The organism is Streptomyces boninensis (assembly GCF_048572725.1).
Lineage (GTDB): Bacteria > Actinomycetota > Actinomycetes > Streptomycetales > Streptomycetaceae > Streptomyces > Streptomyces boninensis.
This window is the reverse complement of sequence record NZ_CP183837.1, coordinates 4,782,212-4,836,925: the sequence shown is the minus strand read 5'-3', so window position 1 is coordinate 4,836,925 and position 54,714 is coordinate 4,782,212. Positions and strand designations below refer to the sequence as shown.

Annotated in this window: 56 protein-coding genes and 1 tRNA gene (2 of these 57 only partly in view); 33 read left to right on the top strand and 24 right to left on the bottom strand. The window is 71.7% G+C overall.

What is annotated here, in order from left to right; all coding sequences use genetic code 11:
• The 11 genes from ACNNMR_RS21935 to ACNNMR_RS21885 all read left to right on the top strand — a co-directional run.
• Nucleotides 1-13: the 3' end of a hypothetical protein gene (locus tag ACNNMR_RS21935; protein WP_419996364.1), read on the top strand. The gene continues 491 nt to the left of window position 1, outside the view; only the last 13 of its 504 coding nucleotides appear in the window; its start codon lies beyond the left edge, outside the window; its stop codon occupies nt 11-13.
• An 85-nt stretch (nt 14-98) separates the two neighbouring features.
• A complete protein-coding gene (locus tag ACNNMR_RS21930; RefSeq protein WP_419996363.1) occupies nt 99-2,336 on the top strand; it encodes a cell division protein FtsK in 2,238 nt (745 codons plus the stop codon).
• A gap of 150 nt (nt 2,337-2,486) precedes the next feature.
• Nucleotides 2,487-2,792: a hypothetical protein gene (locus ACNNMR_RS21925; protein ID WP_419996362.1), complete on the top strand. Its 306-nt coding sequence runs from the start codon at nt 2,487-2,489 to the stop codon at nt 2,790-2,792.
• Nucleotides 2,783-2,977 (top strand): hypothetical protein, encoded by a 195-nt coding sequence (locus ACNNMR_RS21920; protein WP_419996361.1) that lies wholly within the window; start codon nt 2,783-2,785, stop codon nt 2,975-2,977. The genes ACNNMR_RS21925 and ACNNMR_RS21920 overlap by 10 nt, the downstream gene beginning before the upstream one ends.
• 17 nt (nt 2,978-2,994) lie before the next feature.
• Entirely contained in the window at nt 2,995-3,450 is a 456-nt protein-coding gene (locus ACNNMR_RS21915; protein ID WP_419996360.1) for a hypothetical protein, read from the top strand.
• 15 nt (nt 3,451-3,465) lie between these two features.
• Nucleotides 3,466-3,690, top strand: coding sequence for a hypothetical protein (locus tag ACNNMR_RS21910; protein ID WP_419996359.1), 225 nt, complete (start codon nt 3,466-3,468; stop codon nt 3,688-3,690).
• Between the two features lie 3 nt (nt 3,691-3,693).
• Nucleotides 3,694-4,215, top strand: a complete 522-nt coding sequence (locus ACNNMR_RS21905) for a hypothetical protein (protein WP_419996358.1) — start codon at nt 3,694-3,696, stop codon at nt 4,213-4,215.
• An 86-nt stretch (nt 4,216-4,301) separates the two neighbouring features.
• Nucleotides 4,302-5,198, top strand: a complete 897-nt coding sequence (locus ACNNMR_RS21900; RefSeq protein ID WP_419996357.1) for a bifunctional DNA primase/polymerase — start codon at nt 4,302-4,304, stop codon at nt 5,196-5,198.
• Nucleotides 5,195-6,217, top strand: coding sequence for an AAA family ATPase (locus ACNNMR_RS21895; RefSeq protein ID WP_419996356.1), 1,023 nt, complete (start codon nt 5,195-5,197; stop codon nt 6,215-6,217). Before ACNNMR_RS21900 ends, ACNNMR_RS21895 begins: the two co-directional genes overlap by 4 nt.
• A 64-nt stretch (nt 6,218-6,281) precedes the next feature.
• On the top strand, nt 6,282-6,527 hold the full coding sequence (locus ACNNMR_RS21890) for an excisionase family DNA-binding protein (RefSeq protein ID WP_419996355.1): 246 nt from the start codon (nt 6,282-6,284) through the stop codon (nt 6,525-6,527).
• Between the two features lie 10 nt (nt 6,528-6,537).
• Nucleotides 6,538-7,851: a tyrosine-type recombinase/integrase gene (locus tag ACNNMR_RS21885; RefSeq protein WP_419996354.1), complete on the top strand. Its 1,314-nt coding sequence runs from the start codon at nt 6,538-6,540 to the stop codon at nt 7,849-7,851.
• A gap of 75 nt (nt 7,852-7,926) precedes the next feature.
• On the opposite strand, the gene ACNNMR_RS21880 is transcribed toward ACNNMR_RS21885, so the two are convergent.
• The 3 genes from ACNNMR_RS21880 to ACNNMR_RS21870 all read right to left on the bottom strand — a co-directional run bounded on the left by ACNNMR_RS21880 (nt 7,927) and on the right by ACNNMR_RS21870 (nt 9,098).
• A tRNA-Ser gene (locus tag ACNNMR_RS21880) sits at nt 7,927-8,013 on the bottom strand.
• A gap of 10 nt (nt 8,014-8,023) precedes the next feature.
• Entirely contained in the window at nt 8,024-8,479 is a 456-nt protein-coding gene (gene tadA, locus ACNNMR_RS21875; protein ID WP_419996353.1) for a tRNA adenosine(34) deaminase TadA, read from the bottom strand.
• A gap of 73 nt (nt 8,480-8,552) precedes the next feature.
• Entirely contained in the window at nt 8,553-9,098 is a 546-nt protein-coding gene (locus ACNNMR_RS21870) for a hypothetical protein (protein ID WP_419996352.1), read from the bottom strand.
• A gap of 237 nt (nt 9,099-9,335) precedes the next feature.
• On the opposite strand from ACNNMR_RS21870, the gene upp reads away from it, so the two are divergent.
• Nucleotides 9,336-9,971, top strand: coding sequence for a uracil phosphoribosyltransferase (gene upp, locus ACNNMR_RS21865; protein ID WP_419996351.1), 636 nt, complete (start codon nt 9,336-9,338; stop codon nt 9,969-9,971).
• A gap of 10 nt (nt 9,972-9,981) precedes the next feature.
• On the opposite strand, the gene ACNNMR_RS21860 is transcribed toward upp, so the two are convergent.
• A complete protein-coding gene (locus ACNNMR_RS21860; RefSeq protein ID WP_419996350.1) occupies nt 9,982-10,605 on the bottom strand; it encodes a LytR C-terminal domain-containing protein in 624 nt (207 codons plus the stop codon).
• Between the two features lie 90 nt (nt 10,606-10,695).
• The gene (locus tag ACNNMR_RS21855; protein WP_003955420.1) at nt 10,696-10,992 is read right to left on the bottom strand and encodes a type II toxin-antitoxin system VapB family antitoxin; all 297 of its coding nucleotides are present in this window, start codon (nt 10,990-10,992) and stop codon (nt 10,696-10,698) included.
• A 94-nt stretch (nt 10,993-11,086) separates the two neighbouring features.
• On the opposite strand from ACNNMR_RS21855, the gene ACNNMR_RS21850 reads away from it, so the two are divergent.
• On the top strand, nt 11,087-12,676 hold the full coding sequence (locus tag ACNNMR_RS21850) for a helicase HerA-like domain-containing protein (RefSeq protein ID WP_419996349.1): 1,590 nt from the start codon (nt 11,087-11,089) through the stop codon (nt 12,674-12,676).
• Nucleotides 12,677-12,742: 66 nt separating this feature from the next.
• On the opposite strand, the gene ACNNMR_RS21845 is transcribed toward ACNNMR_RS21850, so the two are convergent.
• Both ACNNMR_RS21845 and ACNNMR_RS21840 read right to left on the bottom strand, forming a co-directional pair.
• Nucleotides 12,743-14,278 carry a M28 family metallopeptidase gene (locus tag ACNNMR_RS21845; RefSeq protein WP_419996348.1) on the bottom strand — a complete coding sequence of 512 codons (1,536 nt, stop codon included), beginning with the start codon at nt 14,276-14,278 and terminating at the stop codon, nt 12,743-12,745.
• A gap of 111 nt (nt 14,279-14,389) precedes the next feature.
• Nucleotides 14,390-14,983: an HhH-GPD-type base excision DNA repair protein gene (locus ACNNMR_RS21840; RefSeq protein WP_419996347.1), complete on the bottom strand. Its 594-nt coding sequence runs from the start codon at nt 14,981-14,983 to the stop codon at nt 14,390-14,392.
• 140 nt (nt 14,984-15,123) lie between these two features.
• On the opposite strand from ACNNMR_RS21840, the gene ACNNMR_RS21835 reads away from it, so the two are divergent.
• From ACNNMR_RS21835 to ACNNMR_RS21825, 3 genes are all read left to right on the top strand, one after another.
• A complete protein-coding gene (locus tag ACNNMR_RS21835) occupies nt 15,124-15,672 on the top strand; it encodes a SixA phosphatase family protein (protein ID WP_419996346.1) in 549 nt (182 codons plus the stop codon).
• Between the two features lie 84 nt (nt 15,673-15,756).
• Complete coding sequence (locus ACNNMR_RS21830) at nt 15,757-16,002, top strand: hypothetical protein (RefSeq protein WP_419996345.1); 246 nt, start codon at nt 15,757-15,759, stop codon at nt 16,000-16,002.
• 55 nt (nt 16,003-16,057) lie between these two features.
• On the top strand, nt 16,058-17,392 hold the full coding sequence (locus ACNNMR_RS21825) for a radical SAM protein (RefSeq protein WP_419996344.1): 1,335 nt from the start codon (nt 16,058-16,060) through the stop codon (nt 17,390-17,392).
• Nucleotides 17,393-17,396: 4 nt separating this feature from the next.
• On the opposite strand, the gene ACNNMR_RS21820 is transcribed toward ACNNMR_RS21825, so the two are convergent.
• Nucleotides 17,397-18,389 carry an aldo/keto reductase gene (locus ACNNMR_RS21820; protein ID WP_419996343.1) on the bottom strand — a complete coding sequence of 331 codons (993 nt, stop codon included), beginning with the start codon at nt 18,387-18,389 and terminating at the stop codon, nt 17,397-17,399.
• Nucleotides 18,390-18,451: 62 nt separating this feature from the next.
• Between ACNNMR_RS21820 and ACNNMR_RS21815 the strand changes: the two genes are divergently transcribed.
• Nucleotides 18,452-19,327, top strand: a complete 876-nt coding sequence (locus ACNNMR_RS21815; RefSeq protein ID WP_419996342.1) for a LysR family transcriptional regulator — start codon at nt 18,452-18,454, stop codon at nt 19,325-19,327.
• On the opposite strand, the gene ACNNMR_RS21810 is transcribed toward ACNNMR_RS21815, so the two are convergent.
• A complete protein-coding gene (locus tag ACNNMR_RS21810) occupies nt 19,324-19,917 on the bottom strand; it encodes an NADPH-dependent FMN reductase (RefSeq protein WP_419996341.1) in 594 nt (197 codons plus the stop codon). The two genes, ACNNMR_RS21815 and ACNNMR_RS21810, sit on opposite strands and share 4 nt — an antisense overlap.
• Before the next feature lie 103 nt (nt 19,918-20,020).
• On the opposite strand from ACNNMR_RS21810, the gene ACNNMR_RS21805 reads away from it, so the two are divergent.
• The gene (locus ACNNMR_RS21805) at nt 20,021-20,878 is read left to right on the top strand and encodes a helix-turn-helix domain-containing protein (RefSeq protein ID WP_419996340.1); all 858 of its coding nucleotides are present in this window, start codon (nt 20,021-20,023) and stop codon (nt 20,876-20,878) included.
• Between the two features lie 81 nt (nt 20,879-20,959).
• Here ACNNMR_RS21805 and ACNNMR_RS21800 read toward each other — a convergent pair whose 3' ends face one another.
• Nucleotides 20,960-22,075 (bottom strand): AI-2E family transporter, encoded by a 1,116-nt coding sequence (locus ACNNMR_RS21800; RefSeq protein ID WP_420000433.1) that lies wholly within the window; start codon nt 22,073-22,075, stop codon nt 20,960-20,962.
• Nucleotides 22,076-22,313: 238 nt separating this feature from the next.
• On the opposite strand from ACNNMR_RS21800, the gene ACNNMR_RS21795 reads away from it, so the two are divergent.
• A complete protein-coding gene (locus ACNNMR_RS21795) occupies nt 22,314-24,470 on the top strand; it encodes an ATP-binding protein (RefSeq protein ID WP_419996339.1) in 2,157 nt (718 codons plus the stop codon).
• A gap of 47 nt (nt 24,471-24,517) precedes the next feature.
• Entirely contained in the window at nt 24,518-25,921 is a 1,404-nt protein-coding gene (lpdA, locus tag ACNNMR_RS21790) for a dihydrolipoyl dehydrogenase (RefSeq protein WP_419996338.1), read from the top strand.
• 68 nt (nt 25,922-25,989) lie between these two features.
• On the opposite strand, the gene ACNNMR_RS21785 is transcribed toward lpdA, so the two are convergent.
• From ACNNMR_RS21785 to ACNNMR_RS21760, 6 genes are read right to left on the bottom strand one after another with little or no spacing between them, the layout of a single operon-like run.
• Entirely contained in the window at nt 25,990-26,166 is a 177-nt protein-coding gene (locus ACNNMR_RS21785; protein ID WP_419996337.1) for a hypothetical protein, read from the bottom strand.
• Nucleotides 26,167-26,184: 18 nt separating this feature from the next.
• Nucleotides 26,185-26,673 (bottom strand): VOC family protein, encoded by a 489-nt coding sequence (locus ACNNMR_RS21780; protein WP_419996336.1) that lies wholly within the window; start codon nt 26,671-26,673, stop codon nt 26,185-26,187.
• A gap of 33 nt (nt 26,674-26,706) precedes the next feature.
• On the bottom strand, nt 26,707-28,113 hold the full coding sequence (locus ACNNMR_RS21775; protein WP_419996335.1) for a GH1 family beta-glucosidase: 1,407 nt from the start codon (nt 28,111-28,113) through the stop codon (nt 26,707-26,709).
• Nucleotides 28,110-28,973, bottom strand: a complete 864-nt coding sequence (locus tag ACNNMR_RS21770; RefSeq protein ID WP_419996334.1) for a carbohydrate ABC transporter permease — start codon at nt 28,971-28,973, stop codon at nt 28,110-28,112. The genes ACNNMR_RS21775 and ACNNMR_RS21770 overlap by 4 nt, the downstream gene beginning before the upstream one ends.
• Nucleotides 28,966-29,970, bottom strand: a complete 1,005-nt coding sequence (locus ACNNMR_RS21765; protein ID WP_419996333.1) for a carbohydrate ABC transporter permease — start codon at nt 29,968-29,970, stop codon at nt 28,966-28,968. Before ACNNMR_RS21765 ends, ACNNMR_RS21770 begins: the two co-directional genes overlap by 8 nt.
• A gap of 7 nt (nt 29,971-29,977) precedes the next feature.
• Nucleotides 29,978-31,312, bottom strand: a complete 1,335-nt coding sequence (locus tag ACNNMR_RS21760) for an ABC transporter substrate-binding protein (RefSeq protein WP_419996332.1) — start codon at nt 31,310-31,312, stop codon at nt 29,978-29,980.
• Between the two features lie 140 nt (nt 31,313-31,452).
• Here ACNNMR_RS21760 and ACNNMR_RS21755 point away from each other — a divergent pair, with 140 nt between their 5' ends.
• From ACNNMR_RS21755 to ACNNMR_RS21730, 6 genes are all read left to right on the top strand, one after another.
• Nucleotides 31,453-32,679, top strand: a complete 1,227-nt coding sequence (locus tag ACNNMR_RS21755; protein WP_419996331.1) for an ROK family protein — start codon at nt 31,453-31,455, stop codon at nt 32,677-32,679.
• A 64-nt stretch (nt 32,680-32,743) separates the two neighbouring features.
• A complete protein-coding gene (locus tag ACNNMR_RS21750; protein WP_419996330.1) occupies nt 32,744-34,315 on the top strand; it encodes a substrate-binding domain-containing protein in 1,572 nt (523 codons plus the stop codon).
• Nucleotides 34,316-34,368: 53 nt separating this feature from the next.
• Nucleotides 34,369-35,703: an aspartate aminotransferase family protein gene (locus tag ACNNMR_RS21745; RefSeq protein ID WP_419996329.1), complete on the top strand. Its 1,335-nt coding sequence runs from the start codon at nt 34,369-34,371 to the stop codon at nt 35,701-35,703.
• 37 nt (nt 35,704-35,740) lie between these two features.
• On the top strand, nt 35,741-36,307 hold the full coding sequence (locus tag ACNNMR_RS21740) for a YdeI/OmpD-associated family protein (RefSeq protein WP_419996328.1): 567 nt from the start codon (nt 35,741-35,743) through the stop codon (nt 36,305-36,307).
• 43 nt (nt 36,308-36,350) lie between these two features.
• Entirely contained in the window at nt 36,351-37,181 is an 831-nt protein-coding gene (locus ACNNMR_RS21735) for an aldo/keto reductase (protein ID WP_419996327.1), read from the top strand.
• Nucleotides 37,182-37,387: 206 nt separating this feature from the next.
• Nucleotides 37,388-38,593, top strand: a complete 1,206-nt coding sequence (locus ACNNMR_RS21730; protein ID WP_419996326.1) for an MFS transporter — start codon at nt 37,388-37,390, stop codon at nt 38,591-38,593.
• Here the strand turns inward: ACNNMR_RS21730 and ACNNMR_RS21725 are convergent.
• The 4 genes from ACNNMR_RS21725 to ACNNMR_RS21710 all read right to left on the bottom strand — a co-directional run bounded on the left by ACNNMR_RS21725 (nt 38,590) and on the right by ACNNMR_RS21710 (nt 41,123).
• Nucleotides 38,590-39,213 (bottom strand): disulfide bond formation protein B, encoded by a 624-nt coding sequence (locus ACNNMR_RS21725; protein ID WP_419996325.1) that lies wholly within the window; start codon nt 39,211-39,213, stop codon nt 38,590-38,592. The two genes, ACNNMR_RS21730 and ACNNMR_RS21725, sit on opposite strands and share 4 nt — an antisense overlap.
• A complete protein-coding gene (locus tag ACNNMR_RS21720; protein WP_419996324.1) occupies nt 39,213-39,377 on the bottom strand; it encodes a DUF5993 family protein in 165 nt (54 codons plus the stop codon). The genes ACNNMR_RS21725 and ACNNMR_RS21720 overlap by 1 nt, the downstream gene beginning before the upstream one ends.
• Nucleotides 39,378-39,462: 85 nt before the next feature.
• On the bottom strand, nt 39,463-40,182 hold the full coding sequence (locus ACNNMR_RS21715; RefSeq protein ID WP_419996323.1) for an ArsR/SmtB family transcription factor: 720 nt from the start codon (nt 40,180-40,182) through the stop codon (nt 39,463-39,465).
• Between the two features lie 83 nt (nt 40,183-40,265).
• Nucleotides 40,266-41,123 (bottom strand): helix-turn-helix domain-containing protein, encoded by an 858-nt coding sequence (locus tag ACNNMR_RS21710; RefSeq protein ID WP_419996322.1) that lies wholly within the window; start codon nt 41,121-41,123, stop codon nt 40,266-40,268.
• A gap of 198 nt (nt 41,124-41,321) precedes the next feature.
• On the opposite strand from ACNNMR_RS21710, the gene ACNNMR_RS21705 reads away from it, so the two are divergent.
• Nucleotides 41,322-42,284 carry a hypothetical protein gene (locus tag ACNNMR_RS21705; protein WP_419996321.1) on the top strand — a complete coding sequence of 321 codons (963 nt, stop codon included), beginning with the start codon at nt 41,322-41,324 and terminating at the stop codon, nt 42,282-42,284.
• Here the strand turns inward: ACNNMR_RS21705 and ACNNMR_RS21700 are convergent.
• Entirely contained in the window at nt 42,254-43,261 is a 1,008-nt protein-coding gene (locus ACNNMR_RS21700) for a helix-turn-helix domain-containing protein (protein ID WP_419996320.1), read from the bottom strand. The genes ACNNMR_RS21705 and ACNNMR_RS21700 overlap by 31 nt on opposite strands.
• 134 nt (nt 43,262-43,395) lie before the next feature.
• On the opposite strand from ACNNMR_RS21700, the gene ACNNMR_RS21695 reads away from it, so the two are divergent.
• Nucleotides 43,396-46,314: an amidohydrolase family protein gene (locus tag ACNNMR_RS21695; RefSeq protein WP_419996319.1), complete on the top strand. Its 2,919-nt coding sequence runs from the start codon at nt 43,396-43,398 to the stop codon at nt 46,312-46,314.
• Nucleotides 46,315-46,338: 24 nt separating this feature from the next.
• Here the strand turns inward: ACNNMR_RS21695 and ACNNMR_RS21690 are convergent, their stop codons facing one another.
• Nucleotides 46,339-47,394 carry an FAD-dependent monooxygenase gene (locus ACNNMR_RS21690; RefSeq protein WP_419996318.1) on the bottom strand — a complete coding sequence of 352 codons (1,056 nt, stop codon included), beginning with the start codon at nt 47,392-47,394 and terminating at the stop codon, nt 46,339-46,341.
• Between the two features lie 286 nt (nt 47,395-47,680).
• On the opposite strand from ACNNMR_RS21690, the gene ACNNMR_RS21685 reads away from it, so the two are divergent.
• From ACNNMR_RS21685 to ACNNMR_RS21675, 3 genes are all read left to right on the top strand, one after another.
• Complete coding sequence (locus tag ACNNMR_RS21685; protein ID WP_419996317.1) at nt 47,681-48,148, top strand: hypothetical protein; 468 nt, start codon at nt 47,681-47,683, stop codon at nt 48,146-48,148.
• Between the two features lie 399 nt (nt 48,149-48,547).
• Nucleotides 48,548-49,630 carry a PLP-dependent cysteine synthase family protein gene (locus tag ACNNMR_RS21680; protein ID WP_419996316.1) on the top strand — a complete coding sequence of 361 codons (1,083 nt, stop codon included), beginning with the start codon at nt 48,548-48,550 and terminating at the stop codon, nt 49,628-49,630.
• Nucleotides 49,627-50,922 (top strand): MFS transporter, encoded by a 1,296-nt coding sequence (locus ACNNMR_RS21675; RefSeq protein WP_419996315.1) that lies wholly within the window; start codon nt 49,627-49,629, stop codon nt 50,920-50,922. The genes ACNNMR_RS21680 and ACNNMR_RS21675 overlap by 4 nt, the downstream gene beginning before the upstream one ends.
• Nucleotides 50,923-50,942: 20 nt before the next feature.
• Here ACNNMR_RS21675 and ACNNMR_RS21670 read toward each other — a convergent pair whose 3' ends face one another.
• Nucleotides 50,943-51,602 carry an SCO2322 family protein gene (locus ACNNMR_RS21670; protein ID WP_419996314.1) on the bottom strand — a complete coding sequence of 220 codons (660 nt, stop codon included), beginning with the start codon at nt 51,600-51,602 and terminating at the stop codon, nt 50,943-50,945.
• On the bottom strand, nt 51,599-52,963 hold the full coding sequence (locus ACNNMR_RS21665; protein ID WP_419996313.1) for a cobyrinate a,c-diamide synthase: 1,365 nt from the start codon (nt 52,961-52,963) through the stop codon (nt 51,599-51,601). The genes ACNNMR_RS21670 and ACNNMR_RS21665 overlap by 4 nt, the downstream gene beginning before the upstream one ends.
• 103 nt (nt 52,964-53,066) lie before the next feature.
• Here ACNNMR_RS21665 and ACNNMR_RS21660 point away from each other — a divergent pair, with 103 nt between their 5' ends.
• Together ACNNMR_RS21660 and ACNNMR_RS21655 are read left to right on the top strand one after the other, a co-directional pair.
• Nucleotides 53,067-54,314, top strand: a complete 1,248-nt coding sequence (locus ACNNMR_RS21660; protein ID WP_419996312.1) for a hypothetical protein — start codon at nt 53,067-53,069, stop codon at nt 54,312-54,314.
• A gap of 51 nt (nt 54,315-54,365) precedes the next feature.
• Nucleotides 54,366-54,714, top strand: partial view of a DUF7144 family membrane protein gene (locus ACNNMR_RS21655; protein WP_419996311.1) — the 5' portion only. 176 nt of this gene lie beyond the right edge of the window; 349 of the gene's 525 nt are visible here — the first part of the coding sequence; its start codon is at nt 54,366-54,368; its stop codon lies off the right edge, out of view.

The following is a 54,714-nucleotide window of genomic DNA, read 5'->3' as shown; positions in this document are numbered from 1 at the left end:
CGTGCCGTTCTGAACATCTGACTGCCGGGGGTCTGGCCGCTGGGCCGACCAAGCACGCGGCCAGACCCTGTATCCCTCCTCACAGAAGGACACCAGAAGTGAACCACGACGACGACAACGAGCTGTTCAACCGGCTCGAAGCAGACATGGCCGCGAACGGCGCGGTCGTAGATTTCGAGAAGGCCCGTGCCGCCCGCGAGTCGGCTCCCGACACAGGACCCGACTCCGAGCCGACCGAGTCGGGCGCCCCGACCCCGACCGAGGCACCCGACCGCTCCGCCCCCGAGTCGGATGACGCGTCGGGCGACTCCAAGGCACGGGTGATGGTGGACCAGTCGGGTATGGCGGTCGGCCCGGGCTATCTGGGTCGGTTGGTCGGGGCGAAGCGGCGGGCGATGGTCCCGCCGTGGCTGACCTCGCTTGCGGAGCTGAAGACGGCTACCACGTGGGTGGCGCGGCATTACGCGCACGCCACCGGCTACCACGCGCTGCGCTCCCCGGTCTACGCCGGTCGGCTCGCCATGCAGGCCCCGGCCGGGGCGGCGAAGTTCGTTGGCGGCTCGCTGCGCTGGGTGAGCGACCGCGAGGGGGAGCCGGTCCGGCTCGCCGCCGTGCGGCGCGAGGATGCCGCGGAGTATCTGAAGCTCTCCCGGCAGCGCGACGCCCGGGTCCGGGCCCGCGCACTGGTCGGGGTGCTGGCGCTGTTCGTCGGCGTCGGGGCGGCGCTGGCCATCTATGTACTCGCCCCCGGGTGGCTGCAAGCCGTCTCGATCAGCGCGGTAACGATGGCGCTCGGGTTCGCCGGCCGTAAGGCCGACGATCCGGTCATCCACCGTGCGGTGGAGCTGTCCAAGACCACGAAGCTGACCAGCAACATCGTGCTCCGCGCGCTCGGTTCGCTCGGCATTCCGGCGATCAACCAGGCGCAGGCCAGGGGCCGGGACGGGTTCGAGTTCACCGCCCCGATCACCCGCGACGGGCCCGGCTGGCGATGCGAGGGCAACCTGCCCTTCGGCGTCACCGTCACCGACATCATCGAGCGCCGCGAACGCCTCGCGTCGGGTGTGCGCCGGCCGCTGGGCTGCGTGTGGCCCGAAGCGGTCCCGGATGAGCACACCGGGCACCTGGTTTTGTGGGTCGGCGATCAGGACATGTCCAAGGCCAAGCAACCCGCCTGGCCGCTGAAGAAGACCGGCACCGTGGATCTGTTCAAGCCGGTCGCCTACGGCACCGACCAGCGCGGGCGCTGGGTCGCGGTCACGCTCATGTACATCGCAGGTGTGATCGGCGCGATCCCGCGCATGGGCAAGACGTTCCTGCTCCGGCTGCTGCTGCTCATTGCGGCGCTCGATCCGCGGGCGGAGCTGCACACCTACGACATGAAGGGCACTGGCGACCTGGATCCGGTCGGCAACGCCGTCTCGCACCGCCACGCCGCGGGCGATGACGATGAGGCCATCGGCTACGTGCTCGCCGACTTCCGTGCTCTGCGTGAGGAACTGCGGCGTCGCACGAAGGCGATCCGTGCGCTGCCGCGGGACATCTGCCCGGAGTCGAAGGTGACCAGCCAGTTGGCGGACAAGCGGTCTTTGGGGCTGCATCCGATCGTGGTCGGGGTGGATGAGTGCCAGGTCCTCTTCGAGCACCCCGAGCATGCCAAGGAGTTCGAGGAGATCGCCACCGACCTGGTCAAGCGCGGCCCGGCGACCGGGATCGTGCTGCTGCTCGCGACGCAGCGGCCGGACGCGAAGGCGCTGCCGACCGGGATCTCCGCGAACGCCTCGGCGCGCTGGTGCCTGAAGGTCATGGGTCAGCTGGAGAACGACATGGTGCTGGGCACCTCCGCGTACAAGCGCGGGGTGCGGGCCACGATGTTCTCCTGGAAGGACAAGGGCATCCACTACTTCGTGGGTGAAGGCTCCGACGCGCGGATTGTGCGCAGCGTCTACCTGGACGCGAAGGACGCGGATGCCATCGCGCTGCGGGCCCGCAAGGCCCGCGAGCAGGCGGGCACCCTGTCCGGCCACGCCCTCGGAGAAGAGCCGGAGCCGCTGGCCCCGGCCTACGATCTGCTGGCGGACATCCTCGCGGTGGTTCCGGCCAAGGAGCTCAAGGTGTGGTCGGAGACGGTGGTCGCGAGGCTGGCGGAGCTGCGGCCGGAGGCCTACGACGGCTGGGACCCCGACGCCCTTGCCGCCGCGCTCAAGCCGCACCGGATCGCCACCGTCCAGGTGGGCCGCCGCGTGAACGGCAAGGTGGTGAACCGGCGAGGCATTGAGCGCTCCCACATCACCGCCGTGATTGCGGAGCGTGATGGAAACCGGGACGCGGGCTGACTGTCCGGGGGCGCTAACGCTAGCGGCAACCCCCGCTAACGTTAGCGCCCCCGCTAGCGCCCTAAACCGCATCTGATCAGGCCGCTAGCGGATAGCGGCCCACCTGCGCAAACCCACTCCACACCCCAAACCCAACCCTGGGAGGCTCCCATGGGCACCGCTATCGCCTGCCTACTAGTCATCACATTCTGTTACGCCGCCGTGTGCACGGTCAGCCCGTTCGGCCGCTGCCGCAAGTGCCGCGGCTGGGGCCACAAGCTCAAGACCGGCCGCTTCACCGGGCGGCTCAAGCGCGGCAAGGACTGCCGCCGCTGCAAGGCCACCGGCTACCGCATACGCACCGGCCGACACCTGTACAACCTCGCCGCCCGCCTCCACCACGCCAACCGAGCCGTGACCGACGACCGTGCCCGCACGGCCGTCAACGCAGCCAAGGAGGCCCGGACATGGAACTGACCCTGTCCGTGTGGCTCGTGGCCGGCATCGGCGTCGCCGTGATGCTCAAGCTGCGCTCCACCACCGCCACAGCCGCCGTACTCGCCGCGCTCTTCGGCTTCTACCTCGCCGACACCAGCGCGGCACCCGACATCAACGAGCTCGTTCAGTCCGTCGCTCAGGCCGTCAAGGGCTTCGGCGACTAACCACAGGAGATCCCGAGATGACCCACCACGTTCCGGACCGCCGCCGCGCACCGGCCGCGGTCCACCACCCGATACCGTTACCGACCGAGCAGCCGCACGCCGCGCCGCTGGTGCCCCGGCCGGACAGCATCCCCGAGGTAACCCAGGTGCAGCTGCCCGATGGCCGCGTCGTCACCGGCTACACCCTCACCCCACCGCAGCCCCTCACCCCCACACCGCAGCCCGCGGCAGTCAGCCCGCTGGCCAAGAACCTCGCGCTGGCCGGGCTCGGCTTCGCCGCCGTCTGCGGCGGCCTGATCCTGCTCACCAGCTTCATCACCGCACTCGCCAACCTGGTGATGAACTTGATCATCCTGGTCGCCGTCGTCGCCGGCCTGTACGTCGCCGTGCAGATCTTCGGCGGTGGCGGGGGCGGCGGGACCACGGTCAACACGCGCAAGGCCGTGTTCAAGAACAACCGGTTCTACGGCTGAGCGGGGGCATCACCGATGCCCAAACCGCTCCCGGTCGAATACGTCGTCACCCGCCCGGCCAAGCCGTCCTGGTGGCGACTGCACCGCCATGAAGTCCTCTTCGTGCTCGGCATCGCCGTCGGCTTCTGGCTCTGCCACGGCTGCGGCGCCACCGCCCAGAGCCCGCACCCGCAACACACCCCAAGCCCCACCCCGGAGCACCGCAGCGTGCAACCGCTGCCCGAACCCAAGGAGAACTGACCCGTGTTCGAGATCCGCATCATCTGCGACCCGCCCGACACCGAGCAGGTCACCAAGGCCCTGTCCGCCGCGTTCGCCATCGGACCAGTCCGCCAGTACGCAACCCGCGACGGCCGGCGCGCTCGGCTGTACGTCACGGCGGAGTACGGCCCCCGCTCGGAGGACTTCCCAAGCCCGGCCATCGCGTACGCCGAGGCGCCCAGCATCATCAGCGAAATTGGCTGGGTTGCCCGCACGGTGGCCGATAGGCCGCTTGGCGGCAGTCTCGGGCGCGGCTTCTGGCTGCGTAAGGCCGCCGTACTCGACCGCATTGCACTGGCCGATGCGGAGGACCAGTACCGTCCGGACGCTCCTGTGATCGCCGCTGAGGCAGCTGAGCGGCTCATGGAAATCGACCGGGAAGCGGGGCTTGGGCCCGGAGCGACGAGCAACGGCGGCCCGTACTGGGTGGATCACCCGGAGGCCATCGCGCACCCACGGGGCTACGTCCGTCAGGAGTACGCCCTGTGGAGCGCCACCCACTAGAGACGCCCGAGGCGGCCGCCTCTCACCACAAGACCGCGGCCGCCCCGGCTCCCCGTCCCTTCTCAAGAACTAGGAGTACTCCAAGCATGCCTGAAGCCGAACGGAGTGGACAGCTCAGGGCAGCGCTCGACGCTGCGTCGCGGGGCTGGCACGTCTTCCCCCTGATCCCCGGTGAAAAGCGCCCCGCGGTCCGTGACTGGTCCGAGCGCGCCACCACCGATCAGGAGCGCGTCCGTAGGTGCTGGACGCACGCCCCGTACAACGTCGGCATCGCTACGGGGCCGTCTCGACTGGTCGTCATTGACCTCGATATGCCGAAGAGCGCGGACGAGGTTCCGCCGGCCAAGTGGGCGGAACCGGGAGTCACGAGCGGCGCCGATGTCCTCGCGGTTCTGTGCGAGAAGCACGGCCAGCCCTTCCCGGACGACACGTACACCGTGAGCACGTGGAGCGGCGGAACCCATCTCTATTTCGAGGCCCCGGAAAGTGAGCCCCTGCGCAACACCACGGGGGACAGCGCCAATGGCCTCGGCTGGAAGGTGGATACCCGGGGCGCCGGCGGGCTCATCGTGGCCGCGGGCAGCGTCTTCGGTGGGCGGCCGTACGAGACCGTACGAGAGGCCCCCGTGGCGGCGCTGCCTGAATGGCTCGCCGAACTCCTGCGGCCGGCGCCCTTGCCCCCGCAGAGGCCCGTAACGGTGGCTCTCGCGGCCGACCGGCGCGGCAAGTGGCTGGCGGCGGCGGTGAATGGGGAGCTGAAGCGCGTCACGGCTTCTGGTCCGCACGAGCACAACAACGCGCTCTATCTCGCGGCGGTAGCCCTCGGGCAGCTCGTTGCCGGGGGAGAGCTGACCTCTGAGGACGTCACGGCATGGCTCGCCGATGCCGCACAGAGGGTGGGACAAGCGGACCGCGAGGCCCAGAAGACCATCGCTTCAGGTCTTCGGGCTGGCGCCAATCGACCGAGGACGGTAGCGGCATGACCGGCACTGACCCGCTCGGACCACAGCACCTGCATTCCGTCCCGACGGACCTTCCGCCGCAGCCGGATAAGGCCGCACAGATCCGTCAGCGCACGGCTTGGAGCGCATCGGAACTCATGGCGACGGAGTTCCCGGAGCCGAAATGGGCCGTGCCGGGCCTGCTCTCCGAGGGCGTCAATTTGCTCGCCGGCCCTCCGAAGGTGGGGAAGTCGTGGATGTCGCTCGGGCTCGGGCTCTCAGTGGCGTCCGGGGGCAAGGCACTCGACGCCGTAGACGTCGTGGGCGGCCCCGTGCTCTACCTCGCGCTGGAAGACACCCCCCGCCGTCTTCAGACCCGAATGCGGAAGCTGCTCGGAGGGCAGCAGGCTCCGCCCGGCCTAATGCTCGCGACGCAGTGCCCGCCACTCCCACAGGGCGGGAACGAGGCCATCGCGAACTGGCTGGACCGCAATCCCGACGCGCGCATGGTCGTCATCGACGTGTTCGCCAAGATGCGCGGTGCCTCCCCGGTGGGTGCCTCTGCGTACGACGCCGATTACGCAGCCGTGGGTCACGCCAAGCGCCTCGCGGACCACTACGGCGTGGCGTTCGTGCTGGTCCACCACGTCCGCAAGGCGGGATCGGACGACTTCCTCACTGAGGTCTCCGGCACCAACGGACTCGCGGGCGCAGCTGACGCGACGCTCGTACTCAAGCGCTCCCGCGGCAAAGCCGATGGGGTGCTTCACGTCACCGGCCGCGACGTGGATGAGGCCGAGTACGCGCTTCAGTTCCACGCTGGCGCGGGCGCTTGGCAGCTACTCGAAGGACCCGCGGGTGACCACACCATCGGGGACACCCGCGCTGCGATCCTCCGGCACGTGCGGGAGCACCCCGGGGCCAAGCCGAAGGACATCGCAGAGGCGACAGGGCTGGAATCGAGCCTGGTCCGGCAGACGTGCTCGCGCATGGTCACGGACGCCCAGCTCGTCCGCGACGCGAGCGGCTATCTCGCCCCGGATCTCGGGGGTGCTGCATGAGCTGTCACAGCTGTCGCAGTGTCACACCTGTCATGCCTGTCGCGCCGATGGAGAGGACGGAGAAGTGAGCGACGAATTCGACGCTGTCGAAAGCCAGCTGCCGACCGACCCCACGTTGGCGCTGCTCACCGTAGAGGAAGCCGCTCGCCGCCTCGGAGTCGGTCGCACTGTGTGCTTCCGGCTCATTGCCTCGGGTGACCTCGAATCGGTCACCCTCGGACGCTCGCGCAGGGTGCCCGCTGAGGCCGTCCCCGAGTACGTCGACCGCCTGCGCCAAACCCAACGGTCCGCCGCCAGCCCGGCCGCATGAGGAGGCATCCATGAGCGACGAGAGCAACAACGAGAGCACCCCGCAGAAGGACAGCAAGCCGAAGCGCACCCGTCAGCCCAACGGCCGATCCTCGATCTACCAAGGCAAGGACGGGAAGTGGCACGGCCGCGTCACCGTGGGCGTGCGCGACGACGGCACGCCGGACCGCCGGCATGTCGAGCGGAAGACTCAGTCCGAGGTCGTGAGCGCAGTCCAGGAGCTGGAAAAGCAGCGTGATGCCGGGACCGTGCGCAAGCCGGGGAAGCCCTGGACCGTCCGGGCGTGGCTGACGCACTGGATTGACCACATCGCCCCGCTCGCGGTCAACGAGAACACGATGGTGGGCTACGGCGTCGCCGTACGGAAGCACCTCATTCCCGGCCTCGGAGCGCACCGGCTGGACCGCTTGAAGCCCGAGCACATCGAGGTCTTCTACGCGAAGATGCAGGCCGCCGGCAGCAAGCCCGCGACCGCTCACCAGGCGCACCGCACCCTGCGTACAGCGCTCAACGAGGCGGTTCGCCGCGGTCACCTTGGCCAGAACCCCGTACGGCTCGCCAAGGCCCCCAGGGTTCGAGAGCAGGAGGTGCAGCCCTACACAGTTGAGGAGGTCCGCCGCATCCTGCGGGCCGCAGACCGGCGCCGGAACTCTGCGCGGTGGGCTATCGCGCTCTCGCTCGGTCTGCGGCAGGGCGAAGCTCTCGGACTGAAGTGGTCCGATGCGGACCTTGAGAACGGCGTCTTGTGGGTGCGACGCAGCCGCCGGCGCCCGCAGTACGCGCATGGCTGCGGCGACACCTGCGGACGGAAGGCGGGGTTCTGCCCGCAGAGGCAGCGAACGAACCCGGAGACCGGCGAGACCAAGAGCCGGGCGGGGCGGCGGGCTGTGGGCCTTCCTCCACAGCTTGTGGACCTGCTCGGTAAGCACAAGGCGACGCAGGAAGCCGAGCGAATCGAGGCGGGCGACCGATGGCACGAGGAAGGGTGGCTCTTCGCGACCCCGGTCGGCCTCGGCTGCCCGCCGCGGACGGACTACACCGAGTGGAAGGAGCTTCTTCGAGACGCGAAGGTGCGAGACGGCCGCCTGCATGACGCTCGCCACACCGCCGCTACCGTCCTGCTGATCCTTGGCGTCCCCGAGAGGGCCGTAATGGGGCTCATGGGCTGGTCCTCGACGGCCATGGCCGCGCGGTATCAGCACATGGTCGATACGGTGCGGACCGGCATCGCTGCGCAGGTGGACGGGCTCATCTGGGAGCCGGGGACGGAAGGCCCGGACGACGATGATGACGGGCTCGCGGGCGCGCTCGTACCGGCGAACTGAGACGGAAACTGAGACGGAAGATCACAAAGGGCGGACCCTCGCGGGTCCGCCCTTTGGTGTTTCTGCACTTCAAAGCGGTAGCGGTGGGATTTGAACCCACGGTTGGCTTGCACCAACACTCGCTTTCGAGGCGAGCTCCTTCGGCCGCTCGGACACGCTACCGAGAGGAAGCCTAACCCACGGGGCCCGGTGCTCTGAAATCGGATTCCCGGAAGAACGTGGTCAGCAGGCCGCCGCATTCTTCCGCCAGCACCCCGTGGATCACCTCGGGGCGGTGGTTGAGGCGGCGGTCGCGGACGACGTCCCACAGGGAGCCCGCCGCGCCCGCCTTCTCGTCGGTCGCGCCGTACACCACCCGGTCGAGGCGCGCGAGCACGGCAGCGCCCGCGCACATGGTGCACGGCTCCAGCGTCACGACCAGCGTGCAGCCGGTCAGCCGCCATTCGCCGAGGTGCTTCGCGGCCTCCCGTACGGCCAGCACCTCGGCATGCGCGGTCGGGTCCCCGGTGGCCTCGCGCTCATTGCGGCCGCTGCCGAGGACGGTGCCGTCGGGGCCGAGGACGACGGCGCCGACCGGGACATCGCCGGTCGCGGTCGCCGCCTCGGCCTCCGCCAGGGCCCGGCGCATGGCCGGGACCCAGCGGTCGCGCAGGGGGTCGGGCGGGGCGGTCAGCGGACGGCCTCCAGGATGTCGGCGCCCATCAGCGGACCGCCTCCAGTACGTCGGCGGCGCCCAGGACGTCCGCGATCGCGCCGAGGGCGTCCGCGTCCGACAGGGACAGCAGCTCCTTTTCCGATACGCCGAGGTCGTCGAGGAGCTGCGGGTCGCCGACCGGTCCCGGCGGGACCGCGGAGCCGCCGGACCCCGTGCTCTCGTCGTCGCCGTCGTCGTCCTCCTCGGGCTCGCCGTCCTCCGTGCCGTCGAGGTCGGTCAGCTGGTCAAGGTCCTCGGCTTCCTCCGGGTCCCGGCCGAGCAGGTCGTCGGTGAGCAGGATCTCCCCGTACGAGCTGCGGGCGGCCGCGGCGGCGTCCGAGACGAAGATGCGGGGGTCTTCCTCGCCGTCGACCCGGACGACGCCGAACCAGGCGTCCTCCTGCTCGATGAAGACCAGCACCGTCTCTTCGTCATCGCTCGACGACTCGCGGGCCAGGTCGGCCAGGTCGTCCAGCGTCTCCACGTCATCGAGCTCTGTGTCGCTCGCTTCCCACCCGTCTTCGGTGCGCGCGAGCAGTGCGGCGAAGTACACCGTGACTCTCCCACTGGTCCTAGGTGTGCTGGGCCGGGCGGCGCGAGAAAGCTGCTGCTTCTCTCCCCCGGGTCCCCCCGGGAGCCCGCCCTTATCCGCATCGTGGCAGAAACTTTTGTGCTGCGCGGGGTCTTCCGCGCTGCGTCGTCCACGGAAATCCCGCTGACCAACCCCGCGGCCCCCTCCCGGCGGTACGCGGACCTCTCCATCACCAGGCGCAGGCGCTAGGGTCGGGGCATGCGCGTACACGTCGTCGACCACCCGCTGGTGGCGCACAAACTCACCACGCTGCGCGACGAGCGCACCGACTCGCCGACCTTCCGCCGGCTCGCCGACGAGCTGGTCACGCTGCTGGCGTACGAGGCGACGCGGGACGTGCGCACCGAGCAGGTGGACATCGTCACGCCGGTGACGCCCACGACGGGCGTGCGGCTCGCGCGGCCGCGGCCCATCGTCGTACCGATCCTGCGGGCCGGGCTCGGGATGCTCGAGGGCATGGTGCGGCTGCTGCCGACGGCCGAGGTCGGCTTCCTCGGGCTGATCAGGGACGAGGAGACGCTGCAGCCCAGCACGTACGCGAACCGGCTCCCGGACGACCTCTCCGGGCGGCAGGTCTACGTGCTCGACCCGATGCTGGCGACCGGCGGCACCCTGATCGTGTCGATCAAGGAGCTGATCAAGCGGGGTGCAGACGATGTCACCGCGCTGTGCCTGCTGGCGGCGCCGGAGGGCATCGAGGCGATGGAGAAGGAGCTGGCGGGCTCGCCGGTGACGGTCGTCACGGCTTCGGTGGACGAGCGGCTCAACGAGCACGGGTACATCGTGCCGGGGCTCGGGGATGCCGGGGACCGGATGTACGGGGTCGCGGACTAGCCGCTGCCGCTCAGCAGGTCCGCGTCGGCTTCGGGGCCGGCGGCTTGGTCAGCGCCTTCAGGGCCGCTGTCGCCTGCTTCTCCTTGGCCAGGGTGACGAACTCCTGGCCGAGGATCAGATCCACTTCGCCGCCCTTGCGGTCGTCCGTCTTCGGCTGTGCGCCGGCCAGCTGCGTGCCGAGCACCGCCAGGGAGCTGTCCGCGGCGGTCTTGGAGCCGAGCAGGATCCCGGGGCCGTCGACCTTCTTGTCGTACTTCTTCGGGGCGTTGCCCACCTCGCCGATGTCGAAGCCGCGCTTCTTCAGCGCCTTCGCCGTCTTGTCGGCAAGACCGGATCGGGTGGTGGCGTTCAGGACGTTGACCTTGATGGTGTCCGGCTTCGGCAGCGGCTTGGGCTTCGGCAGCTTGGCCGCGGAGGCCGAGGCGCAGTTCTGCTTCGCCGCGGTGTCCTTGGAGCCGTCGCCGGAGAAGGCGGAGACGAGCTGCACGGACCCCCAGGCGAGCAGCGCGAGCAGGGCGGCGGAGGCGGTCAGGAGCAGCACCCGGTGCTTGGTGCGGCTGCGCCGCATCTGCGGGTACTTGGTGCCCTTGATCTTGTATTTCCCGCCCATGCCGGGGGGCGTGAGCATGCTCATACGCGCAGGGTAGTGCGGTTACGGTGCCATGCCTACTAAACGATCAATGGCGGGTGAAGACGCCGCCTGAACGGGGTAACCGGCGGACGCTCAGCCGAGCTCCAGCACCCTGGCATGCAGCACCTGGCGCTGCTGCAGCGCCGCGCGCACCGCGCGGTGCAGCCCGTCTTCCAGGTAGAGGTCGCCCTGCCACTTCACGACATGCGCGAAGAGGTCGCCGTAGAAGGTCGAGTCCTCCGCGAGGAGGGTCTCCAGGTCGAGCTGCCCCTTGGTGGTGACGAGCTGGTCCAGCCGCACCGGGCGTGGGGCGACGTCCGCCCACTGCCGGGTGCTCTCCCGGCCGTGGTCGGGGTACGGCCGGCCGTTTCCGATGCGCTTGAAGATCACACGGAAAGCCTACCGGGGACAGCGGCCGGGGCGCAGCCGTGCTGCACGGATGCAATGCTGGCAAACCAGGGCATTGCGGGTGGTGGAGGCTGGGATGACCGAGGAAGTGACGACCCCCGCGGCGGCGAGCGAGCTTCCCGGGCAGGTCGCCGCCGTCGCCGGCGGGTACGCCTTCGAGGGGCCTGCGCTGGAGCTGGGCGCGGCGCTGTGGGAGGGGACGGCGTATCCGGCCGCCCCGGTCCGGATTCCACTCGGCATGATGAATCGCCACGGCCTCGTCGCGGGCGCCACCGGCACGGGCAAGACCGTCACCCTGCAGCTCCTCGCCGAGCAGCTCTCGGCGGGCGGCGTGCCCGTCTTCCTCGCCGACATCAAGGGCGACGTGTCCGGCGTCGCCGCGGCCGGGGACGCGAACGACAAGATCTCGCAGCGGATGGCCGAGATCGGGCAGGAGTGGGAGCCGGCGGCCTTCCCGGCGGAGTTCTACAGCCTGGGCGGCGCCGGCAGCGGCATCCCGCTGCGCGCCACCATCACCGACTTCGGCCCGCTGCTGCTCGCCAAGGTGCTCGGCCTGAACCAGACCCAGGAGCAGTCGCTCGCGCTGATCTTCCATTACGCCGACGGCAAGGGCCTCGAACTCGTCGACCTCAAGGACCTGCGGGCGGTGCTCGCCTACCTCACCACCGACGAGGGGAAGGCGGAGCTCAAGGAGCTCGGCGGCATCTCGTCCGCCACCATGGGCGTGCTGCAGCGCACCGTCACCGCCTTCGAGGCGCAGGGCGCGGATCTCTTCTTCGGCGAGCCCGCCTTCGACACCAGCGAGCTGCTGCGGACGAACGCCGACGGCCGCGGGGTCATGTCCGTACTGGAGCTGCCGTCCGTACGGGAGCAGCCGCAGGTCTTCTCCACCTTCCTGATGTGGCTGCTGGCCGAGCTCTTCCAGACGCTGCCGGAGGTGGGGGACGCCGAGCGGCCGAAGCTGGTGTTCTTCTTCGACGAGGCGCATCTGCTCTTCAAGGACGCGTCGAAGGCCTTCCTGGAGTCGATCGTGCAGACGGTGCGGCTGATCCGGTCCAAGGGCGTCGGGGTCTTCTTCGTGACGCAGACGCCGAAGGACGTACCCGAGGACGTCCTCGCCCAGCTGGCGAATCGCGTACAGCACGCGCTGCGCGCCCACACCCCCACCGACCAGCGAAATCTCAAGGCCGCCGTGAAGACCTTCCCCACTTCCGACTACGACCTCGAAGAGGTGCTCACCACCCTCGGTACCGGCGAGGCGGTGGTGACCGTGATGAGCGAGAGCGGGGCGCCGACGCCGGTGGCGGCGACGCGGCTGCGGGCGCCGCGGTCGCGGATGGGGCCGCTGGGCGACGACGCCGTGGACGCGGCGGCCCGGGCCTCGCTGCTGTACGGGCGGTACGCGGAGGCGGTGGACCGGGAGTCCGCGTACGAGGTGCTGGAGGCCGCGAAGTCGGCGCACGCGGCCGAGGAGGCGCAGGCGCAGGCCGCGGCCGAGGCGCAGGCCGCCGAGGCCAAGGCCGCCAAGCAGGCGAAGGCGGCGGCGCCGGAGGGGATCGTGGACCAGGTGGTGGGCAGCGGGATCTTCAAGTCCCTGGCCAGGTCCATGGGGACGCAGCTGGGGCGGGAGATCAGCCGGACGCTGTTCGGCACCCGGCGGCGCTGACGCCCGCCCCGGAAACGGCGGTACGGGCCCGGAGACCTGGCCCGGGCCCGTACCGCGCTTTGGTGCTTACTCGGTGGCGTGGTCGCCGTGCAGGCCGCCGCCGCCCGTGTCGCCGCCCGCGGTCGGGGCGGAGGTGACCGGCGCGGTCAGCGCGCTGAGGTCGAGGGCGTAGGTGCCGACGGCGTTGGCGATGACGTCGATGTTGGCGTCGAAGGCCTTCATCGAGACGTTGTCGATGTCGTCGCACGCGGCGTGGTAGCACGGGTCGTACGCGACACCCGCCGTGCCGCCGAACTTCGCCGCCTGCGCAGGCGTCTTGACGCCCTCGGCGCCGGTGAAGGTGCCGCCGGCGGGGATGCCGACCGCGATGAACGGGCCGTAGTCGGAGCGGCCGGTGAAGTCGGTGCCCTCGTGCGGCAGGCCGCGCTTGTCCATGAAGTCGGTGATCTGCTTCTCCAGTTGGGCCGAGCCCTCGGGGCCCGGGCCCGCGCCGGTGGCGTCGGAGTCGTCGCCGTCGTAGACGAAGAGGCCGTAGTTCGGTGAGGCGATCATGTCGAAGTTGAGGTAGAGCTTGATCTGCTGCTTCTGCGCGTCGGTCAGCCGGCCGACGTAGTCGGTGGAGCCGACCAGGCCGAGTTCCTCGGCGCCCCAGAAGGCGAAGCGGACCTTGTGCTTGACCTTGGCCTTCGACTTGGCGAGGGAATCCGCGGCCTCGAGGAGGCCTGCCGATCCCGATCCGTTGTCGTTGATGCCGGGGCCGTCCTGGACGCTGTCGAGGTGGGCGCCGAGCATGACGGTCTTGTCGGCGTCGCCGCCGCGGGTCTCCGCGAGCACGTTGGTGGTCTCACGCTCTTCCGCGAGCTGCTGAATGTCCAGCTTGACCTCGACGGGACCGGCCGCGACCTGAGCGGCGAGGGCCTCGCCGGCGGCCAGGGTGATCCCGCCGGTGGGGATCCTGCCGGCCGCCGGGTCGCCGAGGGTGCCCAGGAGGTCGCCGGCCACGTTGTTGTAGATGACCGCGCCCACGGCGCCGGCCTCGGCGGCCGCGGCCTGCTTCTCGGCGAAGGTGCAGCCGCCGCGTTTGATCAGCGCGACCTTGCCGGTGAAGGCGCCGGCCGCGTAGTCGGAGGCGGTGCAGCCGGTGGTGCCGTCGGCGTCCACGGGCGGGGCGGCGAGGGCCGCCGTGACGCCGCCCTCGGGGGTGGACTTGGTGTACGTCATCGCCCTGATCCCGACGTCGCCGGGCGTCGGGGAGACGACCGAGAGCTTCTCGGTGAGCGTCTCGACATAGGTGAACTTGAACGTGTCGTAACTGACCTTGTACCCGGCCCGCTTGAGCGTCTTGTAGACGTATGCGGCGGACCTGTCGTACCCGTCGGTGCCTGCGGCGCGGTTGTCGCCGCTGGCGTCGGCGATCGCCTGGAGCGCCCGCAGATGACGGTGCGCGTCCTTGGCGTCGGAGTCGCGGACGAGCTTCTTGGCAAGGCGCGCGGCCGGGTCCCCGTCGTCGGGGGCGGCGGTCGCGGGCGCGGCACTGGCTATGGCCAGCGGGGTGGCGAGAGCGGCTGCGGCCAGCACAGCGATGACTCTTCGATGGCTCACGTGGGATCCCTTCCCGGGCGCGATCGGCGGAACGGAAAGCGAAGTGCGTGAGCGCAAGTTAGCGGCAGCGGTGCGTTTGGGGAATGGGGCGGATGGTGCCGGGATGTGCCCTTAATTCACCTGTTTCTGCGCGGCCTTGGCCTTCTGCTTGGCTTCCTGCTTGAAGGCGCGCACCTTGGTGAGCGACTCGGGCCCGGTGATGTCCGCTACGGAGCGGTGCGAGCCCTGCTCGCCGTATGCCCCGGCCGCCTCCCGCCAGCCGTCGGGGGTCACGCCGAGCTGCTTGCCGAGCAGCGCGAGAAAGATCTGCGCCTTCTGCTTCCCGAAGCCGGGAAGGTCATTGAGCCGCTTGAGCAGCTCCTTGCCGGTGGCCGCGTCCTTCCAGACCGCCTCGGCGTCCCCGTCGTAATGCTCGACCAGATACGCGCACAGCTGCTGGATCCGCTTCGCCATCGAGCCCGGGTAGCGGTGCACGGCGGGCTTCTCACTCAGCAGCGCCGCGAACTCCTCCGGGTCGCGCGCGGCAATCTCATGCGCGTCGAGGTCGTCCGCCCGCATCCGCTGAGCGATCGTGTACGGCCCGGAGAACGCCCACTCCATCGGAACCTGCTGATCCAGCAGCATGCCGACAAGCGCGGCAAGCGGGCTGCGCCCGAGGAGGGCGTCGGCGTCGGGGTTCTGGGCGAGGCGAAGTTGCTTGCGCATGGCCGCAGCATATTTGCTCCCACCCACCCACCCGTTGCTGTCACACCCCGAGCCGCGGGCCGTGCCGCCGCAGGTGGCGCGATTCCCACGCTCGGCCCTCATGGCGTTGCACCGAGTGGCGGTCGGCCTACGCTGAGAGCGTGAGCGACGACGACGCCCGGCGTCTTGTGGTGCTGCGGCACGCCAAATCCGCGTGGCCGGAAGGGGTGGCCGACCACGACCGCCCGCTGGCGGACCGGGGCGTGCGGGACGCGCCCGAGGTGGGGGCGTGGCTGCATGCGGCCGGGCTCGCGCCCGATCTGGTGCTGTGCTCCGATGCCGTGCGCACCCGTGAGACCTGGGAACTCGCCGCCGAGCAGCTCGGCGGCATCGCGGCGGTCCCGCAGTATGACGAGCGGCTGTACGCGGCCACCGCGGACGAGCTGCTCGGGGTCGTACGGGAAGCCGCCCCCGGCACCCGCACCGTGCTGCTGGTCGGGCACAACCCCGGCGTGCAGGACCTGGTGCTGACGCTGGCCGGGGCGGGCGACGGCGGCGACGACGGCGGTACGGGTACGACCGGCCAGGTCCGGGACAAATTCCCCACCTCCGCCATCGCCGTGCTCCGCACCGACGCCCTCTGGGCGGACCTCGCCCCCCGCACCGCCCAGCTCACCGACTTCGCCGTGCCGCGGGGGCCGAAGGGCTGAATTAGCCGCGATGCGCGGTGCGACTGCTGCCAGAGCGTCGTTTACGGGACAAAGAGTCACTCTTCTGCCCGAAAGGCGCACCTCATGAGCTCCCAGCACGTCCGTACCCTCCAGCGCGTCATCGCCATCGGCGCCCTCGCCGCGGTCCCGTTCTTCGGCGCCGGCCAGGCCGCCTCGGCGCAGGAGATCCCGCAGACTCCGGAGGGCGCCCAGCAGTGGGTCAAGGACGACATGTCCTCACTCGGCTTCGCGAAGGTCATGCGCGGCAAGAACCTCGTCGAGCTCCACGCCCCGGCGATGCCTTACATCACCCTCCCTATGCCGATGTGACGTAAGGAGCCCACCCCCGGCCCGGGGTCCGTACGGGAAGTGGCACCATCGAGGGATGGAGAACGCCGCGCAGAGCCGTACCGCACTCGTCGAGTCGCTCATGGAGCGCTATCCGCACGTGCCCCGGGAAGCGGTCTTCAAGGAAGACCTGCTGCGCGGCGGGGTCCACTTCGAGGACTCCGCGCTGAGCGGCGGCGACGACGGCGACGTCAAGCCGAAGTCGTACTTCATCTTCTCCTTCGACCACCGCACGCTCCCCGAGCTGGGCGCGGCCGCGCTGAACCGGCCGCCGGAGGAGATCGTCCTCACCGGCGGCCCGTACGACCTGCGCCGGACGGTCGTGAGCGTGCGGCTGAACCCCTCCTCCCCGTACCGCGTCAAGGCGGGCGAGGACGGCAGCCTCGGCCTCTATCTGGAGGGCGTGCGGATCTCGGACGTCGGGGTGCCGCCGATGCCGGAGTATTACCGGCACAAGCTCTCCAATGGGAAGTCCGTGATGGAGGTCGCCCCCACCATCCAGTGGGGCTACCTGATCTACCTCACCGTCTTCCGGGTCTGCCAGTACTTCGGCGCCAAGGAGGAGTGCCAGTACTGCGACATCAACCACAACTGGCGCCAGCACAAGGCGGCCGGCCGCCCGTACACCGGTGTGAAGCCCTCGGACGAGATCCTCGAGGCGCTGCAGATCATCGACCAGTACGACACGGCGAAGACCTCCACCGCCTACACCCTCACCGGCGGCGCGATCACCTCGAAGGTCGGCGGCAAGGACGAGGCCGACTTCTACGGCTCGTATGCCAAGGCCATCGAGGAGATGTTCCCGAAGCGCTGGATCGGCAAGGTCGTCGCGCAGGCGCTGCCGAAGGACGACGTCAAGCGCTTCAAGGACTACGGCGTCCAGATCTACCACCCGAACTTCGAGGTCTGGGACAAGCGCCTCTTCGAGCTCTACTGCCCCGGCAAGGAGCGCTACGTCGGGCGCGAGGAGTGGCACCGCCGCATCCTGGACTCGGCGGATGTCTTCGGCCCGGAGAACGTGATCCCGAACTTCGTGGCGGGCGTCGAGATGGCCGAGCCCTTCGGCTTCCAGACGGTCGACGAGGCCATCGCCTCGACGCGCGAGGGCCTGGACTTCTTCATGTCCAACGGGATCGTGCCCCGCTTCACCACCTGGTGCCCGGAGCCGACGACCCCGCTCGGGAAGGAGAACCCGAACGGGGCGCCGCTGGAGTACCACATCCAGCTCCTGGACACGTATCGCTCGGCGCTGGAGCGGCACGGACTGTCCTCGCCCCCCGGCTACGGTCCGCCCGGGCCGGGCAACGCCGTCTTCTCGGTGAGCTCCTTCATGGACAGCCTCACGACGGAGGACGCGCCGGCGCGGGTGTGACCGCTTAGATCAGCTTCGCGCCGCCCTCCGGCGACAGCCCCGTCAGCGCCTCGTCGATACGGGCCAGCGTGTCCGCGTGCAGGTCGATACGGGCCGCCGCCAGGTTCTCCGCGATGTGCGCGGGGGTGCGGCTGCCCGGGATCGGGACCACGTGGTCGTCCTGGTGGAGGAGCCAGGCCAGGGCGAGCTGGCCGGGGGTGATGCCCAGGTCCGCGGCGATGGTGCGGAGGGGGGCGAAGCGGTCGTGGTTCTTCTTGAGGTTGGCGTCGTCGAAGGCGGCGATGTTGCGGCGGAAGTCGCCCTCGGGGACGTCCGTGACCGAGCCGGTCAGGAAGCCCGTACCCAAGGGCCCCCACGCCACCAGGCCGACGCCCAGCTCGCGGGCGGCCGCGTGCAGGTCCGCGGCGATGGGCGTCCACATGGACCACTGGGTCTGCACCGCCGCGATCGGGTGCACGGCGTGGGCGCGGCGCAGCTGGTCGGCGGTGACATTGGAGAGGCCCAGGTGGCGGACCTTGCCGGCCGTCACCAGCTCGGCCATGGCGCCGACCGTGTCCTCCAGCGGGACCTCGGGGTCGGGGAAGTGGGCGTAGTAGAGGTCGATGCGGTCGGTCCGCAGGTTGCGGAGGGAGGACTCGGCGTAGCCCGGGAGGTACTTCGGGTCGCCGTTCACCGCGAGCTCGCCGAAGGCGTAGTTGACCGGGTAGCGGTGGGATTCGGCGCCCTCGGGGATGGCCAGGCCGAACTTCGTGGCCAGGACCGCGTCGTCGCGGCGGCCGCGCAGGGCCGTGCCGATGAGGCGCTCGTTGTGGCCGTCGGGGCCGTACGCGTCCGAGCTGTCGATCATCGTGGCGCCCTCGTCGAGCGCGGCCTGCAGCGCGCGGGTGCCGCGGGCGTCGTCGGACTCGCCGTAGACGCCGGGTGAGAGGACCATCGCGCCGTAGCCGATGGCGGAGGTCTGCAGCGAGCCGAGGGTGCGGGAAGGAAGCTTCGTCATGCCTTGAATCCTGCGGCGGGGGCGGCCGGGGCGTCCAAGACCCTTTGGTATAACCGATGGTTATGGACGTTCATCTGCGGGATCTCAGGTACTTCGCCGCCGTCGCCGAGGAGTTGAACTTCACGCGGGCGGCGGAGCGCCTGTACGTATCGCAGCCGGCGCTGTCGAAGCAGATCAGGGCGCTGGAGCGGCAGCTCGGCTTTCCGCTCTTCGAGCGGCGGGCGCGGGAGGTGGTGCTCACGCCGCAGGGGGAGGCGCTGCTGCCGCGGGCGGCCGCGGTGGGGGCGGCGTGGGCCGAGGCCGTACGGGAGGCGCGCGCGGCCGGGCCCGCGGGGGCGCTGACGGTCGGGATGCAGACCGCGGTCGGGCGGGATCTGCAGCGGCAGGTGCTGGGTGGCTTCCGGGAGCGTGGGTGGCGGATCTCGCTGCGGCTGGTGAGCTGGGAGGATCCGACGGCCGGGCTCGCGGACGGGGGGTCCGACGTGGCGTTCTGCTGGCTGCCGGTGCCGGGTGCGGAGACGGGCGACTTTCGCGCGCGGGTGCTGGCGCGGGAGGAGCGGTGGGTGGCGCTGCCGGTCGGGCACCGGCTTGCCGGGCGGGATGCGGTGGACTTCGCCGAGCTGCTCGATGAGCCCTTTGTGGCGCTGCCGCGGAGTGCGGGGCCGCTGCGCGACTTCTGGCTGGCGGCCGGGGAGCGGGGCGGGCGGGAGCCGGTGGTCGGGGTGGAGGCGGCCTCGCCCGAGGAGGTCTTCGAGGCGGTGGGGGCGGGGCTCGGCGTCGTACTGCTGGCGGAGGGCAATGCCCGGCTGTACCCGCGCCCCGACCTCGTCCACCTGCCGGTGCGCGGCCTCGCCCCGAGCGAGCTGGCGCTGCTGTGGCGGGCCGACGACCGGCGGGCGGAGGTGGCGGAGTTCGTGGCGGCGTTTCCGGAGGCCTAGGCGGCGCGTCCTGCTCTAGCCGCGCGCAGGGCCGTACCCCACCAGTGCAGGTCGTCGAGGGTGCGCTGGGCGTCGGCCGCCGCGTACTCGGGCGGGTTCCAGGAGCCGTCCTCGGCCAGGTGGACGTAATAGCGCGGGAAGGACACATACTCGCGGACGCTGTGCGCGCCGACCTCGCCGAAGACCTGGCGGAGCTGCTCGATGGCGAGGAGGCCGCCGGAGCCGCCGCTGTAGCCGACGAAGGCGACGGCCTTGGCCTTCCATTCGGTGAAGTACCAGTCGATCGCCGCCTTCAGCGCGGCCGGGAAGCTGCGGTTGTACTCGGGCGTGAGGATCACGTACGCGTCGGCCGCCGCGATCCGGCGGGTGAGGGCGGCCATGTGGTCGGGGCGGGGCAGGTCGGGGTCGATCGCGGGTGGGGTCGGGGGGAGTTCGAGGGGGAGCCGCTCGTCGGCCAGGTCGATGATGTCCACGTCGAAGTCGCCGCGGTCGGCGAGCTGTTTGCCGAACCAGTCCGCGACGACCGGTGCGAAGCGGCCCTCGCGGACGCTGCCGATGATGACTGCGAGTTTGAGCGGTGTATGCGTCATGGCTACGAGCGTGAGGGTGATGGCGCAGGTCAGGGAGGCCGGGCGGAGGGTGGTAGGGACAGGGCCACGCTATGGGCGGGCGGCCGCTGTTACGTTCGTTGGTATGAGCGACAACGAGCTCGGGCTCTTCCTCCGCGTCCGTCGCGAGGCCGTCACCCCCGCGGAGGCGGGCCTGCCGACGGGCTCGCGCCGCCGCACGCCGGGGCTGCGCCGCGCGGAGCTGGCGACGCTCGCCGGGGTGAGCGTGGAGTACGTGACCCGCCTCGAGCAGGGCCGCGACCGGCGCCCGTCGGCACCGGTGCTGGGCGCGCTGGCGGATGCGCTGCGGCTCACCACCACGCAGCGCGTGCACCTGCACCGGCTCGCCAAGACCTCCGAGCCCGGCTTCTCCTGCCGGGGCGTGCCGGCGGCGCCCGCGATGACGGTACGGCCCACCGTCCAGGCCCTCCTCGACCGCCTGGAGCCCACCCCCGCGGTCCTGGTCAACGGCCTCGGCGACCTCCTCGCGTGGACGACCGGCTACGAGCGGCTCGCCGCCCCGGCCGGCCTCCTCGACGGCGACCCGCCGAACGTCGCCCGCTACGTCTTCACCGATCCCCGGGCCCGTGATACGTACCCGGACTGGGACCGGGTCGCCGACCAGCAGGTCGCCGCGCTGAAGCAGGGCCCGTACCTGCGGGACGCGGGCGGCGCGGGGCTCGCGGACGAGCTGACTGTCACCGCGGGGGCCGAGTTCACCGGGCGGCTGGAGCGGGTGCCGGGGCTGCCGGACGCGAGCGGGGTCACCCGGTTCGTACACCCGGAGGCGGGCGAGCTGCGGCTGGCCTTCGAGACGCTGGAGCTGCCGGCGGATGACGACCAGCGGATCGTCACCTTGCTGCCGGCGGACCCGGCCGCGGCGACGGCGTTGGACGGTCTGGCCGGAAGGCGGCCGGGGGCGCTGCGGGCGGTGTCGGGGTGAGGGGGCTGTGGATAACTCCGAGGGCTGAGGGCGGCGGGCGATAGCCTGGAAGGGGCGTGGCCCCCGGGAGGGCGGGGACTGTTACTCGCCCCCGCCCCGCCGCCAGGTGTCCCGCAGCCGCCGCGCCATCGAGCGCCCCGGAATCCGCCGGCGCGGCGCGTGCGCCTCGGGGCTCACCTCGTAGCGGGTGATGTACGCGCCGAGGAACGCCTGCAGCGTCGCCGTCGCCGGGATGGCGATCAGCGCGCCGATCGCGCCGAGCAGCGCCGCGCCCGCGATGACCGAGCCGAAGGCGACCGCGGGGTGGATGTCCACCGTCTTCGCGGTGATCTTCGGCTGCAGCAGGTAGTTCTCGAACTGCTGGTAGACCACGACGAAGACGAGCACCCACACCACCGTCCACGGGCTGATCGTGAAGGCCAGCAGCATCGGCAGCGCGCCCGCCAGGTAGGTGCCCACCGTCGGGATGAACTGCGAGATCACGCCCACCCACACCGCCAGCGCGGGCGCGTACGGGAGGCCGAGGATGAGGAACAGGATGTAGTGCGCCACCCCGGAGATCAGCGCCATCAGGCCGCGGGAGTAGATGTAGCCGCCGGTCTTGGCGACCGCGATCTCCCAGGCGCGCAGCACCGCGGCCTGCCGGGCCGGGGGCATCAGCGAGCAGATGGTGCGGCGGAGCTGCGGGCCCTGGGCGGCGAAGTAGAAGGAGAAGAGCAGGATCGTCAGGAAGCGGAAGAGGCCGCCGAGGACGGTGGTGGAGATCGCCCAGGCGTTGTCGGCGGTGTCCTCCAGGTAGTTCTGCACCCACTTGGAGTTGAGGAAGGAGTCCTGCAGCTCGTCCGCGTTGATGTGGGCGTCGAAGGTGTTGTTGATCCAGACGACCACGCGGTCGATGTAGTCGGGGAAGTTCTCCACCATCATCCGGACCTGGTCCGCGATCAGCGAGCCCAACAGCGCGAGGAAGCCGCCCACGACCACGAACACGCCTAGGAACACCAGCCCGGTCGCCGCCCCGCGGCGCATCCCGCGGGCCGCGAGACGGTCGACGGCCGGCTCGACGGCGAGGGCGATGAAGAACGCCACCACGATGTTGAGCAGCAGGCCGAGCAGGCGGTGGAAGGCCCAGTTCGTGAGCAGGAAGGCGCCGTAGAGCGCGAAGGCCAGGACGAGCGCGCGCGGCAGCCAGCGCGGCATCCGGTCCGCGTCGGCGGCGGGGCCGGCGGCACCCTTGTCCGGGCCCCCGGCTCCGTCATCGCGCGGCTGGGGCGTGGCGGGCTCGTCTGATGCGGTCACGGGTCAAGTCTGGCAGCGCTGCGCATGAGCTCACGCTAGAGCGGAACCACGAAGGGCGCATGTGCACGGTCATGCGCCGTTGTGCAAGCCGTTCCGCGCAAAACTGTCGCCGGAGGCTACGGGCGTGCAGACTGAGGCCGTGACGGGGACCGGGATCTGGCGGGCGGGGAATCTGCCTGCCGAGACGTCCAGTTTCATCGGGCGGCGCGATGAAGTCGACGATCTGGCCGCGCTGTTGCCCCGGGTGCGGATGGTGACGCTCGCCGGGGCCGGTGGCGTGGGCAAGACCAGGCTGGCGCTGCGCGCCGCCAACGCGGCGGCGGCCGCCTTCCCCGACGGGGTCTGGCTGGCCGAGCTGTCGCCGCTGCGCGACCCCGCCCTGCTCGCCGTGGAGCTGGAGCGGGTGCTCGGCGTGGCCGACCGTTCCGTACGGCCCGCCGCCGACGTCCTCGCCGAGGCGCTGCGGGACAAGCGGCTGCTGCTGGTGCTCGACTCCTGCGAGCACCTCGTCCCGGCCTGCGCCGAGCTGGTCGTGGACCTGCTGCGGGCCGCGCCCGGGCTGCATCTGCTCGCCACCAGCCGCCAGCCCCTCGGCATCCCCGCCGAGCGCCGCATCGAGGTCGCCCCGCTGCCCGCCGACGGCACCGAGAGCGAGGCCGCGCACCTCTTCCACACCCGGGCCCGGCACGGCCAGGACGAAGCACCCGCCGTCCCGCTGCCCCGCGGCCACGCCGTCGCGGAGATCGTCCGCCGACTGGAGGGCATCCCCCTCGCGATCGAGCTGGCCGCCGCCCGGCTGCGCACCGGCGGCATGACCGCGGGGGAGCTCGCCGAGCGCCTCGGCACCCGCTTCGAGCCGCTCGCCCTGGACGACCGGCGCGGCGGCCACGCCCCCCGGCACCAGGCGCTGCGTACCGCCATCGGGTGGAGCCACGAGCTGTGCACCCCCGCCGAGCGGCTGCTCTGGGCGCGGCTCTCGGTCTTCGCCGGCGGCTTCGACACCAGGGCGGCGGTACGGGTCTGCGCGGGCGGCCCGATCGCCGCGGAACGGGTCCCTGCCACCCTCGACGCCCTCGCCGCCAAGTCCGTCATCCGCCGCGAGGAGCCCGGCGACCGCTACCGGATTCTGGAGACGGTCCGCGAGTACGGCGCGTACTGGCTGCGCGAGCTCGGCGAGGAGCATGTCGTACGCCGCCGCCACCGCGACCACTACCTGCGCCTCGCCCAGCAGGCCGATGTCGAGTGGATGGGCCCTGGCCAGGTCGACTGGCACCGGCTCGTCGTCATCGAGAGCGCGAATATCCGCGGCGCCCTCGACTTCTGCCTCGACGGCCCGGACGCCAGGGCGGCGCTGCAGATCGCCGGGGCGCTGTGGTTCCACTGGTTCGCCTGCGGCCACGCCCGCGAGGGGCGGCACTACCTGGGGGAGGCCCTCGGCCGTACGGCCATCAGCTCGGGGCCGGGCGCCGGGCTCAGCGCGGGTCTGAGTGCGGAGCCCGATCCCGTACGCGCCAAAGCCCTGTGGGCCTGCGCCCTCGCCGCCATCGCCCAGGGCGACCTGATGGCCGCCCCGCAGCTGGCCGCCGCCTTCCGGGCCGCCGTCGACGACTCGCCCGGCGCCCAGGCCGCCGCCGCCCACCTGGACGGCGCCATCCACAGCCTGACCGGCGACCAGGAGGCGGCCCGCGCCGTCCTCGAAGCCGGCCCCGACCCGGCGCTGCGCTACGGCGGCGACTATCCGGCGGGCTGGTACCTGGTGCAGACCGCGCGCGCCTTCGTCCACGTGCACCGGAGCGAGTACGAGGCGGCGGTGCGGGTGTCGCGGCGGCTGCGCGACGAGGCGGCTGCCCGTGGTGAGGTCTGGTGCCGGGCCTGGGCCGACTACATGATCGCGCTGGCCGAGCTCGGCCGCGGCGACACCGCCGCGGCGGCGGCCCACGCCCGTACTGCCCTGGACGGCAAGTGGCGGCTGCACGACAGCCTCGGCAGCGCCATGACCGTCGACGTCCTCGCCCAGGCCGCCGCCCGCCCCGGCTCGGCCTGCGACGGTCGGCGCGCGGCCCGGCTGCTCGGCGCGGGCGACCGCATCTGGCACACCCTCGGCGTGCCCCAGATGGGCATGCCCGAGCTGATCGCGGCCCGCGCCGCCTGCGAGAAGCAGGCACTCGCCGCGGCGGGCGAGACGGCCTTCCACGAGGCGTACGAGGAGGGCCTCACGATGCGTCCGGAGGACGCCGTGGCATACGCCCGTGAGGGGGACGATCACGGCTCTGACCAGGCACGGAAGGGCCCGTAGGGTGCCCGCGGCGGCACTACCGCCGCCAGGTGATTACCGTTGGTGGCATGAGCGAACACTTCGACGTTGTTGTGCTGGGCGCTGGACCCGGCGGGTACACCGCGGCCGTACGGGCCTCCCAACTGGGCCTCAGGACCGCGGTTGTGGAGGAGAAGTACTGGGGCGGGGTGTGTCTGAACGTCGGGTGCATCCCGTCGAAGGCGCTGCTGCGCAATGCGGAGCTCGCGCACATCTTCCGGGATGAGCAGAAGACCTTCGGGATCCAGGTCGACGGCCAGGTCAGCTTCGACTACGGCAAGGCCTTCGAGCGCAGCCGCAAGGTCGCCGACGGCCGGGTCGCGGGCATCCACTACCTGACCAAGAAGAACAAGATCAAGGAATTCGAGGGCCGCGGCACCTTCCAGGACGACCGCACCCTGCAGGTCGCGCTGAGCGCCGGCGGCACCGAGACGGTCACCTTCGACAACGTGATCATCGCCGCGGGTGCGACGACGAAGCTGCTGCCGGGCACGGCGCTGTCCGAGCGCGTCGTGACCTACGAGGAGCAGATCCTCTCCTCCGACCTGCCCGGCTCGATCATCATCGCCGGGGCCGGCGCGATCGGCGTCGAGTTCGCGTACGTGCTGAAGAACTACGGCGTGGACGTGACCATCGTCGAGTTCCTCGACCGGATGGTGCCGACCGAGGACGCGGACGTGTCCAAGGAGCTGCTGAAGCACTACAAGAAGCTCGGCGTGAACGTCATGACGTCGACCAGGGTGGACGCGATCGACGACTCCGGCCCGAAGGTCAAGGTCACCGTCACCGGCAAGGACGGCGCCCAGCAGGTCCTGGAGGCCGACAAGGTGCTGCAGGCCATCGGCTTCCAGCCGCGGGTCGAGGGCTACGGCCTGGAGAACACCGGCGTGAAGCTCACCGACCGCGGCGCGATCGACGTCGACGGCCGGGGCCGTACCAACGTCCCGCACATCTACGCCATCGGCGACGTCACCGCCAAGCTGATGCTCGCGCACGCCGCCGAGGCGATGGCGGTCATCACGGCCGAGACGATCGGCGGCGCGGAGACGATGGAGGTGGACTTCCCGATGATCCCGCGGGCCACCTACTGCCAGCCGCAGATCGCCTCCTTCGGCTACACCGAGGCGCAGGCGAAGGAGAAGGGCTTCGACGTCCAGGTCATGAAGTTCCCGTTCTCCGCGAACGGCAAGGCCCACGGCCTCGGCGACGCGGTGGGCTTCGTGAAGGTGATCTCGGACGCCAAGTACGGCGAGCTGCTCGGCGCGCACCTGATCGGCCCCGAGGTGACGGAGCTGCTGCCGGAGCTGACCCTGGCCCAGCAGTGGGACCTGACGGTCCACGAGGTCGGCCGGAACGTGCACGCGCACCCGACGCTCGGCGAGGCGGTCAAGGAGGCCATCCACGGCCTCGCGGGCCACATGATCAACATGTAGCGCCAGCCGCGTCGTGAACAGGGCCCGGAGCGGTTGCCGCTCCGGGCCCTGTCACGTCGTGCGCGCCATCACGCGCCGTCGAGCGCCTCGGTGATCTTGCGGATCATCGCCGCCGCGACCGGGCCGGTCCCGCGCTTGTTCGTACGGACGGCCTCCTCGACGGCGATGAGGACGGTGCTACGGAAGTTGTCGGCCTCGGCCGCGTCCTGCTTCTTCAGCAGGGCGACGGACCCGGTCAGCGCCATGCTGCCGAGGGCGGGCCGTCACACCTTGCCGTCGGCGGCGTCCTCCGCCGCCTGGATGTCGAGTTTGTGCATCTTGAGCATGGCCGCGGTGGCGCGGTCGGCCCGCTCGGGGTCGGGGTCGGTGGTCAGCTCGATGATGCGGCGCGGGACGACCTGCCAGGACAGGCCGTACTTGTCCTTCACCCAGCCGCACGGGCCCTGCTCGCCGCCGTCGGCGATGAGCTTCTCCGTCATGTCGTCGACCTCGTCCTGGCCGCCGACGTCGATGCTCAGCGAGATCGCCTCGGTGAACTTGAACTGCGGGCCGCCGTTGAGACCCATGTACTGCTGCCCGTCGAGCTCGAAGACGACGGTCAGGACCTCGCCGGGGGTGCCGCCGACCGTGGCGATCGACTTGCTCGCGTGCGTGACCTCGGTGATCTTCGAGTTCGGGAAGACGGACGTGTAGAACTCGGCGGCCTCCTTGGCCTGACCGTCGAACCACAGACAGGGAGTGATCTTCGGCATGATGCTGTCTCCTCAGGCGCTGGAATGTCTCTCTTAAGTAGGGAGACAACCCGCGGCTGGAAAACTCATCGGTGTCCGACACGCCCGCACCAGCTCCGCGTACCGCCGCCCGCTGTCCTTCACCGTCCGCCGCTGCGTCTCGTAGTCGACGTGGACCAGGCCGAAGCGCTTGTCGTAGCCGTAGGCCCACTCGAAGTTGTCCAGCAGCGACCAGGCGAAATACCCCGCCAGCGGGACGCCCTCGGCGACCGCCGCCGCGCAGGCGGCCAGGTGCTCGTCCAGGTAGCGGACCCGCTCGGGGTCGTGGACGCGGCCGTCCGGCGTCACCGTGTCCGGGTAGGCGGACCCGTTCTCCGTTACGTAGACGCGCCGCGGCCCGTAGTCCTTCGTCAGCCGCCGCAGCGTCTTCCGCAGCCCGTCCGCGTGCACCTCCCACCCCATCGCCGTGCGCCGCGCCTCGGGCGGCAGCGCGATCTGCCGGGCGTACGGGACCGGGCCCGACGGATCGGCCGCGACCACATTGCGGAAGTAGTAGTTCAGGCCGAGCCAATCCAGCGGCGCCGCGATCGTCGCCAGGTCTCCCGGCCGCTCCGGCAGCTCCACCCCGTACAGCTCCCGCATGTCCGCCGGATAGCCGCGGCCGTGGATCGGATCCATCCACCACCGGTTCGTATGCCCGTCGGACCGCCACGCCGCCGCCACATCCGCGTCCGAGCCGGAGGCGGGCTCGCAGTGCGTGAGGTTGTTGACGAGGCCGATCCGCGCGCCCGGCACCGCCGCGCGCAGCGCCTGCACGGCGAGGCCGTGGCCGAGGTGGAGGTGGTACGAGGCCCGTACCGCCGCCTTCAGGTCGGTCAGGCCCGGAGCCATCGCCCCGTCGAGGTGGCCGATCCAGGCCGAGCAGAGCGGCTCGTTGAGCGTCGTCCAGTGCGTGATGCGGTCGCCGAGCCGGTCCGCGACCACCGCCGCGTACGCCGCGAAGTGCTCGGCCGTCTCCCGCTCCGGCCAGCCGCCGCGGTCCTGGAGGACCTGCGGCAGATCCCAGTGGTAGAGCGTCGGATACGGGGTGATGCCCGCCTCCAGCAGCGCGTCCGTCAGCCGGTCGTAGAAGGCGAGGCCCTTTTCATTGACCGCCCCGTCCCCGCCCGGCACCACCCGCGGCCAGGCGATCGAGAAGCGGTACGCGTCCACGCCCAGCTCCCGCAGCAGCGCGATGTCCTCGGGCCAGCGGTGGTAGTGGTCGCAGGCGACGTCGCCGGTGTCGCCGCCGGCGACCTTGCCCGGGGTGTGGGAGTAGGTGTCCCAGATGGAGGGGGAGCGGCCGTCCTCGGCGACGGCGCCCTCGATCTGGTAGGCGGCGGTGGCCGCGCCCCACACGAAGTCGTGCGGGAGCGCGGAGAGGTTGGGGTCGGGCACGTAATTCCCTTCGGAAAAGGTCACTTGACCGCACCGGCCGTCAGGCCCGCGACGAGATAGCGCTGCAGGAGCAGGAAGCCGGCCACCACCGGGACGCTCACCACCAGGGAGGCGGCCATGACCTGATTCCAGTAGACCTCGGTCTGGTTGGCGTAGCCCTGGAGGCCGACTGAGAGGGTGCGGGTGACGTCGTTGGTCATGACGGAGGCGAAGAGCACCTCGCCCCAGGCGGTCATGAAGGAGTAGATCGCCACGGCCACGATGCCGGGCAGCGCGGCCGGCACCACGACGCGGAAGAGCGCGCCGAGCGCCCCGCACCCGTCGACCTGCGCCGCCTCGTCCAAGTCCCGCGGGATGGAGTCGAGATAGCCGACCAGCATCCAGATGGAGAAGGGGAGGGTGAAGGTCATGTAGGTGAGGATGAGCCCGCCGCGGGAGCCGTAGAGGGCGATCCCCGTCGTATTGCCGATGTTGACGAAGATCAGGAACAGCGGCAGCAGGAAGAGAATCCCCGGGAACATCTGCGTGGACAGCACCGTCACCGTGAAGGCCCGCTTGCCGCGGAAGCGATAGCGGCTGACGGCGTACGCGGCGAAGACGGCGATGACGACCGAGCAGCCGGTCGCGGCGCCCGCCACGATCAGGGAGTTGATGAAGTAGCGGGCGAGCGGGACGGTCTCCCAGATGTCGAGGTACGGCTGGATGGTCAGCCCGCTCGGGATCCAGCGGAAGGCGCCGGTGACGTCCTCAAGCGGCTTGAGCGAGCTGGACAGCATCACGTACACGGGCGTGACGGCGAAGACCGTCAGGAGGGTGAGCAGGACGCGCCGGGTCCAGATGAAGGAGGCCGGCGGCGCGGTCGGAAACCTGTGGGTACTAGACATCAGCGCTCTTCCTCCCCCGGCTCGTCACCAGCAGATAGACGGCGGTCACCAGCAGCAGGAAGAGCAGCAGGAGTACGGACATGGCCGACCCCGAGCCGAAGTTCCAGGTGACGAAGGACGATTGATAGATGTGGATCGAGATGATGTCCGCCGCCTCCGGGGCCGATTTGCCGAAGAGGATGTACGGGACGTTGAAGTCGTTGAAGGTCCACAGGAAGAGGACGAGGACCAGCACCTGGTTCACCGCGCGCAGCGACGGGAGCGTGATGCGGCGGATCTGCTGCCAGATGCCGGCGCCGTCGATGGCGGACGCCTCGTAGATCTCCCGCGGGATGTTCTGCAGCGCCGCCATCACCACCAGGAAGGCGAACGGCCAGGTGCGCCAGACGGCGACGACGACCAGCGAGACGAAGGAATTGTCGCCGATCAGCCAGAAGGTGGGCTGGTCGGTGAGGCCGAGCTGATCGTGCAGCACGTGGTTGACCAGCCCATTGTCGCGCTGCAGCATGAACGACCAGGTGATCACGGCGGTGTACACGGGCAGCGCGTACGGCGTGAGAAAGAGCGCCCGCAGCAGGCCGCGCCCGCGGAACTGCTCCTGCATCAGAATCGCGGCCGTCACCCCGAGCAGCCACGAGAAGCCGACCGCGAGCACGGTGAAGGCGCAGGTGACCCCGAAGGACCGGAGCAGCGCCTCGCCGACCGGAGCGTCGAAGTCGACCGCGACCCGGAAGTTGTCGAGGCCGCGCCACGGGGCGGCGCCCCAGTCGCGGATGTAGTTCTGGGTGAGCTCCTTGAAGGCCATCACCACGCCGACGGCCATCGGGATCAGGTGGATCAGCAGCTCCAGCAGGAGCGCGGGAAGCAGAAGCAGATACGGCAGTCCGCCGCGCTTGACGCGATCGAGGACCCGCCGCCGGGCGGGCCGCCCCCGGCCGGCCGTGGGGAGGTCGCCGGCCGGGGGCGTGCTGCGGTGCGGGGAGGTCGTGGTGGTCATCGACGCATCACTTCTGCATCTGCTGCTGGGCCTTGGTCAGGCGCTCCTTCACCGCTGCTTCGGTGATGGATGTGCCGGCGGCGGCGTCGGCGAAGAGTTCCTTCATGGCGGTGCCGATGAGGGTTTCGAACTTTGACTCGTCGGGGACCTGCGGCAGCGGGGCGGAGGTCTTGGCGAGGGTCTCGCGGAGGACCTTCTGCTCGGCGTTGTTGAAGGTCGCGTCGTCCTGGGCGGCCTTGACCGGCGGGATGGAGCCGTAGGTGCCGTTGAGCTTCTTCTGCTCGGCGTCGGAGGTCATGAACTTCACGAACTTCAGGGCGCCGTCCCGGTTGTCGCTGTTCTTGAAGACGGCCATGTTGATGCCGGCGACCATGGAGTTGACGGCCTTCGGGCCCGAGGTGGCGCCGGCCTGGAGCGGGATCGGGGCGACGCCGTACTCCTCCGGCTTCATCCCATGCGACTTCAGCGAGCTGCCCGCGGCCTGCCAGAGCAGCATGCCGGCCTTGCCCGTCGCGAAGTCCTTCACCGACTGGTTCTGGGCGTACTCGGCGTTGCCCTTCGCCGCGATCTTGTCTCCGGCGAGGAAGTCCACGTACTGCTTCACGGCCTTGACCGCGCCAGGCGAGTCGAACTGCGGCTTGCCGGCCGAGTCGAAGAAGTCGGCGCCGTGCTGCTTGCCGAAGACGAAGGCGTGGTGCGAGTTCTCCACCGGATTGCCGCCCTCGACCGCGAGCCCGTACTTGCCGCCCTTGGTGAGCTTCTTCCCTACGGAAACGAGGTCGTCCCAGGTCGCCGGGGGTTTGGCGATCCCGGCGTCCTTGAACATCTGCTTGTTGTAGTAGAGCCCGTACGCGAGCGAGTAGATCGGCACCGCCGCCGGGTCCTTGCCCTCGGCACCGGCCGCGGCGAGCGCGGAGGGCGTGAAGCGGTCCTTGCCGCCGATCTTGTCGAGCGTCTTGGCGTCCCACGGCAGCAGCGCCCCGGTGGCCTGCAGCGAGGCCGACCAGGTATTGCCTATGTTGAGCACGTCCGGCCCCTGCCCGGACGTGGTGGCGGCGAGGATCCGGTCGAGGAGGCTGTCCCAGGGGACCACCTCCAGCTTGACCTTGATCCCCGTCTGCTGCTCGAACTTCTTCAGCTCCGGCGTGAGGATCTTCTTGTCCGCCTCGACGCTCGGCCCCTGGTTGCTGGCCCAGTAAGTCAGCTCCTTGGGCTTGGCATTGCTGCCCTCGTCGTCGGTGGACGTCCCCCCGCCGCAGCCCGCGGCGGTGGCGGCGAGGGCCGTGGCGAGGGCGGCGGCTGCGGGGATACGGAGGCGGCGCTGGTACGGCTTGGTCGGCATGGTCGGGTGCCCCTTCTCAAGGCTCGTGCCTTCAACCGGTGAACGCGGTCCCGGGCTTAATTCAGGGCGTGAGTTAAGTAGTGAAAGAAGGGGGAGTCAAGACTTCTCACACACCTTCATGAAGACGTAAGTTGCCACCCATGGCCCCTCGCACCCGCCGCACGGTCCGCGACCTGCGCCGCAACAACCGCGCCACGCTGCTGCGCAAGCTCTACTTCGAAGGACCGCTGAGCCGCCAGGAGTTGGTCCCGGCGACGGACCTGAGCTCGGCGTCGGTGTCCAACGTGTCGGCGGAGCTGCTCTCCGAGGGCCTCCTGGAGGAGGCGGGCTCGGTGGACTCCGACGGCGGCCGCCCCCGCACGCTGCTGCGGGTGGCGCCGCGCAGCGGCTACCTGATCGGCGTCGACGTGGGCGAGACCCGGGTGCGGGTGGAGCTCTTCGACGTAGCCCTGACCGAACTCGCCTGGACGCAGGAGCTGCTGGACGAGGGCCACGCGGTCGAGGCGGTGGTACGGCACGTGGCCGACGGCATAGCCACGGTGCTAGAAGCCGCCGGGGTGCCGGCGGCGGACCTGCTCGGCATCGGCATCGGCGTACCGGGCATCGTGGCGCCGGGCGAGAAAGGCGCCCTGGTCCACGGCCAGACAGTGGGCTGGGATGCCGTACCACTGGAGAATCTGCTCCGCCGGGCGACGCAACTACCGCCGCACATACCGCTGTTCATCGCCAACGGCGCCAGGACCCTCGGCCAGGCCGAGATGTGGTTCGGCGCCGGCCGCGGCACCCGCGACGCCGTCATCGCGCTCATCGGCGTCGGCGTCGGCGCCTGCGTGATCGCCGACGGCGCCCCGCAGCCGGGCGCCGCCGAGTGGGGCCACACCACCGTGCGGCTGCACGGCCGCCGCTGCCGGTGCGGGGCGGACGGCTGCCTGGAGGCGTACGTCGGCGCCGAGGCGGTGCTGGAGCGCTGGCGGGAGGCCGGCGGGCGCCCGGACAGCACGGACGAGGAGGCGGCCTTCGCCGAGCTGCTGGTGTCCGAGGACACGCACGCGGACGCGGTGCTGGCGGAGACCGCGGAGTACCTGGGCGCGGCCATCGCCGACCTGGTCAATCTCTTCAGCCCGGAGCGCATCGTCCTCTCCGGCTGGGCAGGCCTGCTCCTCGGCCCGCGCCTGCTGCCCGCGATCCGCGCGGCGGTGCATACGTACGCGCTGCAATACCCGGCCGCCCGCACCACGGTCACGCTGGGCGAGCTCGGCCGCGACGGCGACGCGGTGGGCGCGGCGACGCTTCCGCTGCGCGCCTTCCTGGACGAGGGCGGCACCCGCCCCGCGGCCCCGGCGGCGAAGCCCGCCAACACCCGGTGAACAGCAGCCGAAGCCTTGCGGGCAAGCCGCTCAAGTAGCCGTTTCCGTACGTAAGTTGCGGAGCGTGGGCAACATACCCTGGGAGATCATCCTCGCCATCGTCGGTGTGGTCGTGCCCGTCATCGCGGCCCTGTGGGAGTTCGTCGTCGTCGGCCGCAAGCGGCTCGGCTACCGCGTTCAGATGGACACCACCGCCACCGACGAGGTTCACTCCGAGCACGCGGGCGCGCTGCAGCAGCTGCAGGAGCCCGGCCGGCCCCCGCTCGCCGAGCCCTCCTTCGTCCTCCTCCGGATCGAGAACAACGGCGCCGTCCACATCGACACCAGCGACTACGCCGTACTCGACGACCAGAAGGTCGGCATCCGGGTGCGCTTCCCCGGGCGCAAGGTCGCCGGGATGGTGGTGACCGAGCTCAGCGACGATTTCCTGCGGCCCGCCTTCGAGGACGACCCCGAGACCGGCGCCGGCTGCGGACTGAACGTGCGCCGCGACGACGGCATCATCGAACTGCCCAAGGTGCCGATGAACCGCGGCGCCCACTACAAGGTCCTCGCCGCCCTCGACCGCGCCCCCGGTGACGGCCCCGCCGCGGGCACCCCGTATCCCGATCCGGTCGTGATCGGCGGCATCAAGGGCGGCGTCGGCAACGGCCGGATCCAGCCGACCCGCAGCAACGTCGGTACCCCGGGCCCCGCGATGGCCCTCGTCGGCTTCCTGGTCATGGTCATCCTCGGCCAGCTCGCCCTCTCCCTCACCCAGGAAGACACCACCGCCGCCCCGCTCGACTGCGCCCGCGGCAAGCTGACGCTCAGCGGCTCGACCGCGTTCGAGCCAGTGCTGAAGGAGGCGGCGAAGGAGTACGCGGACACCTGCCCTGGCACGGACATCGACATCAGCACCCGCGGCAGCATCGAGGGCATCCGCGGCCTCGACGAGGCGGGCCGGAAGGACCGCGCCGTACCCGGCGAACGGCTCGCCTTCACCGACGGCGCCAAGGGCAATGGCTTTCCGCAGCTCCTGCCCCGTCCCGTGGGCCTCTCCCTCTTCACCCTCGTCATCAGCAAGGACGCCGGCGTCTTGGACCTCAGCCGCGACGACATCCGGAAGCTGTACGCGGGCGAGGTCGACAACTGGCAGGACCTCGGCGGCGCCGACCGCCCCGTCCGCCTCGTCGGCCGCTACTCCGACTCCGGCACCCGCAAGACCTTTGAACGCAAGCTGCTCGACGGCAAGCGCGAGCCGGACGAGACGTCCGACGACTGCCGCGAGCGCGCCGAGGGCGCCCCCCGCGGCGTACTGCGCTGCGCGCGCGGCTCCACGCCGGAGGTGCTGGACATGGTGGCCCGCACCCCCGGGGCGCTCGGCTACGCGGAGACCGGCGCCGCGACCGCCCGCCGCGACGTGCGGCCGGTGCGGATCGGCGGCCAGGCGGCGACGCTGGCGGGCGCCGACCACCGGGCGTACCCCTTCTGGGAGACCGAGTACGCGTACACGTACCGCGAACCCCCGGCAGGCTCACTCGCCGCGAGCTTCCTGCGCTACCTGACCAACGAGCTCGGCCGGGACGTGGTCAGGGCGCACGGCCACCGCCCCTGTTCCGAACTGCGGAATCCCGTCCTCTGCCGCCCGGAGTGACGGCTACCATCGGCGGTCCGTACCACCCCTCGCGAACCAGCCAGGAGAACCCGATGCCCCACGCCCACCTCACCACGGGCGCGGAGGTCCGCGCCGCCGACCGGGCGCACGTCTTCCACTCCTGGTCGGCACAGGACACGATCAGCCCCATGCCGGTGGCCGGAGCCGAAGGCTCGTACTTCTGGGACTACGACGGCAAGCGCTACCTGGACTTCTCCTCCCAGCTGGTCTTCACGAACATCGGCCACCAGCACCCCCGGGTAGTGGCGGCGATCCAGGAACAGGCGGGGAAGCTGTGCACGATCGCCCCGTCCTTCGCGGTGGACGTACGCGCGGAGGCGGCGCAACTGATCGCCGCCCGCACCCCCGGCGACCTGAACAAGATCTTCTTCACCAACGGCGGCACCGAGGCCGTCGAACACGCCGTACGCATGGCAAAGCTCACGACCGGCCGCCCCAAGGTCCTGTCCGGCTACCGCTCGTACCACGGAGCGACCTCGGCCTCGATCCACCTGACCGGCGAGCCCCGCCGCTGGGGCGCCGACACGGGCATGTCCGGGGCGGTGCACTTCTTCGCGCCGTACCTGTACCGCTCCCCGTTCCACGCCGCGGACGAGGCGCAGGAGTGCGAGCGCGCGCTGGCGCACCTGTCCGAGGTGATCGCGTACGAGGGCCCCGGCACCATCGCGGCGCTGATCATCGAGCCGGTGGTCGGCTCGGCGGGCGTGCACGTGCCGCCGGACGGCTACCTGGCCGGGGTGCGCGAGCTGTGCGACCGGCACGGGATCGTGCTCATCTTCGACGAGGTGATGGTGGGCTTCGGACGTACGGGCGCGTGGTTCGCGGCCGACCACTGGGGCGTAACCCCGGACCTCCTGACCTTCGCGAAGGGCGTGAACTCCGGCTACGTGCCACTGGGCGGCGTCGCGATCGGCGAGCGAGTGGCCTCGGTCTTCGCCGACCGGCCGTACCCGGGCGGCCTCACATACTCGGGCCACCCCCTGGCCTGCGCCGCGGCAGTCGCGACAATGACGGCAATGGCGGACGAGGAAATCGTGGAGAACGCCTTCCGCCTCGGAGCGGAGGTCCTCGGCCCCGGCCTGCAGGCCCTCGCGGAACGCCATCCGGTGGTGGGCGAGATCCGCGGCCTAGGCGCCTTCTGGGCCCTCGAGCTGGTACGGAACCAGGAGACCCGCGAGCCACTGGTCCCCTACGCGGCCGCACCGCTCGGCGCCATCACGGCAGCATGCACGGACCGCGGCCTCTGGCCGATCGCCACGGGAAACCGCCTCCACCTCGCACCCCCATGCACGCTGACGGAGGCGGAGGCCAAGGAGGGCCTGGCAATCCTGGACGAGGCGCTGACGGTGGCAGACAGCCTCATCTAGGACGGCATCTGTCCTATTGCGCTCCTACGGTGAAGACATGACCCCACCCGCAGCGCTCTCCTTCCCCGACGTGACAGCCCTGGAAGCCTGGCTGGAGACCCACCACGCGGACACCGCCGGCCTATGGATCAAGGTCGCCAAGAAGGCCTCGGGCATCCCGTCGCCAACAGCGCACGAGATCATCGACGCGGCCCTGTGCTTCGGCTGGATCGACGGCCAACGCCGCGGCCTGAACGCCACCCACTACCTGCAGCGCATCACACCCCGCCGCCCGCGCTCGACCTGGTCGCAGGTGAACGTACGCAAGGTCGAGCAACTGACCACCGCCGGCCGCATGCGACCGGCCGGGGCGGCCGAGATCTCCGCCGCCAAGGCGGACGGCCGATGGGACGCGGCGTACGAATCGCAGCGCGAGGCAGTGACCCCTCCAGAACTGCAGGCGGCGCTGGCCACGCAACCAGACGCCCTGCGCTACTTCGAGTCGCTCGGCAAGACGGACCGATACCTGGCAATGCTGCCACTCCTCAAGGCAACACCCGCGCGACGACCAGCGCAGCTGACGCGAGTGGTGGACGTGCTCGCGCAGGGGCGAATTCCGCGCTGAAGCGCCGAACGACGTTGATTCGGCCCGCTGTTAGGGTCCGGGCATGCCATCCGACATCTTCCGCATCGGCGGGACGCTGCCCGTTCGACGGCTTGGCTACGGGGCCATGCACCTGCCGACCGAGCCACCAGCAAATCGTGAGGCGGCCATCAATGTCGTGCGGCGGGCCGTGGAGCTGGGCGTAACGCTGATCGATACCGCGCACCTGTACGGCGGCGGAGCCAACGAGGAACTGCTGGCCGAGGCGCTCTACCCGTATCCGGATGACCTGCTCATCACCACCAAGGTGGGCGTGGCCCGGACCGGCCCCGGCGGCGAGTGGAAACTCGACGCCCGCCCGACAATCCTGCGCGACCAGGTCGACCAGGCCCTACAGCGCCTGCGCGTCGAACGCATCGAGCTCCTGCAACTACACCGGATCGACCCGGAAACACCGCTCGCCGACCAACTGGGCACCCTGCAGGATCTCCAACAGACAGGCAAGATCGGCCACCTCGGCCTCTCCGAGGTGACGGCGGACGAGCTCGCACGCTCCCGCGAACTCATCGACGTCGCCAGCGTGCAGAACCGCTACAACCTCCTCGACCGCGAACACGAAGAGGTCCTCTCCGCCTGCGAGACAGCGGGGATCGCCTTCCTCCCATGGCGACCGGTCGCGGCGGGTAAAGCGGGAGCGGAGGCCGAGATCAGCGCCATCGCAGACGAACTGGGAGCCACGGCGACCCAGGTGTCCCTCGCCTGGCTCCTGGCCCACTCACCCACCATGCTGCCCATCCCAGGTACGGCACAGATCGCCCACCTGGAAGAGAACATCGCCGCAGCCGACCTCACCCTCACTCCCACCCAACTTGAGCGTCTGACCACGAGGGCGTAGCACCCAGCTTGATCCCTCCCTCCGGGAGGAGGGCAGAGTGGAGCGACGCAGCCGAAAAAGTCTTAGCGAAGCGGGCTTTTTCGGTTGTGTCGCGGAACTCTGCCCGGCCCACCCACCAAACAAGCCCGTCCGGCGCTTGAGGACTCCGTGGCGAAGCCACAGGAGGTATCGTCTCGCTCCGGAACAAACTACCGGAGGGGGCGGCCATGGCCGAGACACGAGCACAAACCGGCCACCTGGCGATAGCCATCGTCTTCGCCGCCCACGGCGCCGTAACCGGCAGCTTCGCCACCCGCGTCCCCTGGATCCAGGACCACGCCAACCTCTCCGCAGGCCAACTAGGCCTGGCCCTCGCCTTCCCCGCCCTCGGCAGCCTGCTCTCCATGCCCATGGCCGGCGCCGTAAGCCACCGCTTCGGCGCCCGCCGGGCCCTCATATCCCTGCTCCCCCTCTGGACCCTGGCGCTCATGCTCCCGGGCCACGCGCCCACCCTCCTCACCCTCTGCGGCGCCCTCCTCATCTTCGGCGCCACCGCCGGAATCTCCGACGTCGTCATGAACGCCATCGGCGTCGAAACCGAAGCCCGCCTGGGCCGCTCGATCATGTCCGGCCTGCACGGCGCATGGAGCGCGGGAGCGCTCATCGGATCAGCGGGTGGCACCCTGGCGGCCCACATGGACGCCGACGCCCGCGTACACCACGCGATGGCCAGCATCGTCCTCACCTGCGTCGGCATCCTGGCGGCCCGTAAAACCCTCGACGTCACACCGGCCCCTGAAGCCGAGGCGCCGCCCCACTTCGCCCTGCCCCCCAAATCAGCACTGATCATCGGCGCGGTAGCGCTCTGCGCGGTCTTCGCGGAAGGCGCATCCCTCGACTGGTCGGCGGTCTACCTCCGCGACATCCTCGACGCCTCACCCGGCCTGGCCGCAGCCACAACCACCGCCTTCGCCCTGACCATGGCAATAGCCCGCTTCGCGGGCGACGCCGTCGTCGACCGCATCGGCGGCGTACGAGCCGTCCGCTACAGCGGCGTACTGGCCACCCTCGGCGGCCTCCTGGTGGTACTCGCGGCGAACCCCGCACTGACCATCGCCGGCTTCGGCCTGATCGGCCTCGGCATCGCCGTAGTAGTCCCGCTCGCCTTCGCCGCCGCAGCCCGCAGCGGCAGCAACGCGGCCCAGGCAATCGCGGGCGTCGCCACGATCACCTACGCAGCCGGCCTCATCGCCCCGTCCGCGATCGGCGGCATCGCCAACGCGACCTCCCTGACAGTGTCGTTCGGCCTGGTCACCGCCCTAGCGGTGGTGCTCGTCCTGGGCGCCTCCGTCATGCGTACGAACAAGAGCAGCACCCCCAAGGCCGCGGGCGAACCAGCCACGCCCACCGCTTCTTCGGCCTCGGACGGCTAGCCGATGATCCCGGTGTCGTAGAAGAACTCGTACCGGGTCGGGTCATCCGGCAGGAACCAGTGGAAGCCCTCCTGGAAGAAGACCGCGAACATATTGATCGCGATCACCAGCCCGCAGAAGCCGAGAGCGAGCAGACCCACCGTGCGGTGGCCCCGCCCCGCCGGGATCGTACGGTCGGCGGTGACATTCGCGAAGACCATCAGCAGCGCGATCGCGGCGATCGCGGCGTTGAAGAGGATCCACGCCCAGACGTAAAGGTGCAGGCCGAGTGCGGTGCCGCCGTAGCCCTTGGCGTGCGGGAGGATGTGCAGCATCGTCTGCCGCCAGGCCGCGAACGAGCCGCCCAGGCACGCGACCAGGGCCATGCCCCAGCCCATCAGATAGTCGCGGCGGGTGATCTGCCCGGTCATCCCCTGGCGCACGATGAAGGCCGCCCCCAGCGCCGCGAGCAGCATGAACATCCGCTGGATCATGCACAGCGGGCAGGGATACTCCCACTCCCCGAACTGGATCAGCAGCCCACCGCACACCACCCCGGTCCAGCCGATGACGAAGACGACCGCCAGCCACCACTGCGCCTGCCCCAGCAGGCCGCGCAGGCCGATCCGCGGGACGCTCATCAGTAGTTCAGCCCCAGCCCGAGGCCGCTGGAGATGTGGTGCGCGAGCAGCCCGGACGTCGCCGCCAGCGACACCCACCAGGCGATGAGCACCGTCGAGCGACTCTTGCGGCGCACGATCACATAGAGCGTGCCGAGGAGCGCCGCGAAGATCAGGGTGTCCATGGTCCGGACCGTAGTGCCGGGCGCTCGGGGGCCGGGGCAGGCGCGGCGGCCGGGACGGGGGATTACGGCGTCAGCGTGATGCCGGTCAGGCCGGCAGCCTGACGCCGAGCTCCTCGCTCAGCGCCTCCGTCCCCGCGGGGGTGACCCGCAAGGCTCGCCCGGAGCCGATCCGTTCCACCCACCCCAGGTCGAACGCCCGCCGGCACAGCGCCGCCCCCACCGCGCCCGCCAGATGCGGGCGGCGCTCGCTGTAGTCGAGGCAGTCGCGCAGCAGCGGGCGCGTGCTCTTGCGGCCCGAGGGCCGCACTTGCGGGGTTACGGCACCGAGCCGCCGCAGCCACGCATCGCCCGCGTCGGTCAGCGCGAGCCCGTGCTCCCGGGAGACGAGACCGCGGTCCGTCACCGCGTCGGCGATGGCCACTCCCAGCTGCCCCGCGAGGTGGTCGTAACAGGTCCGCGCCCGCGCCTCCGCCCGCCGCCGCCCCGACTCGCGCAGCGAGCGCGGGCGCGCGGGGTCCGTGCCGCTCTCCTCCGGCGCGAACGCCGACAGCTCCTCGACCAGCGTCGCCGCCGCGGGCCCGGCCAGCCGCACGTACCGATGCCGCCCCTGCCGCTCCAGCGTCACCAGCCCGCCCTCCAGCAGCCGCGCGAGATGCTCACTCGCGGTGGACGGCGCGACCCCCGCCTGCCGCGCGAGCTCCCCCGCGGTCCAGGCGCGGCCGTCGATCAGCGCGAGGCAGAAGGCGGCGCGGGTGGGGTCGGCGAGCAGCGCGGCGGTGCGGGCGAGGGACGTCGGGGAGAGCATGGGTCCATCGTGCACCGGGGACGTTTCGGCGTGCGCCGAAGGGTGCGGGTCCGGTGCGCCGGGCAGTCGGGCCGCGGGCGCCGTCAGCGCGGCGGCACCGGGCTGCCCCAGCTTGCCAGCAGGCGCAGCGCCTCGGCCTCCCGCGAGCCGGGGGCCGCGGTGTAGGCGAGGAGGGCCAGGTCCGGGTCCGCGGGGAAGGCGGTCAGCTCGAAGGCGAGGGTGAGCGGGCCGGCGACGGGGTGGTTGATGCGCTTGCGGCCGTATGACTTGGTCTTGATCGTGTGCAGCGCCCAGTGGTGCCGGAATTCGGCGCTGTGGGCCCGGAGTTCGTCGATGAGGTGGTCGAGCTGGGGGTCGTCGGGATGTTGACCGGCGGCGCTGCGGAGGTGGCCGACCACCTCGCGGGCGATGAAGTCGCGGTCCGGGTAGCGGGCGCCGATCTCGGCGTCCAGCAGGTGCAGGCGGGCGAGGTTGCGGCGTGCGGGTGGCAGTCGTGCGAAGTCGGTGATCAGGGCGCAGGCGAGGCGGTTCCAGGCGCGTACGTCCATCCGGTGGCCGAGCGCGAGGGCGGGGCTGTCGATGGCGTCGAGCAGCTGCTGGACGCCGGGCCGCACCTTCGGTGGCGGCGTCCGGTGGCCGGGCGCGGGTCGTCCTCCCGGCCGCGGCGGCCGCGCCAGGCGGAACAGGTGCGCTCGCTCGTCCGCGTCCAGGCGCAGCGCGTCGGCCACGGCGTTCAGCACGGCGTCCGAGGCGCTGTGGTTCCGCCCCTGCTCCAGGCGCACGTAATAGTCGACGCTGACCCCCGCCAGGTGCGCCAGCTCCTCCCGCCGCAGCCCCGGCACGCGCCGCAGCCCCGCGCCCGAAGCAAAGCCGACGTCCTCGGGCCGTATCCGGTCGCGCCGGGAACGCAGGAAGGCACCTAACTCCGCGCGTGGCAGCATGCGGTCATTCTGCTGCCGGGGGTGTGGTCGTGGGTAGGTACGGCTGTACCTAGGCAGGAGGCGACCTGGGCGGGCCGCGCCCCGGGCTGGTGGTGGCGTGGGCGGGCCGCGCCCCGGGCTGGCGCTGGCGTGGGCGGGCCGTGCCCCCGGAAAGCCTCGGCCTACCCGCCACCCGCGCGGCGCCGCGAGGGTGGCGGCATGAGACCTGCGCGCATCACCACCCCTGCCGCGGCCGTACTCGCCGCCGCCCTGGTCGCCGCCGTCGCCCCGGCTTCACCGGCCGGTGCTGCCAGTGCTGCCGCGCCGGCTTCCTCAGCCGCCTCCGCCCGCGCGGCCGCGCCGGCTTCCTCAGCCGCCTCCGCCCGCGCGGCCGCGCCGGCCTCCTCAGCCGCCTCCACCCGCGCAGCCGCGCCGCTCCCGGGAGCGCCCGGCGCGGACCCGGCGCCCGCCGGGCCCCAGCGCCCGTACGAGCCCGACGTCGCCGGTCCCGACAACGCCGACGCCCTCACCGCCCGTGTCACCCCCGCCGCGGGCGGGCACGACCGCGTCACCCCCACCCCCGGCGGACAGCGCGGCGTGCGCGTGGAGTTCGACCGTACGAGCCGGACCGCCGACGGCGGGAAGCCCGCGGCCGCGCGCCGCTTCGTCTTCCTCTTCGACCGGTCCGTCACCCTGCACCCGGCCGACTTCCCGGTCTGCGACCGGGCGACGCTTGAGGCCGATGGACCCGGCGGCTGCCCGCAGGGGTCGCAGGTCGGTGAGGGGACCGCGGAGTTCCACCCGCACGGGTCGGCCGAGGTGCTCGCCTTCAACACCCGCTACCGCGACGGCACCTGGGGCGTGCTCGTTGCCATCCCGGCCACCGGGACCATCCTGGAGCAGACGCTGGAGCGGGCCTCCGCCCCGTACCGCGCCCGCGGCTACCGCTGGACGCTGGACGAGATCCTGCCGCCGACCGCGGTGCCGCCCCAGGAGCGCTCGGCGACGCTGCGCTTCAGGCTGGCCTTCGGGACCGTAAGGGACGGGGCGAGCTATGCCACCACGACCGCGCCGGCGGGCAAGGCGCTGAAGTTCGGGCTGTGGAGCGAGTTCGTCACCGGGCAGGTGCTGCTGCCGGAGGCAAGCGCGGGTCAGCGCAGTGGGCGCAGGGCGAATTCCTGAGGCGGGGTGCCGTTGCAGGTGTTCTGGAAGAGGTTGGCGACGTCGTTGGCGTCGATTTTGCGGGAGACCTGGACGCAGCCGCCGCCGCGGTCGACGCGCAGGCGGTAGCGGACCGGGCTCTTGGTGCCTTTCGCGACGTCGAGGTAGAAGCGCTGGTAGCGGTCGCCGCCCTCGCAGGAGTACGGGCGCAGCAGGGCGCCGGTGCCGATGCCGGAGCTGTTGAAGCCGGAGCAGCGGTCGCGGCCCTCGTGGGAGTTGCGGGGGCGGAGCCGGTACTGGGCCTTCGCCGTCCCCGGGACGCGTTCCACGTAAAACATCTGGTCGTCGCTGTCCGTGCACTCCCACTCCACGACCATGCCGTCCGACCTGGCGTCCTCGCCGTTGCCGTCGACGCAGCGGTCCGGATAGGTGTGGTATGCGCGGATCTGGTACCAGCCCTCGGCCGGCGTCCCGCGGCCGTACGCACTCGGCTCGCGGCCCGCGCGCGTGACGGTAGGTGAGTCCACCGCGTCGTCCGCCGGCCACAGCACCGCGGCGGCGACGGCCGCGAGGGCGGCCGTGACCGCCGCCGCGACGAGGGCCGCAGGCAGCGGACCCCAGCGCGGACGGCGCGAGCCGGGCCCGGGGGCGGGCGCTGGACCGGCGTCCGGCACCGGCTCCGCCGCCGTCGCGGCACCGTCCACCGCCCCGCCGCCCCCGGCGAGCCGTTCTCGCGCCTGCAGCCATGTCACCAGCGCGTCCGACGAGCACCCGCAGGCCCGTACGAACGCGGCCACCGCCTCTCCGCGCGGCAGCGCCTCCCGGCCCAGCAGGTTCGCCACCGTGCTGCGCGGGAGCACGTCGCCGACGGCCGCCGCGCGCATTTCGATGTCCCGGTACGACAGCCCGGACCACGCCTTGAGCGCCCGCAGCCGGTCGTTGAACTCCTGCGCCGTGGCCGCCCCGACCGGATCGGGAGCCCTCCCCCGCACGTTCATCCCAACGCCTCCCCCTGGCATGTGGTGTTCCAGCCACGTCCCGGACGCCGATGGAACATCGGACAGCCTTGTACATCACCGGACGGCAGATCAAGACTGCTCGCGAGCCGGGTCTGGGCGAGGAACGGGGGCACATGTCCAGGAGGCAGTGGATACCGACGGCAGCCGAGCTGCGCGAGGGCACCAACATCTCGGTCGCCCTCTCGCCCGATCGCTCCCGCCTGGCCGTCGACCTGGCCGGCGGCATCTGGACGCTGCCGTTGCACGGCGGCGCCGCCACGCCGCTGACCGGCGCGGACGCCGAGGCGGCGCAGCCCGACTGGGCGCCGGACGGGCGGGAGCTGGTCTTCCAGGCGTACGTGGACGGGAACTTCCACCTCTGCACCGTCCCCGCCGCCGGCGGCGCCCCCCGGCAGCTGACCAGCGGCCCGTACGACCACCGCGAGCCCCGCTACGCCCCCGACGGCCGCACCATCGCCTTCGCCTCCGACCGCGGCGGCAACGGCTACCGCATCCACCAACTCGACCTGCGCACCGGCCGCATCACCCCCTGGCCCGGCGACCCCAAGGGCGAGGAGGCCGCCCCCGCCTGGTCCCCCGACGGCGAGCGGCTCGCCGTGCTCACCGACGGCACCGCCATCGACGCCGTGGACCGCGCGGGCGTCCGCCGCAGGATGGCCGAGGCGGACGACGCGATCCTCGGCGCGCCCGCGTGGACGCCGGACGGGCGGGAGGTGGCGTACGCGGAGTTCCCCGGCACGCTCGCCGGGCCGTTCGCCGCCGGGCCGACGCGGCTGCGGGTCGGGGAGCGGGTGGTGTCGGGGGACGGGGAGGACGTGTTCCCGTTCCGGGCCGGCTGGCTGTCGGACGGGGAGATCCTGTACACGGCGGACGGGCGCATCCGCCGCCGCGACCTGCGCCAGGGCCGTATCGCCGATATCCCCTTCACCGCCGAGGTGCCCGTACGCCCCCGCCGCCAACTCCCGCCCCGCGGCCGCCTCGACGACCCGCGGCTGCGCCCGGTCCGCGGCATCGTGGCGCCCGCGCTGTCGCCGGACGGGGCGTCGGTGGCGTTCTGCGCGCTCGGCGACCTGTGGCTGCTCGGGCCCGGCGGGCGGCCGCAACGGCTCACCCGGGACACGTACTTCGTCTCCGACCCGGCCTGGTCGCCCGACGGCCGCCGCCTCGTCTACACCAGCGACCGCGCCGGCAACCCGGACCTGTGGCTGCGCGACCTCGACTCCGGTACGGACCGCCGCCTCACCGCGCTGCCGCACGCCGCCGTCGCCGCGGCCTTCGCGCCCGACGGCCGCCAGGTCGCCTTCCAGGACCAGGACGGGGCGACGTATCTGTGCACGGTCGATACGGGCGAGGTCGTGCAGGTGCTCGCGAAGGAGCCGATGCCCGGCCGGCCGAGCTTCTCGCCGGACGGGCGGCGGCTGGCGATGGCGGTGGTCCGCCCGTACTCCAGGCGCTTCCGCGAAGGCACCAACCGCATCCTCGTCCTCGACCTCGACACCGGCGCCACAGCCGTGCACGAGGTGGCCCCGCACCGCTCGATCAGCACCCGCGGCTATGACGGGCCGGTGTGGGCGCCGGACGGGCGGCACCTCGCGTATGTGTCGGGCAGCGTGCTCTGGCTGCTGCCGGTGGACGGCCGCGGGCGGCCGACGGGGGCGCCGCGGCAACTCAACGACGAGGTGACGGACGCACCTTCCTTCGCCGCCGACTCGGCGACGCTGCTCTATCTCTCCGCCGGCCGACTGCGCCGCATCCCCGCCTCCGGCGGCGAGCCGCGGCCGGTGCCGCTCTCCCTCCACTACGCCGCCGACGTACGGCCCGAGCGGACGATCGTGCACGCGGGCCGGCTCTGGGACGGGCAGGCCCGCGAACTCCGCGCCGACGTCGACATCGTGATCGAGAGCGGCCGCATCGCCGCCGTCCGCCCGCACCACGGCCGGGCGGACGAGGACGCGTCCGGTCTCACGGTGCTGCCGGGGCTGATGGACATGCACGCGCACATCCATATGAAGGGGAAGTTCTACGGCTCCCGGCAGGGCCGGATCTGGCTGGCGTACGGCATCACCACCGTCCGCTCGCCCGCCGACCCCGTCTACCAGGCGCTGGAGGAACGGGAGGCGGTGGCGGCCGGGCGGCGCCTCGGACCGCGGTACTTCGGCACCGGGGAGGCGCTGGACGGCAGCCGCGTCCACTACAGCGTCACCCGCCCGGTCACCGACGAGGCCGAGCTGGAGCGGGAGCTGGCGCGCGCCTTCGCGCTCGACTACGACCTGCTGAAGGCGTACGTCCGGCTGCCCGCGGCCGGGCAGCGCGCGGCGGCGGCCGCGGCCCACCGCGAGGGCATCTGGACCACCTCCCACTACCTCTATCCGGCGGCCCGGCACGGCCTCGACGGCATGGAACACCTCGGCGCCACCCACCGCCTCGGCTACTCCACCACCCTGAGCCGGGCGGGCCGCTCGTACCAGGACGTCCTCGCCCTCTTCGCCGCCTCCGGCATGGCGGTGACCCCGACGCTGATCCTGGGCGCGCTGACCCTCGCCGACCACCCCGGGCTCGTAACGGACCCGCGGATCACGGCGCTCTACCCGCACTGGGAGCAGGCCGAGCTGGCGAAGAAGCTGGCGCTGGTCCGCGACTCACCGCCGGAGCTCAGGCGCGGCCTGGCGGCGGCGCTGGCGGCGAACGCGGCGACCGTCCGCCGCATCCACGCCGCCGGCTGCCCGGTGCCGGCAGGCACCGACGCCCCCATCGACCACCCGGGCCTGAGCCTGCACTGGAACCTGTGGGCGCTGGCCGACCACGGCATGCCCGCGTACGACACCCTGCGCACCGCCACGCACGACGCGGCGGCGGCGCTGGGCGTCGCGGATCAGCTCGGCACGGTGGAGCAAGGGAAGCTGGCGGACCTGGTGTTCGTGGTGGGCGATCCGCTGGCGGACATCAGGGATACGGCGCGGGTGCGGCGGGTGATGGCGGCGGGGCTGGTACATGACGTGGACGGGCTGATTGTGGGGCAGCCTTCGCCGTGATCCCGGAGCGCTCGGGTCCTTGGCTCAGCCGCCGAACATCTTCGCCGCCTCCCGCCCATGCGCCTGGTTCTCCGCCACGTACGGCCGCAGTTCGCGCTCGTACGCGGCGAAGGCGGCGGCGTGGTCGCCGGCCGGCGCCTCGGCGAGGCTGTTCGCGAGCAGCCGGGCGCCGATCAGGGCCTGGGAGGTGCCCATGCCGGAGGTCGGGGCGGCGCAGTAGCCGGCGTCGCCGACGAGCGCGACGCGGCCTGCCGACCAGGAGGGCAGCTCGACCTGGCAGGCCGAGGCGAAGTAGAAGTCGTCGGCCATCGCCATGTCGTCGATCAGCTGCGGCACGATCCACCCGGCGTCCGCGAACTGCCCGCGCACGATCTCCTGCTGCTGCCCCACGTCGTACCGGTCGATCTCGGCACTGTCCCAGCCGAACGACAGGCTGACCGTCATCCGCTCGGCGTCACCGGCGCTGAAGAGGTACACCGCCCGGCCCGGCGTGCTGCACAGCACCCCGCGGTGGTCGAGGCCGAGGTGGTTGGCGGTGCTGAAGCCGGCGCCCGACATGCCCAGGTGCTGTACGTGGTCCTGGTGCGGGCCGAAGGCGAGCCTGCGGACGTTGGAGTAGACCCCGTCGGCGCCGACGACCAGGTCGAAGGCGCCCTCGGCGCCGCTGTCGAAGCGCACCCGTACGCCGGTGTCGTCCTGGGTGAGGGCGGCGATGGAGTCGCCGTAGACGTACGTCGCGAGGTCGCCGGTGGCCCGGTGCAGGATGGCGGTGAAGTCCCGCTTCAGCACCTCGAGTCCGCCCGCGAAGGTCTCGGCGGGCAGCTCGCCGGTCTGCTGCCCGTCGGCGTCGACGATGCTGGTGCCCTTCATCTGCGTGTCATGGCCGCGGACTTCGTCGAGGATCCCCATCTCCTCCAGTACGTCGAACGCGGGCCCGCGGAAGTCCACCGCATAGCCGGAGTCCCGGAGCGCGGGCGCCCGCTCGACGACGGTCACGTCGTATCCGTGCCGGTGCAGCCAGAACGCGAGCGCGGGCCCCGCGACACTCGCACCGGAGACCAACACCCTCGTCTTCGCCATCTCGGCTCCTCCCCATGAGTGTTGTGCGTGGCGTTGATCATTGCGGACGGTCATGTGCGTAACAAGCCTGGACCGAGCAAAGGTTCGATCAACGGAGCCGGTCCGTCCGCCGCGATGCGCATGGCCGGCCGAGCGGCTCGGCGGCCGGGCCTCGGTCACCGCCGTCTTCGGCGAGCCCGTCACCTGCGGTGAGGTTCACCGTCATCCCGGTGGCCAGGGCCGGGGCTGACGCGCCGGGTCCGGCGGGGCGCCTTCCGGGCGCGGCCGGGCGGTTACGATCACGCCTATGGTCACGGTGTGGTCCCGCTCCAGCACGCTCCGTGCCCGCCGGGAGGCGGGCGCGGGATGGCTGCTGGGCGTCGCCGTGGTGCTGCTGGCGGTGCTCTTCAGCCACGGGCTGGGGGCGGAGGGCGGCGAGGGCCATCACCTGCCGCCGGTGACGGTCGTATCGCAGTCCGCCGCGATGGCCGCGGGCGGTGCGGCGGCTGTTGCCGCAGGTGGTTCGCCGGCACCTTCTGCGGCCCTCGGCCCCCGGGCTGAAGCCCCGCCCGCGCCCGACCACGCCCCGCACGACCACGAGATCTGCCTGGCCCGCGCCCCGCAGGAGACCGCACCGTCGGCCTTCAGCTGCCCGCTGCTGCCGGCCGCGGTACGCGATGGCGCCGACGCCAGCGACCTCGGGAGCCGCGCCGCCGCCCCGCCACCCGCACCCCACCTGGCGGGCGGACTGCTCACGCCGGTGCTACGGCTGTAACGAACTGGCGCCGCAGCCGCCTCGCCGGCGTGCCCCGCGCAGCGCCGTACCGCCGCGGCTTCACCCCGCAACCCACCCACCCACCCACCCGTTGCTGCTTGCGACAGGGACGGGTGGGATGCGGGGCTGGGACAGAGCCGGCCGGGCAGCGGCACCGCGCCCCGCCATACCGCCGCGGCTTCACCCCGCAACCCACCCACCCGTTGCTGCTTGCGACAGAGGCGGGTGGGTGGGCGGGGACAGCCGGCCGCGCAGCGGCCAACGCCCCGCCAGACCACCGCGGCTCCACCCCGCCAACCCACCCACCCGTTGCTGCTCGCGACAGAGGCGGGTGGGTGGGCGGGAACAGCCCGGCGCCCCCCACCCGCAGTGCAGCACCCACCGAACGTGAGCCACCCCATGCGACTTCTCGCCCCCGCAGGGCCCGCCCCCGCGCCGCGCTCCACCCTGCCCGCCCTCGTGGGCAACACCCCCGTCCTCCCCATCGGCGCCCCCCTCACCCCACCCGACCGTCGCTTCTGGGCGAAGCTCGAGGGCTTTAACCCCGGCGGCATCAAGGACCGCCCCGCCCTCCACATGCTGCGCCGCGCCCGCGCCCGCGGCGAACTGCAACCCGGCGCACCCGTCGTCGAGTCCACCTCCGGCACCCTCGGCCTGGGTCTCGCCCTCGCGGGCACCGCGCTCGGCCACCCCGTCACCCTCGTCACCGACCCCGGCCTGGAGCCGGAGCTGCGGCGCCTGCTGCTCGCGTACGGCGCCCGCGTCGACGTCGTCGAAGAACCGCACCCGCGCGGCGGCTGGCAGCAGGCGCGCCGCGACCGCGTCACGCGCCTGCTCGCCGACGAGCCCGGCGCCTGGTGCCCGGACCAGTACCACAACCCGGACAACGTCGCCGCGTACACCCCGCTGGCCCTTGAGCTCGCCGCCCAACTCGGCCACATCGACGCCCTGGTCTGCAGCGTCGGCACCGGCGGCCACTCCGCGGGCATCCACCGCACCCTCGCCCCGCTCTGCCCGGGCCTGCGCCTGATCGGCGTCGACAGCGTCGGCTCGACCGTCTTCGGCCAGCCCGCCAGGGACCGGCTGATGCGCGGCCTCGGCTCCAGCATCCATCCGCGCAATGTCGCGTACGACGCCTTCGGCGAGGTCCACTGGGTCGCCCCGGGCGAGGCCGTCTGGGCCTGCCGCAGGCTCGCCGCCTCGCACTACGCCACCGGCGGCTGGAGCGTCGGCGCGGTCGCCCTCGTCGCGGGCTGGGTCACGGCCCAACTCCCCGCCGACGCCACCGTCGTCGCCGTCTTCCCGGACGGGCCACAGCGATACCTCGGCACCGTCTACGACGACGACTTCTGCACGCGCCACGACATCCTCGACTCCCCGCCACCCCCCGAACCGGACGTCATCGGCAGCCAGGACGACAAGGAAGCACAGCGCTGGACCCGCTGCACGACGGTGACGGATCCGGTAGAGGTGCGGCGATGAGGACCATGCTCGCGCAGGCACGCACCTACGACCGCAGCGTGCAACTGCTGATGGCGAACCAGTTCACCATCAACCTCGGCTTCTACATGCTGATGCCCTATCTCGCCGCCCACCTCTCCGGCACCCTCGGCCTCGCCGGCTGGACGGTCGGACTGATCCTGGGCGTACGGAACTTCAGCCAGCAGGGCATGTTCCTCGTCGGCGGCACCCTCGCCGACCGCCTCGGCTACAAGCCGCTCATCGTCGCCGGCTGCCTGCTCCGCACGGCGGGCTTCGCGGCGCTCGGCTTCACGACCTCGCTGCCCGCCCTGCTCGCCGCCTCCGCCGCGACCGGGCTGGCGGGCGCGCTCTTCAATCCGGCCGTACGGGCCTACCTCGCCGCGGACGCGGGTGACCGGCGGGTGGAGGCGTTCGCGCTCTTCAACGTCTGCTATCAGGCAGGCATCCTGCTCGGCCCGCTGCTCGGGATGGCGCTGACGGGCGTCGACTTCCGCCTGACCTGCCTGGTCTCCGCGGTGGTCTTCGCGCTGCTCAGCATCGTCCAGATCCGCGCGCTGCCCGCGCGCAAAGCGGCCGCCGATACGAAGGCCGCGCCCGTCGCCGTGTGGACGGTCTGGCGCGGCATCGCCGCCAACCGCCCCTTCCTGCTCTTCTCCTGCGCCATGATCGGCTCGTATGTGCTGTCGTTCCAGGTCTATCTGGCTCTGCCGCTCGAGGTGCGGCGCCTGGCGGGAGACGGCACCTCGGAAACCGTGGCCGTGGCCCTGCTCTTCGCGGTCTCCGGCCTGAGCACCATCCTCGCCCAGACCCGCCTGACCGCCTGGTGCAAGGCCCGTCTCGGCCCAGGGGCCGCCCTGACGTGGGGACTTACGGCCATGGGCCTGGCCTTCACGCCGCTGCTCGCGGCAACCGCACTGCCCGTACCGGAAGCCCCCGCCGCCCGCTGGCTGCTCGCCGCGCTCCCCGCGGCGCTGGCAGCTCTGCTGCTGGCACTCGGCACGATGCTCGCGTACCCCTTCGAGATGGACACCATCGTCCGCCTCTCCGGCGACCGGCACGTAGCCACCCACTACGGCTTCTACAACACCATCTCGGGCCTGGGCATCGCCGCCGGCAACCTCGCCACCGGCGCGTCCCTGGACGCCGCCCGCTCGGCAGGCCTCCCCGCGCTCCCGTGGCTGGTCCTCATCGCGCTCGGCCTGACCTGCGCGGCCGGGCTGCATGCGCTGCATCGAACGGGACGCTTGCGGGCAGCACCGGAGCGGGAACAGCCCCAACCGGCCCCGGCGTGACGCGGCTTGGGTACGAGCCGTCAGCCGTCAGCGCGCCGCCGCCTGACCTGCCAGAGCGCGGCGCCGCCCAGTGCGACGACGAGGCCGCCGCCGACGAGCAGCCCGGCGGAAGGCCCGCCGCCGTTGCCGTCGCCGCTGTCACCGTCGCCGGTGGCCTTGGGCGACTCGCCGCGCTCCCCGCCCACCACGTCGGCGCAGCCCTTCCGCGGATAGCCCGCGATGGCGCACAGCAGCCCGCCGCTCCCGTACCGCAGCGGCGGCACCGCCTTGGCCAGCGCCTCCGCGGTGGTGGCGTCCGGCGGGAGTTGCACGCACTCCTTGCGTACGACGGCCGGGGGCTGCTCGCCCGACGGGGCGTCCTTTGCGGTGCCGAAGTCCAGGACCAGGGCGACCCGTTTGGCGCCCGCCTTCTTCGGCGTGGTGCCGCAGACCGCCTCGAAGTCGGGCTTCGCGCGCGGATTGACGGAGTCCTTCGTGGCCTCCTGGAAGACGGCGAAGCGCCAGCCCTCCACGGCGCCGTCCTCCGGGCGGTACGAGCCCGGGCCCACGGTCGTGGTGGTCCACTTGCCGTCTTCGCCGTGGCGCAGCGACCAGTAGCGGTAGTCGGCGGCGTGCGCGGGCGCCGCGGCGGCGAGGGTGAGGGTCGCGGCGGCTGCCAGGGTGGTGAGGGTGTGCTTCACCGGGCGGCCCGCAGGAGATTGGCAGGGATCTCGGGGTGGCTGCCGAAGTGCAGGTGGATGTAACTCGCGATCACATTCCCGGCCTTGCCCGCCACATAGCCCGCCCGCCGGGTCTCGCCGGTGCTCGTGGTGACCTCGTACAGGTTCGGCTCCAGGTCGGCGGCGGTGATCCGGGACTGGTGGAATTCCTGGCCACGGGCGCGCTGGCCTTGGGGGCCGAGCGCGGACGGCGCGCGGGTGTGCACGTCGACGTACGCGATGGCGAGGTAGGTGCGGTCCATCGCCACGTCGATGGGGAGGATGCCGGTCATCTCCCTGCGCTGCCCGTCGAAGCCGGTCAGCGACCGGGCGAGGTACATCATCCCGCCGCACTCGGCGTAGACCGGCATGCCGTCCTCGGCGCGGGCGCGCAGCTCTTCGGCGAGGGGCTTATTGGCGGCCAGTTCGGCGGCGAAGCTCTCCGGATAGCCGCCGCCGAGGTATACCGCGTCCACTCCATCCGGGAGGCGGGGGTCGGCCGTCGGCCGGAAGTCCACCAGCTCGAAGCCCGCCGCCTCCAGCGCCCGGAGATTCTCCTCGTAGTAGAAGCAGAACGCCGCGTCCCGGGCGACCGCGAGCCGTGCGGCGGCGCCAGGCGGCTGGGAGGCATAGGAGGAGCGAACGGGTGCGGACGGGGCGCGTACCCCGGTGGCCGCCAGCAGCCGCTCCACATCCAGGTCCCGCCCGCCCGCTATCTGCGCCCGGGCCCGCGCCTCGGCCGCGGCCGGGTTCTCCTCCACCGTCGTCAGCCCGAGATGCCGCTCGTCCACCCGCAGCTCCTCGCTGCGCTCGACCCAGCCGACCACGCGCTCCCGCAGCCGCTCCGACAGCGCCTCGACCACCATGTCCGCGTGCGGGCGGCTGCCGACCCGGTTGAGCACGGCACCGGCGATCCGTACGCCGGGGTCGAAGTCCATCAGCCCGCCGAGCACGGCCCCGGCGGTACGCGTCATCCCCCACACGTCCACGACGACCAAGACCGGCAGCCCGAGCAGCTTCGCGAGGTGCGCCGCGCTGCCGCGCTCGGTGCCGTTCTCGCCGTCGTAAAGGCCGCCCATCGCCTCTACGACGCACACGTCCGCATCCGCCGACCACCGGGCGTACGCGCGGCGCACGCCCTCCTCGCCCATCATCCACAGATCGAGATTGATGGAGGGACGGCCGGTGATCTCCCGGTGATACCCCGGGTCAATGAAGTCGGGGCCGAGCTTGAACGCCTGCACCTTCAGGCCGCGCTCGCGCAGCTGCCGCAGCAGGATGGCCGTCACCGTCGTCTTCCCGGCGCTGCTGTGCGTCGCGGCGACGACGAATGCGCTATTCACGTGGCAACCCTAGCCCTCTCCCTGGATGGCCCCGCCCAGCTCGCACCCCGCCCCTACCTGGGGTTCGCTGGCGGCACCAGCAAGGCGGCGGAGGTGACGGGCGATGGCAGGCAGCTCCAAAGCTCGTGCCGCACTCGCGGCCGTGCTCATCGTGCTCGGCTGCGTGCTCGCCCCACTCGCAGTGGTCTCCGCCTGGGCGTCCGGCGTGGTCGGGGACACCGACCGTTACGTGGACACGGTCGCCCCGCTCGCCTCGGACAAGGACGTCCAGGACGCGGTCGCGAAGCGCGCGGCCGACGCCGCGGCCGAGAACATCGACCTGGCGACGCTGCTCGAAGGCGTGGCCCCCGCGGACCGCCCCCGCCTGACCAAGGCGCTCGGCAAGCTCGACGGGCCGCTCCAGGAGGCCGTGCGCAGCCTGGTCCGCGACAAGGCGCGGGCCGTCGTGGCCTCCGACGGCTTCGAGCAGATCTGGAAACAGGCCAACCGCACCAGCCACGCCGCCGTGATCAAGGCGCTCACCGGCAAGGGCGGCGACGCGGTCAAGCTGGACGACGAAGGCGTGACCGTCGACCTCGGCCCGGTCGTCGAGCAAGTCAGGCAGCGCCTCGTCGACGACGGCTTCTCGGCGGTGGAGAAGCAGCCGGCGCCGGAGGCCGAGTTCACCGTCATCAAGGGCGACAAGGTCGCCAAGGCCAGGACCGGGCTGCGGCTGCTGGAGGCCGCGGGCACCTGGCTGCCGATCCTCGCGCTGCTGCTGATCGCGGGCGGTGTCCTCCTCGCGGCCCGGCGGCGCCGCGCGCTGGCCGCGGCGGCCGCGGGCGTCGCCCTCGCCGTCCTGCTGCTCGGCATCGGTCTGCTGATCTTCCGCGGGGTCTATCTCGACGCGCTGCCTGGCGGGGTCTCGCGCCCCGCCGCCGAGTCCGTGTACGAGGCGGTGACCCGGCTCCTCCGTACCACCGTGCGGATGGTGGTGGCGGTGGCCGCGGTGACCGCCCTCGCCGCCTGGCTGACCGGCTCGGGGCGGCGGGCCGGGCTCGTACGGAACGCGTGGGAGTCGGGCATCCGCGCCATCCGTACCACCGCCGATGACGCGGGGCTGCGCACCGGTCCTGTCGGTCCGTGGGTGAGCCGGCACCGCGCCTGGATCACGCGGGGCCTCGTCATCGCCGCCGTGCTGGTCTACGTCCTCTGGTCCTACCCCACCGCCCTGGTCGTGCTCGCCCTCGTCCTGGCCCTCCTCTTCGCCCTCGCCGTCGTCTCCTTCCTGGCCGCGGGGCAGGACGGGCCGCCACCGTCACCGTCACCCGAACGGACGCACCGAACTGGAGGCGGTACGGCGGCGGGCTGACGCTGGAGGCCTCGTGCATCCGCTGTACGAGGCACAGGACGGGAGAACGCCATGAGTCAGGACTCGCAGGCCGCCGCGTCGTCGGGGCCGGAACACACCCCGCCGACGGCGGGCTTCGACTCCCCGCGCGACCGGGCCGACGCCCGCTGGCGCACCGACGGCACCACCGCCACCTCCCCCGCGCCGCAGAGCGGCCTGGCCATGGGCGGCACCGTCTTCGCGGGCGTCCTGATGCTCTGCAACGGCATCCTGGGCGCGCTGATGGGCATCTCCGCGATCGCCAAGGACGACGTCTACGGCACGGTCGGCAACTACGCGTACCAGATCAACCTCACCGGCTGGGGCTGGATCCACCTCATCCTCGGCGTCTGCGTCGCGGCCACCGGCGCCGGCCTCCTCA

Bases quoted from the DNA above. Each gene is read 5' to 3' on its own strand.
- ACNNMR_RS21925 (WP_419996362.1), top strand. From the start codon at position 2,487: ATGGGCACCGCTATCGCCTGCCTACTAGTCATCACATTCTGTTACGCC.
- ACNNMR_RS21920 (WP_419996361.1), top strand. From the start codon at position 2,783: ATGGAACTGACCCTGTCCGTGTGGCTCGTGGCCGGCATCGGCGTCGCC.
- ACNNMR_RS21915 (WP_419996360.1), top strand. From the start codon at position 2,995: ATGACCCACCACGTTCCGGACCGCCGCCGCGCACCGGCCGCGGTCCAC.
- ACNNMR_RS21910 (WP_419996359.1), top strand. From the start codon at position 3,466: ATGCCCAAACCGCTCCCGGTCGAATACGTCGTCACCCGCCCGGCCAAG.
- ACNNMR_RS21900 (WP_419996357.1), top strand. From the start codon at position 4,302: ATGCCTGAAGCCGAACGGAGTGGACAGCTCAGGGCAGCGCTCGACGCT.
- ACNNMR_RS21895 (WP_419996356.1), top strand. From the start codon at position 5,195: ATGACCGGCACTGACCCGCTCGGACCACAGCACCTGCATTCCGTCCCG.
- ACNNMR_RS21885 (WP_419996354.1), top strand. From the start codon at position 6,538: ATGAGCGACGAGAGCAACAACGAGAGCACCCCGCAGAAGGACAGCAAG.
- tadA (WP_419996353.1), bottom strand. From the start codon at position 8,479: ATGCGCCGGGCCCTGGCGGAGGCCGAGGCGGCGACCGCGACCGGCGAT.
- upp (WP_419996351.1), top strand. From the start codon at position 9,336: ATGCGCGTACACGTCGTCGACCACCCGCTGGTGGCGCACAAACTCACC.
- ACNNMR_RS21860 (WP_419996350.1), bottom strand. From the start codon at position 10,605: ATGAGCATGCTCACGCCCCCCGGCATGGGCGGGAAATACAAGATCAAG.
- ACNNMR_RS21850 (WP_419996349.1), top strand. From the start codon at position 11,087: ATGACCGAGGAAGTGACGACCCCCGCGGCGGCGAGCGAGCTTCCCGGG.
- ACNNMR_RS21840 (WP_419996347.1), bottom strand. From the start codon at position 14,983: ATGCGCAAGCAACTTCGCCTCGCCCAGAACCCCGACGCCGACGCCCTC.
- ACNNMR_RS21830 (WP_419996345.1), top strand. From the start codon at position 15,757: ATGAGCTCCCAGCACGTCCGTACCCTCCAGCGCGTCATCGCCATCGGC.
- ACNNMR_RS21825 (WP_419996344.1), top strand. From the start codon at position 16,058: ATGGAGAACGCCGCGCAGAGCCGTACCGCACTCGTCGAGTCGCTCATG.
- ACNNMR_RS21820 (WP_419996343.1), bottom strand. From the start codon at position 18,389: ATGACGAAGCTTCCTTCCCGCACCCTCGGCTCGCTGCAGACCTCCGCC.
- ACNNMR_RS21815 (WP_419996342.1), top strand. From the start codon at position 18,452: ATGGACGTTCATCTGCGGGATCTCAGGTACTTCGCCGCCGTCGCCGAG.
- ACNNMR_RS21810 (WP_419996341.1), bottom strand. From the start codon at position 19,917: ATGACGCATACACCGCTCAAACTCGCAGTCATCATCGGCAGCGTCCGC.
- ACNNMR_RS21805 (WP_419996340.1), top strand. From the start codon at position 20,021: ATGAGCGACAACGAGCTCGGGCTCTTCCTCCGCGTCCGTCGCGAGGCC.
- ACNNMR_RS21800 (WP_420000433.1), bottom strand. From the start codon at position 22,075: ATGCCGCGCTGGCTGCCGCGCGCGCTCGTCCTGGCCTTCGCGCTCTAC.
- lpdA (WP_419996338.1), top strand. From the start codon at position 24,518: ATGAGCGAACACTTCGACGTTGTTGTGCTGGGCGCTGGACCCGGCGGG.
- ACNNMR_RS21785 (WP_419996337.1), bottom strand. From the start codon at position 26,166: ATGGCGCTGACCGGGTCCGTCGCCCTGCTGAAGAAGCAGGACGCGGCC.
- ACNNMR_RS21780 (WP_419996336.1), bottom strand. From the start codon at position 26,673: ATGCCGAAGATCACTCCCTGTCTGTGGTTCGACGGTCAGGCCAAGGAG.
- ACNNMR_RS21770 (WP_419996334.1), bottom strand. From the start codon at position 28,973: ATGTCTAGTACCCACAGGTTTCCGACCGCGCCGCCGGCCTCCTTCATC.
- ACNNMR_RS21765 (WP_419996333.1), bottom strand. From the start codon at position 29,970: ATGACCACCACGACCTCCCCGCACCGCAGCACGCCCCCGGCCGGCGAC.
- ACNNMR_RS21760 (WP_419996332.1), bottom strand. From the start codon at position 31,312: ATGCCGACCAAGCCGTACCAGCGCCGCCTCCGTATCCCCGCAGCCGCC.
- ACNNMR_RS21755 (WP_419996331.1), top strand. From the start codon at position 31,453: ATGGCCCCTCGCACCCGCCGCACGGTCCGCGACCTGCGCCGCAACAAC.
- ACNNMR_RS21745 (WP_419996329.1), top strand. From the start codon at position 34,369: ATGCCCCACGCCCACCTCACCACGGGCGCGGAGGTCCGCGCCGCCGAC.
- ACNNMR_RS21740 (WP_419996328.1), top strand. From the start codon at position 35,741: ATGACCCCACCCGCAGCGCTCTCCTTCCCCGACGTGACAGCCCTGGAA.
- ACNNMR_RS21735 (WP_419996327.1), top strand. From the start codon at position 36,351: ATGCCATCCGACATCTTCCGCATCGGCGGGACGCTGCCCGTTCGACGG.
- ACNNMR_RS21730 (WP_419996326.1), top strand. From the start codon at position 37,388: ATGGCCGAGACACGAGCACAAACCGGCCACCTGGCGATAGCCATCGTC.
- ACNNMR_RS21725 (WP_419996325.1), bottom strand. From the start codon at position 39,213: ATGAGCGTCCCGCGGATCGGCCTGCGCGGCCTGCTGGGGCAGGCGCAG.
- ACNNMR_RS21720 (WP_419996324.1), bottom strand. From the start codon at position 39,377: ATGGACACCCTGATCTTCGCGGCGCTCCTCGGCACGCTCTATGTGATC.
- ACNNMR_RS21715 (WP_419996323.1), bottom strand. From the start codon at position 40,182: ATGCTCTCCCCGACGTCCCTCGCCCGCACCGCCGCGCTGCTCGCCGAC.
- ACNNMR_RS21710 (WP_419996322.1), bottom strand. From the start codon at position 41,123: ATGCTGCCACGCGCGGAGTTAGGTGCCTTCCTGCGTTCCCGGCGCGAC.
- ACNNMR_RS21705 (WP_419996321.1), top strand. From the start codon at position 41,322: ATGAGACCTGCGCGCATCACCACCCCTGCCGCGGCCGTACTCGCCGCC.
- ACNNMR_RS21700 (WP_419996320.1), bottom strand. From the start codon at position 43,261: ATGAACGTGCGGGGGAGGGCTCCCGATCCGGTCGGGGCGGCCACGGCG.
- ACNNMR_RS21695 (WP_419996319.1), top strand. From the start codon at position 43,396: ATGTCCAGGAGGCAGTGGATACCGACGGCAGCCGAGCTGCGCGAGGGC.
- ACNNMR_RS21690 (WP_419996318.1), bottom strand. From the start codon at position 47,394: ATGGCGAAGACGAGGGTGTTGGTCTCCGGTGCGAGTGTCGCGGGGCCC.
- ACNNMR_RS21685 (WP_419996317.1), top strand. From the start codon at position 47,681: ATGGTCACGGTGTGGTCCCGCTCCAGCACGCTCCGTGCCCGCCGGGAG.
- ACNNMR_RS21680 (WP_419996316.1), top strand. From the start codon at position 48,548: ATGCGACTTCTCGCCCCCGCAGGGCCCGCCCCCGCGCCGCGCTCCACC.
- ACNNMR_RS21675 (WP_419996315.1), top strand. From the start codon at position 49,627: ATGAGGACCATGCTCGCGCAGGCACGCACCTACGACCGCAGCGTGCAA.
- ACNNMR_RS21660 (WP_419996312.1), top strand. From the start codon at position 53,067: ATGGCAGGCAGCTCCAAAGCTCGTGCCGCACTCGCGGCCGTGCTCATC.